Source organism: Trinickia symbiotica (assembly GCF_003028655.1).
Classification (GTDB): Bacteria; Pseudomonadota; Gammaproteobacteria; order Burkholderiales; family Burkholderiaceae; genus Trinickia; species Trinickia symbiotica_A.
This window is the reverse complement of the sequence record NZ_PYUC01000005.1, coordinates 168,078-224,075: the sequence shown is the minus strand read 5'-3', so window position 1 is coordinate 224,075 and position 55,998 is coordinate 168,078. Positions and strand designations below refer to the sequence as shown.

The window sequence follows — 55,998 nt, the reverse complement described above, 5'->3', positions numbered from 1 at the left end:
GTGCGTGCATGGGCTGTCTCCCGGCGTACAGGCAAATCACCTCGAGCAAATCACTTGCCTATGCGGATTGGGTTAAGCGTCATGGCGAGAGGCGGCACGGAACTCGAATCGCTGCCAATCGGAGCTTATGTCGCATCTGTTGGGAAAAGCATTGCCAAATCAGGTTTTCCCGCCGTAAGGTCCGATCTCTCAACCGAGTACGCCAGGCCCCGGCCAAGGCCGATTTAACAACCAAAAACCCAACGTTTGAGAAATCGACTTATTGATCTCGACGATTCGGGCGATTAAGTGCGGATTTCTCATATATGGGGATGGTGGGGTGATATAAAAATTTGAAAATAATCTAATTACCTTGTATCTTCGATCTGCCAAACGATAAAAAGAACCGTCTGCCTCGCGGCTCGGAGGCAAGGTGGCAATTTGATAACTACTCTGGGGGGCAGCATGCTTCGTGAGTTTATCGATTCCTCACTACAGAACGCGGTGAATATTGACGTCTGGTTCAATGCGCTCGTTGAGGTGGGGCGGCGCCACCAACTCGAGTACACGACCTTCGCGCTACTGCCAAGAGATAGCCTGCCCTATAGTGAGGTGTTTTATAAGAGCAATTACTCCGCCGTGTGGCAGAAAATCTACGAGCAAAAGCGATATGCGGAGATCGACCCGATCGTTCGGCATTGCAGGTCAAAGATGACTCCCCTTGTTTGGGGAAGCGAAACCTTCATTGGCGCGCAGGAAGAGGCGCTCTATGAGCAGGCATGCGCATTCGGGTCGAGATGGGGCGTGGCGCTACCGATTCACGGCCCAAAGCACGAGGTCGGCATGCTGTGTTTCGCAAGCAGCGTCCGATCGGATGAAGCAAAGCGTGATGCCGTCTCGAGCCTGCCCGAATTAGGTCTTGTGCGCGACTTCGCATCTCCGGCAGGTCTCTCACTCGCAAGGCAGAAAACGAGCGCCGTCGCACCCAAGCTCACGCCGCGAGAGATGGAATGCCTGAAGTGGATGTCGTTGGGAAAGGGGACTTGGGAGATTTCGCAGATTCTCCGTTGCTCGCAGTCGACGATCAACTATCACATCACCAATATCCGCATCAAAATGGGGGTTCATTCGAGAAGCGCCGCGATGATCAAGGCCGTCGGGATGGGACTGATCGAATTGTGACGCGGGACCTGGGGCGGGGGTGGCGGAGGGCGTGGGATTCGAACCCACGAAGGCCGTGAAGCCTTGCCGGTTTTCAAGACCGGTGCATTCAACCGCTCTGCCAGCCCTCCGAGGACGGCGATTGTAACTCGAAACGGCCGCGCCGACGCTGCCAGCGTCAGCGAACCGGCTCGCTCTCGGCGCCGCCTTCGTGACGATCGCGTAGAAAAAGCGCCTGCAAATCGTTGAGAAACCGCGACCCGAGCGGCGTTGGCGCGATGTGCTCGTAGTCGCGCACGATCAGCCCGCGGCGTTCCGCTTCTTGCAGCGCCGGTTCGATCGAAGTCATCGTGAGCCCCGTCCTTTCGAGGAACCGATGGACGGGGAATCCTTCTTTCAGCCGCAGCGCGTTTAGCATGAACTCGAAAGGCAGATCGTGCGTATCGACCTCGTGCTCCTCCTGTACCGGCGTTCCCGCGCGCGCCTGCTCGATGAATGTGGCGGGGTGTTTATAGCGCGCTTGCCGGACGATTCGGTGTGCGAACGACAATTTCGAGTGCGCGCCGGCACCGATTCCTAGATAGTCGCCGAAGCGCCAATAGTTGAGGTTGTGCTTGCACTGCCGATTCGGCTTTGCGTAAGCCGATACTTCATAGTGCTCGTAACCGGCCTGGGCCACGCGTTCATGAATCCAATCCTGCATGTCGGCCGAAGCGTCGTCGTCGGGCAACGCCGGCGGGTATTTCGCAAAGAGCGTATTCGGCTCGAGCGTCAAGTGATAGAGCGAGAGATGCGGGGGCGCATAGGAGAGCGCGGTCTCGACATCGGCCCGGCAAGCGTCGAGCGTCTGCCGCGGCAGCGCATACATCAGATCGAGATTGAAGTTGTCGAAATGGCGAGCCGCGATTTCCACCGCGCGATGGGCCTCGGCACTGCCGTGGATGCGTCCCAGCGCTTTCAGATGGGCGTCGTCGAAACTCTGAATGCCGACCGACAGCCGGTTGATGCCGCTCGCATGGAACTGAGCGAACTTGTCGGCTTCGAACGTGCCCGGATTCGCTTCGAGGGTGATTTCGGCATCGGCGTCGATCGGCAGCAAGGCACGCGCATCCGAAAGTAACCGATCGAGCCCGCGCGCCGAAAGCAGACTCGGCGTGCCTCCGCCGATGAAAATGGTATGGATGCGACGCCCCCAGACGAGCGGCAACGCCTGCTCGAGATCGGCGCGCAATGCGTCGAGGTAATCGTCCTCCGGGAAGCGCTCGCCTTTCCATTCATGCGAGTTGAAATCGCAGTAAGGACACTTGCGCACGCACCACGGGAAATGCACGTACAGCGCGAGCGGCGGGAGCGAGCTCAAGCTGATCTTTCCCGGAGCGAGAAAGGCCGTCACGACGCCGTCTCGGGTGGGGCCGTCCATCATGCCTCCATGAGTCGCGCGAGCATTGCGCGCAGCGCCAGCGCGCGATGACTATGGGTGTTTTTTACAGCGGGCTCGAGTTCGGCGGCGCTCGCGCCGAGCGCCGGCACGAAGAAATGCGGATCGTAGCCGAAGCCGTTCGCGCCGCGCGGCGCATCGAGAATCTCACCGTGCCAGCGGCCTTCGGCGACTAGCGGCTCCGGATCGTCGGCGTGACGCATCAGTACGAGCACGCAGTAGTAGTAAGCATGCCGATCGGCCACGCCGCGCAGCTCGGCCACCAGGCGTGCATTGTTGGCCGCATCGCTTTTCTCGCCGCCCGGCGCTTGGGCGAATCGCGCCGAGTACACGCCCGGCGCGCCGCCGAGTGCGCGCACGCACAAGCCGGAGTCGTCAGCGAGCGAAGGAAGCCCGGTCGACTGTGCCGCATGCCGCGCCTTGGCAAGCGCGTTCTCGATGAACGTCGCGTGCGGCTCTTCGGCCTCGGTGACCCCAAGCTGGCCCTGAGCGATGAGCTCGATTCCAGCCGCGCCGAGCAACGCTTCGAACTCGCGCAGCTTGCCCGCGTTATTCGAGGCGAGCACGACGCGACCGAACCTGCCGGGCACCGGCTGCGGCGCCGCGCAGGTGTTCCCTCCGATCTGTATGCTCCGTTCAGTCACGCCCCGTCTCCAACGCGGCCTTCTGACGCTCGATCAATTGCCCGATGCCTTCCTCCGCCAGATCGAGCAACGCGTTCATCTCCGCCCGCGAAAACGGAGAGCCTTCCGCCGTACCTTGCACTTCCACCAACCCGCCGCTGCCCGTCATGACGACATTCATGTCGGTATCGCAGCGCGAATCTTCGTCATAGTCGAGGTCGAGCACGGGCGTTCCGTCATAAATGCCGACCGAGATCGCCGCCACGTAATCGGTAATCGGCGAGCTCTCGATGCGGCCTGCCGCGATGAGCTTCGTCACCGCATCGTGCGCCGCAACGAACGCGCCCGTGATGCTCGCCGTGCGCGTGCCGCCGTCCGCCTGGATCACGTCGCAATCGATATGCAACGTGCGCGGGCCGAGCTGCTCGAGGTCGAATACCGCGCGCAGCGCCCGCCCGATGAGGCGTTGAATCTCCTGTGTGCGTCCGGTCTGCTTGCCGCGCGCCGCCTCGCGATCGCTGCGCGTGTGCGTCGCGCGCGGCAGCATGCCGTATTCGGCCGTGAGCCAGCCCTGACCTCGATCGCGCAGGAATTCCGGGACGCGCTCGAGCACGCTCGCCGTGCAGATCACTTTGGTCTCGCCGAACTCGACGAGCACCGAGCCTTCCGCATGTTTCGTGTAGTGGCGCGTGATGCGCACGTCGCGCAGCTCATCGGGGCGGCGTCCGCTCGGACGTTGGGCGGTATCGGTCATAGTGGGGATGAGAGCAAGGAAGGAAACCCCGATTTTACCGCCGCCGGCCCGAGCAAGCCCGCCGCCGCCCGTTGTCGCGCGCCGCCTGCGCCAGGAGACGGTTGCAAAAATGGGATAATGCACGCTCAACTCCCAATCGCGAGACGGACGATGATTTACAGCATGACAGGCTACGCGAGCGCCACGCGCGAGATCGCGGTTGCCGGGGCGACTGGAAGCATGAGCGTATCGGTCGAACTGCGCACCGTGAACTCTCGTTTTCTGGATCTGAATTTCCGCATGCCTGAAGAGGCGCGCGTCTGCGAGCCGACGCTGCGCGAAATGCTGATGACGAAGCTCTCGCGCGGCAAGGTCGACATCCGCATCAACGTGCAGCGCAGCGAGCAGGCGCCGAGCGCGGGCGCGCTCAACCACGAGGTCCTCGCACAGCTTGCTCAACTCGAACAGGCGGTGCTGAAGGCGTTTCCGGGCGCGGAACGCATGCGTAGCGGCGAGGTGCTGCGCTGGCCCGGCGTGCTGGCGGAAAGCGAGGCCTCGGCGGAGGCGCTGCGCGACGCGGTGCTCGCGTGCGGCAAGCAGGCGTTGACGGAGCTGATCGAAGTGAGGGCGCGTGAAGGCGCGCAGCTTGCGACGATGCTGCTCAACAACGTGACCGAGATGGAAGCGATCCTGCAGCGCATCGCGCCGCTCGTGCCGGAGCTCATCGCCAAGCATCAGCAGAAGATCGTGGAACGCCTGCAGGAAGCGCTCGGCATCGCCGCCCCCGACACGGCCGCGACGATTGTCTCACGCGAGGAGATCGCCGAGCGTATCCGTCAGGAAGTGACGATGTACGGCATCCGCATCGACATCGCCGAGGAGCTCTCGCGGCTCGCCGCGCACCTCGCGGAGACGCGGCACGTGATCGAGAAAGGCGGCAAGGTCGGCAAGCGGCTCGACTTCATGATGCAGGAGCTCAACCGCGAGGCGAACACGCTTGGCTCGAAGGCGGCGGCGAAGGAGCTGGCCGATGCCTCGATGACGCTGAAGCTGCTGATCGAGCAGATGCGCGAACAAGTGCAGAACCTGGAGTAAGCGAGTACACCGATGACCCACGCTACGCCCGAAGGCGGTGCCCAGCGCGATGCGGGCGCCGCGCCCCGCAACCCGTACGCCGGCGCTTATCCCGGCAATCTCTTCATGGTCGTCGCGCCGTCCGGCGCCGGCAAATCGACGCTCGTGAACGCATTGCTCGCGAAGGATCCGGCGATCCGCCTGTCGATCTCCTATACGACGCGCAAGCCGCGCCCGGGAGAGCAGGACGGGCAGCATTACCACTTCACCACAGTCGACGATTTCCTCGAGCGGCATGCGAGCGGCGAGTTCCTCGAGAGCGCCGAGGTGCACGGCAACTACTACGCGACGTCGCGCCTCTGGATCGAAGAGCAGATGAAAAGCGGCCACGACGTGCTGCTCGAAATCGACTGGCAGGGCGCGCAGCAGGTGAAGAAGCGGTTCCGCAACGCTGTCGAGATTTTCATCCTGCCGCCGTCGCTCGACGCGCTCGAGATCCGGCTCAAGAAGCGCGGGCAAGACGAGCCGAACGTCATCACGCGGCGGCTTCTCGCGGCCGGCAGCGAGATGGCGCATGCGTCCGAGGCCGAGTACGTGATCATCAACGAGCACTTCGAGCGCGCGCTTTCGGATCTGCAGTGCGTCGTCGACGCGACGCGTCTGCGTTTCGGTTCGCAATACGCGCGCCACAGCGAGCTTTTCGTCGAGCTCGGCATTCATCTGCCCCATGTCGAATGAGGGCGGGCCGTTGTGCACTTACGGTAGAATAAGCAACATATTGAGAAGGAATTCCCGAACATGGCTCGCATTACAGTCGAAGATTGCCTGAAGCAGATCCCGAATCGTTTCGAGCTGGCGCTCGCGGCGACGTACCGTGCCCGGCAACTGGCACAGGGTCACACGCCGAAGATCGAGAGCCGCGACAAGCCGACAGTCGTCGCGCTGCGCGAAATCGCGGCCGGGCAGGTCGGTATCGAGATGCTGAAGAAGGTACCCGTCTGAAGCACCGGGCGCGGAAGACCTGAGGGCGCCCGATGAGGGCGGTGTCGGGTCTTCCGCGATCGTGCGAAACGTGTACTCTGTCCTGCAACCCTGAACGGAGGCGAATATGAGCAATACCCCATCGTCTGCCTCCGCTGCCGCTGACGCCGAAGCACTCCACCTCGAACAAGAACACGAACACGAGGCGCCGGGCGCTGCCCGCAAGTACATCGACGCGGTTCTCGAACAGTCGTTCCGCCACCTGTTCGGGCCGACGGCCACCCCTGAGCAACCTCGCAAGCATGACGTCGTCTCGATCGCGAAGCTGACGTCGATGCTCGGCGGCTACATGAGCCCCGAGGAGATCAAGGAGGTCAAGGCCGCCTTCCATTTCAGCGACGAAGCCCATTTGGGCCAGTATCGTCAGAGCGGCGAACCCTATATCACGCATCCCGTCGCTGTCGCGGAGACGTGCGCGGGCTGGAAGCTCGACGCGCAGTCGATCATGGCCGCGCTGCTGCACGACGTGATGGAAGACCAGGGGGTGACGAAGGCCGAACTGGCGGAGCGCTTCGGTGCGAAAGTCGCCGAACTCGTCGACGGATTATCGAAGCTCGACAAGATGGAGTTTCGCAATCGCGAGGAGGCGCAGGCGGAAAACTTCCGCAAGATGCTGCTCGCGATGGCGCGCGATGTGCGCGTGATCCTGGTGAAGCTGGCGGACCGGCTGCACAACATGCGAACGCTCGGCGCGGTGCCGCCGGAAAAGCGGCGTCGCGTGGCGCGCGAAACACTCGATATCTACGCCCCCATCGCGCACCGGCTGGGCCTCAACAACACCTATCGCGAGCTCCAGGATCTCAGCTTCGCGAACTTCAACCCGAACCGCTATGCGACGCTCGAAAAGGCGGTGAAGGCCGCGCGCGGGAATCGGCGCGAGGTGGTCGGCAAGATCCTCGAGTCGGTGCAGCGCGCGATCGCCGATGCTCATATCGACGCCGAGGTAACGGGCCGCGAAAAGACGATTTTCAGCATCTACAAGAAGATGCGGGACAAGCAGCTTTCGTTCTCGCAGGTCCTCGATGTCTACGGTTTCCGTGTCGTGGTCGGCTCGCCGCTCGAGTGCTACACCTGCATCGGCGCGCTGCACGCGCTCTACAAGCCGGTCCCGGGCAAGTTCAAGGACTACATCGCGATTCCGAAGGTCAACGGCTATCAGTCGCTCCATACGACGCTCGTCGGTCCGTTCGGCGCTCCGATCGAGTTCCAGGTGCGTACGCGCAAGATGCACGAGATCGCGGAAGCGGGCGTGGCCGCGCATTGGCTCTACAAGAGCGGCGCCGCCGACCTCAACGACGTGCAAAAGCGTGCGCACCAGTGGCTGAAATCGCTGCTCGATATCCAAAGCGAAGCAGGCGATTCGAGCGAGTTCCTCGAGCACGTCAAGATCGACCTGTTTCCGGATGCGGTCTACGTCTTCACGCCGAAGTCGAAGATCATCGCATTGCCACGCGGCTCCACGGCGCTCGACTTCGCGTACTCGATCCATAGCGACCTCGGCAACCAATGCGTCGCCGTCAAGATCAACAACGAGCTGCTGCCGCTTCGCACCGAGCTGAAGAGCGGCGACATCGTCGAAGTGATCACGGCGCCGTATTCGAAGCCGAACCCTGCCTGGCTCGGCTTCGTACGCACGGGCAAGGCGCGCTCGGCGATCCGGCACTACCTGAAGACGATGCGTCTGAACGAATCGGTGCAGTTGGGCGAGCGCCTCGTCGACCAAGGTCTCAAGGGGTACGGTCTTTCGCTCGCGGACGTCGAGCCGGAGATCTGGGACAAGCTCGTGCAATGGACGGGCAACAAGAACCGTCAGGAGATCTTTGCAGATATCGGCCTCGGGCGGCGTGTCGCCGCGGTGATGGCCAAGCGCATCGAAGTACTCATCAGCGGGCGCGAAGCGGACGAAGACCATCCGCGCGGAGACCACGCCAACGCGCCGCATGCGCCCCCCGTCGTGATCACGGGGACCGAAGGCATGTCCGTGCAGTTATCGGCTTGCTGCCGGCCGATCCCGGGTGACGACATCATGGGCTACATCGGCATCGGGCTCGGCATGGCGATCCACACCACCGATTGCCGGGTTGCCCAGCGCATTCACCGGCGCGATCCGGGGCGCTGGATCGACGTGGCATGGGCGCCGCAGCCCGGACGGCTCTTCGACGTCGCGATCAAGGTGCTCGTCAAGAATACGAAGGGCGTCTTTGCACGCGTGGCGGCCGATATTACGTCGGCGGACGCGAATATCGTCCACATTGCGATGGACGAGGATTTGTCGCACGAGTCCACGTGCTTGCGTTTCGTGATCCAGGTCAGCGATCGCGTGCATCTCGCCAATGTGATGCGCCGGGTGCGGACGAATCCCGACGTCATTCGTATCGCGCGAGAGCGGCCCAGCGAAGAGGGGCACCATCGGCACGACGGTGGCATGCGCGTCGAGCGCGAGCGGGCCGATTATTGAGATGCACGTGTCCTAGAGCGGCGCGTGTCCTGGATCACCGCCGAAAAGGCGAAGGGCCTTCCGTTCGGAAGGCCCTTCGAAGATGGCGCGGCTGGCAGGATTCGAACCCACGACCCCTTGGTTCGTAGCCAAGTACTCTATCCAACTGAGCTACAGCCGCACGTCAGACGGTGCATTCACCGCTCGTCGCGGTGAAAGAAAAGAGCCTTCCGCAAAGAAGGCTCTCAAAAAGGTGGCGCGGCTGGCAGGATTCGAACCCACGACCCCTTGGTTCGTAGCCAAGTACTCTATCCAACTGAGCTACAGCCGCACGCAGAAGCGAAATTATAGCAAACTCCAGAAAAAAGGGAAGTGCTCGCCGCGCCCTCGTGTTAGCCCAACGTGAGAATGTCCGGTGCGTGCAAAGTAAGAATGTCCGCTCGATCGTGATCGAGCGAGGCGCGGATGGGAACAACAATGAGCGAGCGCGAAGTGGGACGGCTACGCGTGCTGGAGCAGGTACGCGCTGGGCGATTAAGTCAGATGGAGGCGGCGGCGATTTTGGAGCTCAGCACGCGGCAGGTGCGCCGGCTCGAGCGGCGCTACGCCGGCGCAGGCGCAGCGGGGCTGGTGCATGCGCTGCGCGGGCGTAGCTCCAACCGGGCCCTGCCGGCCGCGCAAGCGCAGGCCATCCAGGCGCTGTGGCACGTCATTACGCCGATTTTGGACCCACCTTGGCCTGCGAGAAGCTCGCCGAGCGGCATGGCGTGATGGTTTCGGTGGAGACGGTACGGCGCTTGATGAGCGAGGCCGGACTGTGGCATCCGAAGCGGGCGCGGCGCAAGCCGGTGCACGCGTTGCGCGAGCGGCGGGCCCGGCGCGGCGAACTGATTCAGATTGATGGCTCGCCGCATCAGTGGTTCGAACAGCGCGCCCCCGGCTGCACCTTGCTGGTATTCATCGACGATGCCACCGGTGAGTTGATGGCGCTGCGTTTCGTGCCGGCTGAGAGCACGCTGGCGTACATGGATTTGCTGCGCGAGTACATTCTCGCGCATGGCTTGCCGGTGGCGCTCTATAGCGATCGGCACAGCGTCTTTCGGGTCAACAACGGCAGCGGCGAGCCCGGCCCGACCCAATTCTCGCGAGCGCTGGCCGAGTTGGGCATCGAAGGCATTCACGCGAGTACGCCGCAAGCCAAAGGGCGCGTGGAACGCGCCAATCAGACCTTGCAGGACCGGTTGGTCAAGGAGTTGCGCCTGGCCGGCATCTCGGATATGAACCAGGCCAACGCTTGGTTGCCGACCTTCCTGCAGGCCTACAACCGACGCTTCGCGGTCGAGCCGCGCGTGGCGCTCGACGCTCATGTGCGGTATTGCGGCAAGCGAGCTGCGTTGGCCCATATTCTTGCGGTGCACGAGACACGCCGACTGTCAGCCAGCCTCAGTTGCCAGTTCTACCACCACATTCTGCAGGTCCGCGCGCCGGGCGGCGAGCGGCGCCTGAGCGGCGCGCAGGTGACACTGGTGACTTACCCCAATGGCCGCCTCGAGATGTACTGTGGCCCTCAGTCATTGAGCTTCGAGATGCGGGCGCGCAAGTCCGGCCAAGCGCCTTGCGCCGACAGCAAAACGGTGGATGCGCGTGTCCAGCAGGCGCTCACGCGCCGCTCCACGGCCCCTGCGCCCGCCCCCAATCACCCTTGGCGGCGATGGGTCAGTGCAGCCCCCAATCCGCGCGAGCTGCGCGCTCGATGAGCGTTCCGGTGCGGGCAGCGGCGCCGGTCTACGCCCGACGCCGCTGCCCGACACCGGACATTTCTAGTTTGCGCGCCACCGGACAATTCTATTTTGGGTTGACAGTGCTCGCCGCGCCCTCGTAAGCGTCTTCGGCCGCGAACCGCAGCAGCCGCCATTGCCGGGGCCGGTTCAGGCCGGTCTTATGTCGACTGCAACGATCGTGTACGCTAGAAGTTCGATTGAAGGAACCCTCGTAGTTTGGTTGAGCATCATGAACAAAGCTTTCGTGAAAGAGTCGGGCGACGACGACGCAGACGACGATCTGGAGATCACGCAGCCGGAGGTGCCGGCGGGCACAAGGAACTACATCACGCCCGCGGGCCACAAGCGCCTGCGGGACGAACTGCTGCACCTGATCGACGAGGAGCGGCCTGAGGTCGTGAAACTGGTTTCTTGGGCGGCCTCGAACGGGGACCGCTCCGAGAACGGCGATTACATTTACGGCAAACGGCGGCTGCGCGAGATCGATCGGCGCATTCGCTTTCTGACGAAACGGCTCGATTTGGCCGAAGTGGTGGACAGCAGCAAGCAGGAAAACGTCGATCAGGCGTTCTTCGGGGCGACGGTCGACTACGCCACTTCCGATGGCGAAACGCATACGGTCACGATCGTCGGCGTCGACGAAGTGGACCTCGAGCACGGTCACGTGAGCTGGATTTCGCCGATTGCGCGCGCGTTGCTGAAGGCGCGGATCGGGGACGTGGTTACGCTGCATACGCCCGCCGGAGCCGAGCAGATCGACGTGCTCGACGTACGGTATCCGTCAGCGGGTGAGTAAGCAGAAAGAAAAAAGGCGCCGCAAGCGGCGCCTTCGAGGGTGCAGCGGTTTCTTCGAAGCTTATTAGAACCGGTGACGGATACCGGCCGTGACAGCGACCTGGTTCGAAGTCGACGACGCCTTGAACGTGTTGAGGTCGGCAGTGAACGTACCGGCGCTGTTCATCACGTGCTGATATTCGCCTTGCAGGTACACGTCGGTACGCTTCGAGAGGTAGTAGTCGGCGAGCAGGCCGAGCGTTCCCCACTTCGGGCTGAGGCCGTTCAACTCGCCGTCCGTGTACGTGTATTCGGCGGCCAGATTGAGAGCCGGCGTCAGCGCGTAGCGGGCATTCACTTCGTAGTTGTTGAAGCGCATCGAGCCGGGCACGCCAAGGGCAGGCTGCAGGGAGATTGCCGTGCCGTTGCCGATGGTGCCGGTGCTGCTGATGCTCGTCGCACCGGTGAGGCGCGTCTGCGTGAACACGAAGCCGGCCGTTGCGGGGCCGAACGTGTAGTTCAGGCCGGCACCCCAGGTGCGTTGACGCTGAGCGAGGAACGGCGAGTCGGTCACGGCGCCGCCCGAGTTGAGCGGGCTCGCCGCCGACATCGAGCTCACTCCGCTATTCAACTGCATGTAAGCCGCGGCGAAGTTGAAGCCGGCAAAGCTATACGACGCGCCGACGCTGTACTCGCGGTTGTTCGAGAAACCGGTCGAGTTCGAGAACCCGTACATCGCGCCGAGCTTGAAGCCGGCGTAGTTCGCGCTTTGATAGTGAACCGAGTTGTTGACGCGGAACGTATTGTCGAGGTTGTCGTTATCGAACGGGTGGGCGAAGAACGTGCCGCCGTATTGCGTGCCGGTCAGCGAGAGCGGCCCGAGGTACTGGACGACGTCGTCATACTGACGACCGAGGGTCACGGCACCGAACTGGTCGCTCGACAGACCGACGAAAGCTTGACGGCCGAACTCACGGCCTTGCTGACCCAGCGTGCCGTTGGCGATGCTGAAGCCGTTTTCCAACGTGAAGATCGCCTTCAGGCCGCCGCCGAGGTCTTCAGCGCCGCGCAAGCCCCAACGGCTCGAGTTGATTGCGCCGTTCGATTCTTGCCAGAGGCTGTGGCCTCCGGAGTTGTTCGCGTAGGTGATACCGGCATCGATCAGGCCGTACAGCGTAACGCTGCTCTGTGCATGCGCCATCGTTGCGAATGCGCCGGCGAGAGCGCCGACCAGAAGCGTCTTTTTCATCTTTCTTACTCCATTTAACAGGAAGTTTATTTACGGCTTCGGGAAGCGATCATGCCCTAATAATGCGAGAGGCGAATCGAGCATGAAGACCGGCGCACAGCGAAAGAACCCCGGCTCTTCCCAACTCGGCCGAGTGTAAATATCTCTTCGCTCATATCGCCATTGCGATTCGCGCAATAAAGTATTCGTGTTCCCGCAACGGCGCGAGAAGTGCTCGGAAGCCTTGCCGGGCAAGGGGTTTGGCGGAAGTTCCCGCTTTTTTTCCTTGCATTCCGGATAATTGGATGTTGCGTTTTCGTCACAGGCGGACACCATGCGCGTCCCGCGGCTCGTGACAATTCGGTGACGATTATTGAGGGGTGGGAAATACAGGATTGCGGCGCGCGAGGATGATCGCCAGGCCGATCCTGATTAAACTAGGTTCTCTGCTCTAGCGAGCGGACTTTTTCGCGAACCGAAAAAGAGGTCTCCAAACCTTTGTCTGCGCGGCTCTCGGGCCGCGCTTTTTTTGGGGGCGTCGGCTGTCATTCCATCAGCCGACGGGGGGCGTTGCCATTCAACCCGCGCGGCGCCCGCGGCGGCGATCCTTCGGCGCTGCGTCGTAATGGGAATCGCGCTCTTCCGACGACGGCACGGCCCAGTCTTCCATGACGTAGTGCCGGGCATCCATTGGCGAAGCCAGAAGGTTTTGCCAGTGATCTCCGTGCCAGAACGGATCGAAGTCGAGCGGCGCCGCCCCACCCGCGATGCCAACGGGCCCCGTGGCGCGCGGAATCCGCAGCAGCCCGGAGAAAAAGTGCTTCACATCTGCGATACGCATGACGATCTCCACAGCGCGATCTATCTTCTGATTCAATGATCCAGTTCGGTGCGAGCCGGGGCAACCCGGAAAAATACTTACACTCGAAAAGATTTGTTGCAAACTCGGTAGGTTTTTCCATCTATCGGTGCCGGATCGTTGGCCGCAGGTAATATTGACGGCGGTTTCCCAATCGGTTTGCAGCCTATGCGCAATGGATCGGACGTTTCCCAATTAATGAAAAATTCCTTGACGAGCCGTCGCCGTTCCCTTTATAACAACATCGCCGGATTGACCCGGTGTGGCGCGGCTGGCGGAGAGGCGGTCGTGTCATGCCCGAGGCATGGGTTTCGGTGGAGGGCGCTGCCCGTCTATTAAAATCTCGAGGGAATTAGTACTATGGAAACTGGTATCGTCAAATGGTTCAACGATGCTAAAGGGTTTGGATTCATCACGGCGGACAAAGGCGGTGAAGATTTGTTTGCGCATTTCTCCGAAATCCGGGCGGATGGCTTCAAGTCCCTGAAGGAAAATCAGCGGGTCGAGTTCGATGTGAAAACCGGCCCCAAGGGCAAGCAGGCGGCCAATATTCGTCCGCTTTAAGCTGACAAGTTCGTCAGGACGGCGCGCGCCGTTGCGCAAAGGCGCGAGTCGGCCGGCTAGGCGCTCGGTCGTGCGCCGATGATTGAGGCATACTTCGGTCATCGACGCACCGAGCGCTTTTTCATGTCCGAATTCCCTCTGCCGAATGCGGCAGTCGATACGTCCGTCGTTTTCGTCGATCTCGAAACCACGGGCGGTTCTCTTTCCGACCATCGGATCACCGAAATCGGCGTTGTCGAGGCCGGGCCGCACGGCGTTTCGCGCTGGAGTACGCTCGTCAACCCTCGGCAACCGATCCCTCCATTCATTCAGCAACTCACGGGCATTACCGACGAGATGGTGCGCGATGCGCCCACGTTCGAGGCGATCGCGGCCGAATTGTTCGAGCGTCTCGACGGGAGGCTCTTCGCGGCACACAACGCCGGCTTCGATCGCGGCTTTCTGCGTAGCGAATTCAAGCGCGCCGGCTTTGCTTTCAATCCCGATGTTCTCTGTACGGTGCGCCTCTCCCGCGCGCTTTTCCCCGATGAGAAGCGGCACGGACTCGATGCGCTCATCGAGCGCCATGAGCTCGTGCCGCTTGCGCGCCACCGGGCACTCGCGGACGCCGATCTGCTTTGGCAGTTCTGGCGCACGCTGCATGGCCGCTGGCCGATCGACGTCCTTCGCGAGCAGATCGAGCGAACCGTGCGCTACTACCGCATCGCCGGGGAAATCACGGAGGATCTGCTCGACAGCGCCCCGGCCGGCTGCGGCGTGTATGCCTTTTACGACGAAGCAGGCGCGGCGCTTTATGTCGGACGCAGCGTGCGGCTGCGCCAGCGTGTGCGCGCCCACCTCGTGGGCGAGCGTCGCTCGGCGCGCGAGCTGCGCATTGCCGAACAGGTTCGGCGTGTGCAATGGTGCGAGACGGGTGGCGAGATCGGCGCTCTCTTGACCGAGGCGCAGTGGATCGCCGATTTGAAGCCGAGATTCAACCGCATACCGAGGGCAGGGCGCAACGATCCGTGCGATGCTCCCTGGCCTTACGACGGCGCGATTGCGTTCGAGGAGTGCGGTCCCGGTGACGACGCGGTTCCGACGTTTCATGTCGTCGATCTTTGGCGTTACCTCGGCGCCGCGCCTTCGCTGCAGCAGGCCGCCGAGCTCGCAGCCGGGCGCCGAGCCGCGCCGGCGTTCGAGCTATCGACCTATCGGATCCTGGAATCGCGTCTCGCGCGCGGTCTGCAAGTGCTCAATCTGCCATCTCAACCGACGCCGCCCATTCCGCCGGTCGAACAGACGTGCGCGAGTGCGGTCGAGAGCGGCGCGGCTTCGCTCGCGTCGTAGCGCGTCATCGATTTCCAGTTCCGGACGCTGCGCGCAAGCCGCGTCGGGCAATCGGGCGCGTCGCGCAACGGCTGCACGCGTGCGAGCGCCGCGATCATCGCTCGGGTCAGCCGGTCCAGCTGCGGCCGCGTCGATGCGGCCAGGTCGGGCGCCGGGCCCTCCGGAGGCCTCGAAGTCCGCCACTTCTCGAACAGCGCGGTTTGCGCCTCTTTGCTTGCCTGGATCTGATCCTGGAAGAACGCGTGTGCGAAGGCCGGATCCACGCCGCCGGCGCGCGCCCGCTGCTCGACGTCGGCGAGCAGGGCCGTTTCGCGCGGCGCGTCGGTAATCGGTCGATGGTTGGCCCATTTCCACTGGGCGACGGGCACGGCAAGCGCCAGACGTTGCGAGGCCAATGCAACCAGGTTCACGAGCGGTGTGTCGTCACCATCGGCAACCGCGTTGCAGGGAGCCGCCAGCATGGCGGCGCTGAGGACGGTCAGGCAGGCGATAGAGGCGCGGAGAGAACGTTTCATCGGCGTTGGGATCGGAGCGGAATCAGCAAGCCTCGGCAAGCCATCCGCCGTGTAACGACGCGGCGCATGGAGCGTGGTGCTTGCGGGGCTGAGTGGATGAGCGGAACGAACGGGCAGACGGAACGGGCTCGGCGTGCGGCCGACCCGGCGGATCGACATCAATAGATTTGTACGTGCGCGCGCCGCGCGACTCGCGTTTGCCGCGAGCGCGCATGACCAGCCGCGTCGTGCGGCCTGTCACCGGCATGACGCACGGTCATTTCGAATCGCACGATTTGCGTTGCTCGTCAAAAAACGCACGAACGTGTTCGGGCAGCGCAGCGCCCAGAAATTCAACGCCTACCGGCTCGGGATCGGGGCTCGCGACCTTCTCAGGGGGCGGAATGTAGGCGGGTTTTGCTTCCATGATGTCTCTCCTCGCGTAAGGCGATTATCCGACGCGCTCACGGGTCCATGCCAGCAGCGAAGCGACTTTTTACGCTTTGTTGCCGCTTTGTTGCATTAACGGCACACATACCCGTTTTGTGAAGCGCGCGCCGTCAGGAGTTTCCCGAGAGCAAGTCGACGGCGTCCAACGGCGCCGCGCGACTATCACGCAACATGGAGACGATCTGTCCGCAAACGAACCTTGCCGATCCGGTCAGGCTTGGCCGGCGCGCTCACGCGCTCGATTCATCTTCGTCACGGAAAATGCGCTCGGCGAGGTGGAAGGCTGAGTTCGCTGCCGGCACGCCGCAGTAGATCGCGGTTTGCAGCAGGACTTCCTTGATCTCTTCGCGCGTGACGCCATTGTTTTTTGCGGCGCGCAGATGCAGCGCGAGTTCCTCGCCGCGATTGAGCGCCACCATCATCGCTATCGTGAGCAGGCTGCGTGTGTGGCGGGGCAGGCCGGGGCGCGTCCAGATTTCCCCCCAGGCGTAGCGCGTGATCAAGTTCTGAAAATCGGCGGTGAGCTCGGTTCGGTTCGCGATCGATCGATCGACATGCGCATCGCCCAGCACGGCCCGACGCACGGTCATACCGGCGTCATAACGGTCTTCGTCGTTCATGGTTGGTCAAGGTTTCAGGTGGGTTTGCGAGTGCGGAACGCGTCGAGCACCGCATCGACGAAGGCCTCGGCGCGTCCGCTGTAGTTGGCGGGATCGAAGAGCGCGTCGAGTCGCTCCGTCGATAGCCGCTTCGTCACCTCCACGTTCGCCATCAGCACTTCACGCAAACTTCGTCCGCTCGCCACTGCCTCTTTCGAGGCGTGTTCGACGAGATGGTGAGCTTCGAGGCGGCCCATCGTTTCCCCGAGCGCAAGCATGATCGCTTCGGCCAGGATGAGGCCGCGAGTCGCGTCGAGGTTGGTGGCGAGGCGCGCGGTATCAACTTCTAGACCGTCGACGATCTCGGTCGCTTGCGCTACGGCGCCGGCGCAGAGTCGGACGATATCGGGCAGCGTCTCCCATTCGGCCTGCCAGCCGCCGAGCGCGCGCTCGTGCTCCTGGACCATGCCCGCCAGCATCGTGGCGACGAGGCCAGGGGTGCGCGCCGCCGCGCTCAACACGGCAGCGCAACCGACCGGGTTGCGCTTGTGCGGCATCGTCGACGAGCCGCCCTTGCCGGCCCCGGGCGGCTCGGCGACTTCGCCGATTTCCGTTTGCATCTGCAGCGAAACATCGCGCGCGATCTTGCCGAGCGTGCCGGTGACGAGCCCGAGCACGGTCGCGATTTCGGCGATGCGATCGCGATGCGTGTGCCAGGGGATGGCGGGCAACGGCAATTGAAGCTCACGCGCGAGAGCCTGCGCGACGGCGTCGGCACGCTCGCCAAGGCTTGCAAGCGTGCCGGCTGCGCCGCCGAACTGCACGGCCACCGCCCGCGCGCGCAGTTGCGCGAGCCGCGTGCGGTGGCGCTCGACCGCGTCGAGCGATTGGGCGAATTTCAAGCCGAGCGTGATCGGCAATGCCTGCTGCAACCAGGTTCGTCCGACCATCGGCGTCGAACGATGGCGCTCGGCCTGCCGCGCGAGCGCGGCCGAGAGCAGACCGAGCTGGGCCTCGATGGCCGCAAGCGCGTCTCGCAGCTGCAGGATCATCCCCGTATCGATGATGTCCTGGCTCGTTGCGCCCCAGTGGACATACTTCGCGGCTTCCGGCGAGCTCGATGCGACGAGCGCCGTCAGCTGCTTGACGAGCGGAATCGCCAGGTTGCCGGCTCGGGCGGCGGCCTCGGTCAGCGCGTCCGAGTCAATCCGATCCGCGTGACAAGCCGCCTCGATCGAGCCGACAGCGGTGGCCGGGATGACGCCGCACGCAGCCAGGGCACGCGCGAGCGCGGCTTCGACGTCGAGCATGCGCTGCACCGTCGCACTTGGCGAGAAAACGGCGATCATCGCTTCGGTGGAGGTCAGCCGATCGGTGAGTCGTCCTTCGAAGTGAACCATAGCGGGCGGTGGTCCTTGATGACTTGCGTGATGCGATATAGAGTGTTCGTTCGGTGATCGAACACTGCGCCGTACAACGAACAAATACGGCCGATGGTATGTCCGGCTTCCCTCCCTGGTCAAGAAGCGCGGGTTGCTCGTTTGCGGCCGGACTGACGTTCGGGCCGCGCATCGCGCGCGCAGTCTCTCAGCAGATCGAGCAGCAGTTGCGCCAGTTCGCTCGGGGCGCCCGCGCTGCGGCGCAGGATCCCGACGGGTTCCTCCGCGCTGGCCGTAGGCAGGTCGAGACGGGCGAGCAGGCCGTCGTCGAAATCGTCGCGCGCGGCTCCTTGCGGCGTGATCCAGACCGCATCGGAACGCCGCACGAAGAGTCGGGCCACGGAAACCGATAGCGTCTCGATCGAGCTCGCCGGCACGCGCAGCGCATGCGCATCGAACCACGCGTCGGTATGCAGCCGCGGAACGGTGCCGGCCGGAGCGACGACGAGCGGATAGGCGAGCACGGCCGCCAGGGAAATGCCGGCTTTGCCGAGCAGAGGATGGCCAGGCCGAACGGCCATGATGAGCCGCTCGCCATACAGTAGTTCGAACGAAAGACCTTGCATGGCGGAAGGCTCGGCCATACGGCCGACGACGAAATCAAGTTCGCCCGCTTTGAGCGCCGCGAGCAGGACCGCATTCGTCGCCGTGCGCAGGCGTATCCCGGCATGCGGGCGCAATGTGCGCAAGCGCGTCAAGGCATCGGGCAGCAAACCGCTTGCGACGGTCGGCAATGCACCGATGTCGAGGATGGCGGCCGATGGCTCGACCGCGCCGGCGAGCGCCGCGCCGGCCGAATCGAGCGCGCGCCCGACATCCGCCGCATAGCGGAGGAAATGCTCGCCTGCCTGCGTGAGACGAGCGCCGTGGCGGCCGCGCTCGACCAACTGCGCGCCCGCCAGCGCTTCGAGCTCGGAAAGCGTTTTGGAGACTGCCGGCTGGCTGAGGTGAAGCCGCTCGGCTGCGCGGCCGAGGCTGTGTTCCTGCGCGATGGCGAGAAAGCAACTGATATGGCGAAAGCGGATCCGGTTTTCCATCACCTCAGGTTATGGAAACTGGCAGAACATGTCAATTTACCTAAAGCTTTATTCACCTTACATTGAGGGCTCGCCGTGGCGCCGTTTGGCCGCGGCCATCCGTTTAGAGGAGACGAACGATGCATATCTCGGCAGCCGGGGAGGGCGCGGCGTACGGCGAATTCGCGCAGCGGGAGACGACGCTTCACCCGCCCGCGTACACGGCCGGCTACAAGACGAGCGTACTGCGCTCGCCGCGTAATGCGCTGATTTCGACGCTGGCCACATTGTCAGAAACGACAGCGCCTGTTTTTTCGCCGGACGAATTGGGCCCGCTCGACAACGACCTCATCATGAATTTCGCGAAGGACGGACTGCCGATCGGCGAGCGCATCGTCGTGCACGGCTATGTTCGCGACGAGTTCGGACGTCCCGTGCGCAACGCGCTCGTCGAGGTATGGCAGGCCAACGCGGGCGGCCGATACCGTCACAAGAACGACAAATACATCGCGCCGATCGATCCGAACTTCGGCGGATGCGGGCGTATGCTGACCGACGAAAACGGCTACTACTTCTATCGGACGATCAAGCCCGGCCCCTACCCGTGGCGCAACCGTATCAACGATTGGCGGCCGTCGCATATCCATTACTCGCTGAGCGGCGACGGCTGGGCGCAACGGCTCATCACGCAGATGTACTTCGAGGGAGATCCCCTCATCGCTCAGTGCCCGATCTTGAAGACGGTGCCGAGCGAAGAGCAGATTCGCGGGCTCGTCGCGTTGCTCGATACGGCCAATCACATTCCGCTCGACAGCCGCTGTTATCGCTTCGACATCACGCTGCGCGGGCGGCGTGCCACGCATTTCGAGCAGGCGATTCAGATTCAGGGAGCCAAGTGATGTCCTCCAAACCGTTCTTCTTTTCGCCGCATCCGTCGCCTGCGTCGTCGGGCCTCGTCCATTTCGACGAGACGGCATCGCAAACGGGAGGCCCTTATGTCCATATCGGCCTGGCGCCGAAGCAGGCGGGCTTCGATATCTTCGAGAACAATTTCGGGAATGTGCTCGTCGCGGACGAGACGCGCGGCGAGCGCATCGACATCCAAGGGCGCGTCTATGACGGTTCGGGCTCGCTCGTGCGCGATGTGCTCATTGAAATTTGGCAAGCCAATGCCGACGGCAAATACGCGCACCCGGCGGACCGGCAGGCGAAACAGCTCGATCCGTCGTTTCGCGGATGGGGGCGCACCGGTGCGGATTTCGAAACGGGCCTCTATCGGTTCGAGACGATCAAGCCGGGGCAGGTGGCCGGTCGCAATGGCATGACGCAGGCGCCGCACGTTTGCATGGTGCTGTTCGCGCGCGGGATCAACATCGGATTGCACACGCGTCTTTACTTCAGCGACGAAGCCGAGGCCAATCAGCGCGACCCGGTACTGACCGGCATCGAATGGGAAGTTCGGCGCAAAACGTTGATCGCCGAGCGTAGCGAGCGCGACGGAAGGACGGTCTATACGTTCGATATCCGGCTGCAAGACACGCCCGACGGCGGACGGGAGACTGTGTTCTTCGATATTTGAAACACGTCGGTCGACAAGTGACAGCGGCCGCATAGGGATATGCGGCCGTTTTCATTTCATTGGTTCATTCGCCCACCGCTGCGGCAGGGGAGCAGCGTCGATCGCCGCTAAAGACAAAGGCCCAGTCACGAGGACTGGGCCTTTTGCATGATTCTGTTGGTGCCGGAAAGAGGAATCGAACCCCCGACCTTCGCATTACGAATGCGCTGCTCTACCGTCTGAGCTATTCCGGCAACCGGAGAAACGAGATTATAGAGACAGGTCTGCGTTCGTTGCAAGCCCCTGCGTCAATTTTTTATGCGCTTCGTCCGGCGGCCGCCGTTTCTTCCTCGTGATACCGGGTCACGCGTTCCACTTCGTTCTTCGAGCCAAGGAAGACCGCCACACGCTCGTGGAGGCTCTTCGGCTCGATCTCGAGAATCCGTTGCCTGCCGTTCGTTGCCGCGCCGCCTGCCTGCTCGACGATGAACGACATCGGGTTCGCTTCGTACATCAGCCGCAGTTTGCCCGGTTTGTCGGGCGTGCGCCGATCCGCCGGATACATGAAGATGCCGCCGCGGCTCAGGATACGATGAACGTCCGCCACCATCGACGCGACCCAACGCATGTTGAAGTCCGCTTGCCGCGGCCCCGTCTTGCCGGCCATGAGTTCGTTCACGTATTGCTGCACGGGCGGATACCAGTGCCTGGCGTTAGATGCGTTGATCGCATACTCGCGCGTGTCTTCAGGGATGCGCATATTGGGATGCGTCAGCACCCATGAGCCGAGTTCGCGATCGAGCGTGAAGCCGTTCACGCCATTGCCCGTGGTCAGCACGAGAACGGTTTGCGGCCCGTAGACGGCGTAGCCGGCCGCCACCTGACGCGTGCCGGGCTGCAAGAACGAATCCTCCGTTGCTTCGGAGCCGTTCGGACAACGCAACACCGAGAAGATCGTGCCGATCGAGACGTTGACATCGATGTTCGACGAGCCGTCAAGCGGGTCGAAGACCAGCAGGTATTCACCGCGCGGATATTTGGAGGGAATCGGAAAAAGTGTTTCCATTTCCTCCGAGGCCATCGCGGCGAGGTTGCCGCCCCATTCGTTGGCATCGAGCAGGATCTCGTTCGAGAGGACATCGAGCTTTTTCTGCACTTCGCCTTGGACGTTCTCCGTGCCCGCGGTGCCGAGCGCTTCGCCCAGCGCGCCTTTGCTGACGTGGTAGCTGATCAGCTTGCACGCGCGCGCGACAACTTCGATCAAAAGGCGCAGATCCGCGGGCAGATTGTTGTTCTCGCGTTGCTGCTCGATCAGATACTTCGTGAGGGTGGTGCGTCGTTGCAAGGACATTGCGGACTCCGGAAAGCCAAGTGAGATGCCGGAATTTTACTCGCCGGGACGGACGTGGCCGCGGGTTTTTGCGCGGTCGCCCACGCTCGAGGGCGTGGGCGGCGCTAGCGGCCTTTACGTCGTCTGGGCAAGTTGCATTACGCCAGTGCCTTTTCGACGATTTCGCGCACATCACGCGAAGACGCTTGCGCCGCTACGCGCTCGAGCGCTGCGCGCATGCGCTCGCGCAACGCCGGCGTATAGCGCCGCCAGAGCTCGAGCGCTCGCGCGAGGCGCGCGGCCACTTGCGGGTTCAATGCGTCGAGCGCGATCACCTGCTCGGCCCAGAACGCGTAGCCGGAGCCGTCCGCGGCATGGAACTGCGCGGGGTTGCCCGAGCAGAAGCTGAATATCAGCGAGCGCGCGCGGTTCGGATTGCGCAACGTAAAGGCGGGATGTGTCATCAACCTGCGCACCGTATCAATGATCGGCCGTTCCTGGCTGCCGCGCTGCGTGGCTTGCATCGCGAACCACTTGTCGATGACCAGCGGTTCGCGCTCGAAGCGCCGGTAGAAGTCGTCGAGCGCTCGATCCGCCTGCGCTGCCGAACGCATCGCGGACGCCGCGAGCAGCGCCGAAAGCGCCGCGGCACGATCGGTCATATTGTTGGCGGAATCGTATTGCGCGACGGCCAGGCGGATCGCATCGGAAGGATCGTCGAGCTCGGCGAGGTAGGCGAGTGCGAGGTTCTTCAACCCCCGGTGTCCAGCCGCTTGCGGCGTCGGCTCGAAGGGACCCGGTGTCTCGTGGCGCGCATAAACCGCCAGCCATTCGTCGCGCAGTGCGGTGGCAAGCCGCTTGCGAACGAACTGTCTCGCGGTGTGCACGGCCGCCGGATCCGCTTCGGCCATCTGTTCGGCCAGATAGGGTTCGGAGGGCAGCACGAGCGCGAGCTCGCGGAATGCCGGAGAAAGCGATTCGTCCGTCAGCACGCGGGCGAACGCGGCGACGACCGAATCGTCGAGCGACAGCGGCTCATTGGCGGCGGCTCGCGCGGCGAGCGCCAGCAGTTCGCGCGTCGCGAGGCGCTGGCCGGCTTCCCAACGGTTGAACGGATCGCTATCGTGCGCGAGCAGGAAGGCGAGCTCGTCGTTGGTGTAGTCGTATTCGACGATGACGGGCGCCGAGAAGTTGCGCAGCAGCGAGGGCAGCGGAGGTTGCTCGACGTCGACGAACGTAAAGGTCTGCTCGGCCTCGGTCAGCTCGAGGACGCGCGTCGTGCCGCCGGCCGCCGGCTCGCCTTCGAGGCGCAGCGGCAGATCGGCACCATCGCGGCCGATCAGGCCGATCGCGAACGGAATAAGAAGCGGGCCTTTCTGCGTTTCCCGCGCGGCTGGTACGGCGTCGCCGTAGCGTTGCGAGAGCGTGACGGCATAGCGGCGCGCGGCCGAGTCATAGGCGGTGCGCACGGCAATGCGCGGCGTGCCCGCCTGGCTGTACCAACGCTCGAACTGCGCGAGGTCGCGGCCGTTCGCATCGGCCAGCGCGTGGCGGAAATCGTCACAGGTGACCGCTTGCCCGTCGTGGCGCTTGAAGTAGAGGTCCATGCCGCGCCGAAAACCCTCGCGGCCGAACAGCGTCTGATACATCCGTACGACTTCCGCGCCTTTTTCGTAGACGGTCATCGTGTAGAAGTTGTTGATTTCGACGTAGCTTTCCGGCCGCACCGGATGCGCCATCGGGCCCGCATCCTCGGCAAATTGCATCTGCCGCAGCACGCGCACGTCCTCGATGCGCTTCACCGCTCGCGCGGCGCCATCCGTCGCGCCGCCTTGCATGTCGGCTGAGAACTCCTGATCGCGGAACACCGTCAGGCCTTCCTTCAGGCTCAACTGAAACCAGTCTCGGCAAGTGACGCGGTTGCCCGTCCAGTTGTGGAAGTACTCGTGGCCGACCACGGCCTCGATGTTGGCGAAATCGGTATCGGTCGCGGTCTCCGGATTGGCCAGCACATACTTCGTGTTGAAGATGTTGAGGCCCTTGTTTTCCATCGCGCCCATGTTGAAATCGCTGACCGCGACGATCATGAAACGGTCGAGGTCGAGCTCGAGGCCGAAGCGCTCCTCGTCCCAGTGGATGGCGTGAATCAGCGAATCCATGGCGTGTCGCGTCTTGTCGAGATCGTGCGGCTCGACCCAGACCTGCAGCAGCTTTTCCTTGCCCGAGCTCGTGCGGATGCGTTCCTCGAGTGCGACGAGCTTGCCGGCGACGAGCGCGAAAAGATAGCTCGGCTTCTTGAACGGATCCTCCCATTTCGCGACATGCCGGCCATCGGGGAGATCGCTCGCCTCGACGAGATTGCCGTTCGACAGCAGCACGGGGTAAGCCGCCTTGTCGGCCCTGATCGTCACCGTATAGGTCGACATGACGTCGGGGCGATCGAGGAAGTAGGTAATGCGCCTGAAACCTTCCGCCTCGCATTGCGTAAAGAAGTTGCCGCTCGATACGTAAAGGCCCGAGAGCGTCGTATTCTCGGCCGGCTTGCAGACACTTTCGATCCTGAGCTCGAAGGCGTCGGGAACATCGTCCACGGTGAGTCCATGCTCGTGCGCGCGGTGGGCCGCGTGCGGGGCCCCGTCGATCGCAACCGAGACCAGCTCGAGCGCTTCGCCCATCAGCTCGAGTCGCGCAGCAGGCGCTGCGTCGGGGTTGCGGCGCACGCGCATCGTGCTCTTGACGAACGTCCGCTCGGGCACGAGGTCGAACTCGAGTGCGACCGAGTCGATCAGGAAGGCGGGCGGCGTGTAGTCGGCCCGGCGAATCACAGTGGAAGTGGCGGTGTCGGACATGGCGGATCGATACTGGGATGAAGGGATCCCAGCCATTGTACAAAGGCGCGGGCGCGTTCGCCGCGTTGGCGTATCATCGCACCGGCCTCTCGGGGGAGGTCGGCGAGCATTTGACGATAAGCGAGGAAGAAGATGATGGCGAAGTGGGAGCAATGGCGGCGCGCGGTCGTGCCAGTGCTTGCGATAGGCGCAATGTGGCTCTCGGGCTGCACGTCGTACGTGACGACACAGGTGACGGCGTTTTCCGAGTGGAGCGGCAGCGATGCGACGCGGACTTACGCGTTCAGCCGCACGCCGCAACAGCAGAACAGCATCGAGCAGGCGACGTACGAGCAACAGGTGGCCAACGCACTCGCGACTGACTCGTTCAAGCAGGTGCCGAGTGCGCAGGCGCGTTACCTCGTCGCCCTTGAGTACTCGAGTCACGGCGATACGGTGACGGTTTCGCAGCCCGTCTACTATGCGAACCCCTGGCCGGGGCCGTTCTGGCGGCCGATCGACCCATGGGGGCCGTTCGGCCCGTTCCCGGCGGGCTATGTCAGCCAGTCGTACCCCGTCTATACGCATACGCTAGGCATACGGATCACGGAGCGCGCATCGGGCAAGGAGGTCTACAACGTGACGGCGCGCAATACGGACGAGGAATCCTCGCTGGTTCGCGCGATGCCCTATCTCGTGCGCAGCGCGCTCGCCGATTTCCCACTCGGCAACAGTGTAGTGCGCACGATCCGTATTCCGGTCGACAAGCACGGCGCCGCATCGAACGAGATTGCCGTCGCGCCGCCTTCGGCGTCCTCGCCGGGCAACGCCCCGCCGCAATAAGGGGCGCGGATTCTAGCACAGTCCGGTCTTTTCGCAACGGGCGAATTGGCTCAAAAATGCGGGCGTGTCCGGAATCCTGAATCGACTATCAGGAAATTCTTCATTTCCGCTCGGAATTCGTCGCCCGTTTTTTCGAGTGACGCGTAGCGCGAATGATACGAACGCAGACAGCGCTGTTTTTAAGACGGTTTTTTCAGTATTATCTCCCCCGCGGATTCCGGGGCGTTCGGGCTTGAATACAGCCGCGCCATAGCCGTCGTCATTCGATCTGGCGCGCTCCCCCGGCGTTCGGGCAAAGGACAAACAAGAACATTGGCCAACTCGGGGGTATGGTGGGCGCGAGTGCAGCGGGACTGTCGTCGTCCGCGTCTTTGCGCCGGGTAACCGGCCATTGAACAAGCTGCGGACGCTTCGATATGCTCGACATGTACTGGACCATTCCGGTCGCCCGCTGGTCGTATTGGTCGCCAGGCGCCGGTACGCCCACGCTGCCATTCATCGAGCCGATGGTCCGTCGTCGCTTGAGCGTTCTATCGAAAATGGCGCTTCACGTCGCTCACGAATGCGCGGCGGGGTTGAGCGCACTCCGTGTCGTCTTTGCCTCGCGGCATGGCGAGCTGCGCCGGACCACCGATATCCTCGATAGCATCGCTTCCAATCAGCCCGTTTCTCCGACGGCATTCAGTTTGTCCGTATTGAACGCGATGACGGGTGTTTTCGGTATTGCGCGCCGGGACGGCTCGGCTGCCACGGCGATGTCCGCGGGCGCGGAGACGCTCGGCTACGCTTTGCTCGAAGCGCATGCCCAATGGAGCGCCGATTCGTCGTCGCCGGTGTTGCTCGTCTACGCCGATGAGCCGGCCGATGCGCGTTTCGGCGCGGTCGACGATGAGGTCAGGGCGGGCGCCCTGGCCATTCTTCTCGATACATCGGCCACGGCACGGCTTCGCTGCCGCGTCGCCACATCGACGCCCGACGGGACGGCGCATGCGCTCGAGCAAGTCGAGGGGACCCGTTTCGCAGTGCAAAGCGATGCGGTCGTGCATGGGCTCAAAGCGTCAGGCCCGGCCGCGTGGGAGGGCTCGGGGCGCCGCTGGCAATGGGACGGGGAAGGCGCACGATGAAGCGTATTCGCCTGCAAATCGGCCAGGCATTGCGCCGATCTCCCGATTGGGCCGACACCGTCGAGGACACAACGGTCCCCGGCGAGACACCGGATGCGACAAGCGTCGAACGCAGTCTTGTCGACCGTTTCGGCTGGGGCTGGCGGCTCGTCGCGACGGCCGCCGCGTTCGTCGTATTCGGCATCTGCGGCGGATTGTTCTCGATCGTCTTGTTTCCCGCAGCCTGTCTATGGCCGCGTCGCGCTTCGAGGCAGCGCCTGGTCGCTACCACTATTCACTGGTTCTTTCGTGCGCTCGTTCGGGTACTGCGCGTGATCGGCGTCATGAAGCTCGACGTCACGGGGGCCGCGTTGCTGCGTGAGAAACAGCCGTTCATCGTCGTTGCCAATCACCCCACCTATCTCGACGTCGTCATGCTGTTGGCATTGACGCCGCGCGCCTGCTGCGTGGTGAAGCGCGCGCACTGGGGCAACCCCTGCCTCTGGGGGATCGTCCGGGCGGCCGAATACGTCAGCAATGCCGATCCGGCCGAGCTCGTCGAGGCCGGTTCGCGTCAGCTCGCGGCGGGCTACTCGATGATCGTCTTTCCCGAAGGCACGCGCAGCCCCGCGCGCGATCGACTGCATCCGTTTTCGCGCGGGTTCGCGCACATGGCGACGAAGAGCGGCACACCGATTCTTCCGGTTCTGATCGACTGCAACCCGCCCGCATTCGCGAAAGGCATGCGCTGGTACGACGTGCCGGCGCGCCCGTTCCACATGCGCATCGCGGTGCTCGAGCCGCTCGCGCCCGAACGACTGACGGAAGCCGCTACGCCGCCCTCGCTGGCCGCGCGCACGCTCACGCATTCGGTCGAGGCTGTCATTACCCAGCATCTTTTTACGTATGGATTCGTTAAAACTTGAAATCAAGCAGTTGTTGATCGACGCGCTCGACTTGACCGATATGAGCCCCGACGATATCGACGACGATGCGCCGCTCTTCGATACGAACGGAGTCGGTCTCGATTCGATCGACGCACTCGAGATCGGCATCGTGCTGCGCAAGCAGTATCGACTGACGATCGCGGCGAACGACGAGCGCACGCGCGAGTATTTCCGCACGATCAATACGCTTGCCGCGCTCGTCGAGAGCCAGCGCGCGCACGCGCAAACCAATAACGACACGGCAACCCAGGGGGACCCATCGTGACCGACGCAGAGATCCTCGAGCGCATTCGCGCCATCTTTCACGAGAACTTCGCGATCGAGCCCGAGCGAGTGATGCCTGAAACTCATCTGTTCGAAGAGCTCGATCTCGACAGCATCGACGCCGTCGATCTTGCGATCAAGCTGCAGGAAATGACGGGCCGGCGCATCAAGCCCGAAGAGTTCAAGGCGGTGCGAACAGTCGGCGACGTCATCGGCGCCGTCAAAACGCTCGTGGCTTCGGCCGATGCGTGAATTGCCGTCCGGCGCTCCGTCCGGCGCGAGCTGCACGAGCGGCGCGCTCGGTCAGTGTGCCCGTGCCGCGCTCGGCGTGGCGCTCAAGCTTGCCTATCCGATCGTGCTGCTCGCCGCCTGGCGCACGGGATCGGCCCGCTGGGCGGGGCTCGCCCTCTTCGCGCTGCTCTGGGTGCAGCGCTGGTTGGGGGCGGGCAGCCTCGCCCGTTTGCTCGCGCGGCTCAGCGCGCTCGAGTGGATCGTCGCGGGGGCGCTCAGTTGCGCGTCCGCCGCGATCGCGCTGACCGGCAGCGAACCGCTGCTGCGCTTTTATCCGGTTCTCGTCAATGCCGGCATGCTCGCGGTTTTCGGCGCGACCCTGGCCGGCGGCGGCCCATCGATGATCGAGAAGTTCGCGCGCATGCGCAAACCCGATCTCGGCGCGCGCGCCGTGCGCTATACGCGCGGCGTTACGCAGGTCTGGTGCGGTTTTTTCGCCGCCAATGGCGCGACGGCCGCCGCGCTCGCGTGGTATGGCTCCCGCGCTCAGTGGGCGCTCTATAACGGTGTCATCGCTTATGCGCTCATCGGCTTGCTGATCGTCGGCGAGATCGCGTGGCGGCGGATGTTCGTGCCGCATGACGATGGAAGGGAGATGGCATGATCGCCCTTCACGAGCTCCTGCTCGATCGTTGGGACGGCTCCGCACCGGTTTGTGCCGACGGCGCGGCGACGATCGACAGGTTCGCCTTCAAACGGCGCGTGCACGCGTATGCGCAGCGGTTCGGCTCGATGGCCGGCAATCGATACGCGCTATGCCTCGATGACCCCTTCGAATTCGCTTGCGCGCTCTTCGCCATCCTGGCGATGGGCAAGGAAGCAGTGATTCCGGCCAATGCGGCACCCGGCTATCTCGAGGCGCTGGGAAAAAACGCCTATGACGCGATACTGACCGACGCTGACGCCAGCGCCGTGAAACACGTGTGCGGGCCGATGGGCGTGCATGACGATTTTCCCGCGAGCGATCTCCGGATCGATCCTTTCGCGCCGTTGACGCTCTACACATCGGGCAGCAGCGGGGCGCCGAAGCCGGTCAGCAAGACGCTCGCGCAGTTCGACGCCGAGGTGCGCACGCTGGAAGCTCAATGGGGCCGGACAGTCGGCCAGGCGACGATGCTCGCCAGCGTGCCGCATCGGCACATTTACGGGCTGCTCTTTCGTTTGTTCTGGCCGCTTGCTTCGGGGCGGCCATTCGATCGCGCGACGTGCGCCGAGCCGCTCGAGTTGGCCAGGCGTCTCGCGCATTGCGGCGCAGGCGCCGTCGTTTCGAGCCCTGCGCAACTCGCGCGCTGGCCGGCGCTCCCGGGCTTCGGCGAGTTGATCCCCGCGCCGTGCTTATTCTTTTCTTCGGGCGCGCCGTTGGACGAAAAGACGGCACTCGCGTTCGCCCGGCGCTTCGGCATTGCTCCCGCGGAGATTTACGGCAGTACGGAGACCGGTGGAATCGCATGGCGTCAGCAGCATGTCTCATCGGCCTGGCAGCCGTTGCCGGGCGTGGAGGCCGCGTGCGACGACACCGATACAGCGCTCGTCGTGCGCTCGCCGCATCTCAGCCATGACGGCTGGCACCGTACCGACGATGCGGCGACCTTCGACGAAGACGGCCGTTTTCGCTTGCGCGGGCGGCTCGACCGGATCGTCAAACTCGACGGCAAACGCGTCGCGCTGCCCGAGATCGAAACGGCACTCGCCGCGCATTCCTATGTCGCCCAAGCCGCCGCCGTCGTCGTCTCGGGCGCGTCGCGCGAGCGGCTCGGCGTCCTCGTCTCGTTGACGGAAAAGGGTGCGGCCGCATTGCGAGACGGTGGGCGCGTCGATCTCATTCGCGCGCTGCGGACTCATCTGGCCCAGTACGTCGATGTCGTCGTGCTGCCACGCCGGTGGCGTTTTTGCACGTCGCTGCCGACCGACGCGCGCGGCAAGCTGCCCGCCGCGGCCGTCGCCGCGGCGTTCAGACCCAGGCCGACCGGCGTCGACGTGCTTGCGCAGCTCGGTGACGCCGGCGCTTGGCATTACGAGTTGCGCGTGCCGTCCACGCTCGTTCATTTCAGCGGCCACTTCCCCGGGCTGCCGATCTTGCCGGGCGTCGTCATGGTCGACTGGGCGATCGATCTGGCTTCCGATCATCTGGAAGGCGTGCGCGAAATCAAGTCCATTCATCGATTGAAATTCATGGCGCCGGTACCGCCGAACGCAACGCTGCGCCTGACCCTCGGGCATGACGCGGCGCGCGGGAGTGTCCGCTTTTCGTATCGGCTCGGCGAGCGCGAATGCGCATCGGGCGTCATCGATTACGGGGGGCGCCCATGAGCCTCCGCGTCTGCGCCGTCATCCCGATCTACAACCACAAGGAAGAAATCGGTGCGACCGTCGCACGGCTCGTGCCGCACGGCCTGCCGCTCATGATCGTCGACGACGGCAGCGATGCCGCGACGCAAGCCGTTCTTGCCGATCTCGAACGCTTCCATGCGCCGCTCGTCACCGTGCTGCGTCTGCCGCGGAACGGAGGGAAGGGCGCCGCGGTGATGGCCGGAGTCAAAGCGGCGCACGCCGCCGGCTTCACGCACGCATTGCAGATCGACAGCGATGGCCAGCACGACGCGGCCGACGTGCCAAAGTTCCTGCTGGCCGCGCGCGAGGCACCCGACGCCGTCGTGCTTGGCCGCCCCGTCTACGACGCAACCGTGCCGAAATCGCGTCTCTACGGGCGCTATTTGACGCATGTCTGGGTCTGGATCGAGACGTTGTCGTTCGAAATCCGCGATTCGATGTGCGGCTTCCGGCTCTATCCGCTGCAGGTGTTTTGCCGGCTGATCGACGAGGTCGCGTTGCCGACGCGCATGGACTTCGACATCGAGGTTCTGGTGCGGCTGTCGTGGCGAGGGGTGCGCTTTCGTTCGATCGCGACGCGTGTGACTTACGCGCAAGGCGGGCTCTCGCATTTCGACGTCGTTCGCGACAACATCCGCATCACGAAGAGCCATACGCGTCTCGTCGCCGGCATGCTGCTGCGCTTGCCGCTGCTCGTCGCGCGAAAGGTGTCGCGCCGCGCCGACACGCCGAACGCCGGCGGGCCGGCACGCTGGTGGCGGATTGCCGAGCGCGGCAGCCTCGTCGGCATGAAACTGCTCGCGTTGAGCTGCCGGCTGTTCGGCACGCGCGCGACGGGACTATGGCTGCATCCGATCGTCGCGTACTTCCTGCTGACCGGCCGTGCCGCGCGCGCCGAATCGCGGCGCTACTTCGCGCGGCTGCGGGAGGCTTCGCCTGACGCCAGTACGCCCCATCCCGGTTGGCTATCAGCCTATCGCCAGATGCTCGCATTCGCGCAAGCGGGGCTCGACAAGCTCGCCGCCTGGTCAGGCCGTATCGGTTCCGGCGCAGTGGCGTTCGACGACTCCGCGCCATTCGAGGCGCTCGTGGCGAGTGGGCGCGGCGCGCTCGTTATCGGCGCCCACCTCGGCAATCTCGAGATAACGCGAGCGCTTGCCGTGCGCGGCGCTCATGCGAAAGTGACGGCGGTCGTCTACACGGAGCATGCGCGGCGCTTCACGAGCGTGCTCGCGGGCGCGCACCGCGATTTCTCGCTGCGGCTCCTCGAGGTAGACGACTTCGGCCCCGCAACGGCCATGCTGATGCAGGCGCGCATCGACGCCGGCGAACTTCTCGTCATCGTCGGCGATCGGGTTCCCGCTCACGAGGCGGGACGCACCGTCGACGCACCGTTTCTCGGCGCCATCGCGCCGTTCGCGCAAGGGCCCTACGTGCTCGCGCATGCGCTCGGGTGTCCCGTCTATCTCTTCTTTTGCCTCAAGGAAGGCCGGCGCCACAGGCTCTACTTCGAGCCATTCGCCGAGCGGATCCAGTTGCCGCGTCGCGACAGGGCCGAGCATCTGGCGGCCTACGCACGACGCTATGCGGAGCGGCTCGAGCACTACTGCCGCAAGGCGCCGTTTCAATGGTTCAACTTTTTCGATTTCTGGGCGCGGCCCAACGGAGCACCGAATGGCCGAGCGTGATTTGGCTCAGGAAATACATCGCGACCGGACGGCGAGCGTCGTCGTCGGTGGTCGGCGCTTGACGATCGAGGAGGTCGACGCGGTCGCGAAGGGGCGCCGCGGTGTCGTCCTGAGCGACGATCCGCGCTGGCGCGAGCATATCGAGCGCGGCGCTGAATTTCTGCGGGCGCGGCTCGCGGCGGGGGCGACGGTCTATGGCGTCAACACCGGGTATGGCGACGCATGCGTCGTCGATGTGCCGCCCGAGCTGGTCGAGGCGTTGCCGCTGCAACTGACGCGCTATCACGGATGCGGGATGGGCCGGCATCTCGATGAGGGGGAGACGCTCGCGGTCGTCGTCGCGCGATTGAACTCGCTCGCATACGGGTACTCGGGGGTGCGCGGTGTCCTGCTCGAGCGGCTCGCCGATCTCGTCAATCTGCGCGTGCTGCCGCGGATTCCCGCAGAGGGATCGGTGGGCGCGAGCGGCGACTTGACGCCGCTCTCATACGTGGCCGCTGCGCTCGTCGGAGAGCGAGAGGTGACGTTCGAAGGGGCCGTTCATTCGGCGGCGGCCGTTTGGGCGCGGCTCGGCCGCGCGCCGCTCGTTCTTGCGCCGAAAGAAGGGCTCGCGTTGATGAATGGGACGGCCGTCATGACGGGACTCGCTTGCCTCGCGTTCGTGCGCGCCGCGCACCTTGCGCGCGTGGCGGCGCGCCTCACGGCGCTTGCGACCGTCGCGCTCGACGGACGGGCCGCGCATTTCGATCGGCTCATATTCGACGCTAAGCCGCACGCGGGTCAGGCGCTGGCCGCCGAGTGGATCCGGGACGATCTCGCGGGCCGCGACGATGCGCCGGGTCAGCGTCTTCAGGATCGTTATTCGATCCGTTGCGCGCCGCACGTGATCGGCGTCGCCTGCGATGCGCTCACCTGGATGCGCCGCGACATCGAGAACGAGCTCAACAGTGCCAACGACAATCCGCTGGTTGACCCTGAGCGCGAACGCGTGCTGCACGGCGGGAATTTCTATGGAGGCCATATCGCGTTCGCGATGGATGCGATGAAAACGGCTGTCGCGAACCTCGCCGATCTGATGGATCGGCAGCTTGCGCTGCTCGTCGACGAGAAGTTCAACAACGGCTTGCCGCGCAATCTCTCGGGGGCGTCGCCGGCGCGCCTGGCCATCAGCCACGGGTTCAAGGCCGTGCAGATCTCGTCTTCGGCATGGACGGCCGAAGCGCTGAAGCTGACGATGCCGGCCAGCGTTTTTTCGCGTTCGACGGAGTCGCACAACCAAGACAAAGTCAGCATGGGGACGATTGCCGCACGCGACTGCCTGCGCGTCATCGAGTTGACCGAGCAAGTCGCGGCGGCCCATGTGCTCGCCACGGTTCAGGCGGCGCGCCTGCGCATCGCCATGGAAGCCCGCGAGGACGTGTTGACCGCACCGTTGGCGGCGTTCGTCGAGGAGGTGGCGGCGGTTTCGCCGTTCGTCGATGAAGATCGTCCGCTCGAGCCCGACCTGCGCCGCTTGACCGCGAAGATGGCGGACGCGGCGCTCGTCGTTTGCACGAACGATTCGACGCACGGAGCGCGCTAGACGATGGAACGCAGCGATCGCATGATTACCGCCAGCGCGCGTGTCGAGGTGCCTTTTCATGACGTCGATGCCATGAACGTCTGCTGGCACGGCCATTATCTGAAGTACTTCGAGGTGGGGCGCGCCGCGCTTTTGCGCGCCTTCGACTACGACTATCCCGAGATGCAAGCGTCGGGTTTTCTCTGGCCGATCGTCGAGGCTCATCTGAAGTATGTGCGGCCCGCGACATACGGGCAGGTGTTGCAAGTCCGAACCGAGCTGCTCGAATACACGAACCGCTTGAAGATCGGCTACAGCATTGTCGATGAAGCTTCGGGGGAGCGGCTCACAAAAGGCTACACGGTTCAAGTCGCGATCTGCGCGGCGACGCGTGAATTGCAGTTCGAATCGCCGCCCGTCGTGTTCGAGAAGGTGGAGCGTCTATGGTCGCGCTGAAAGCGCTGCGAACGCTTCGGCGATGCTGGCCGAATTCGCGCTCGATGACGCTGAGCGCGGCATGCTTTTTCGCCCTCACGCATGCCTCCATCGCGGCGGCCGCATCGGCTTCGACGCCCGCTGGGGCGCAGGCCCCGGCGAGCCTTGCAGCTTCTCAAACGGGTGCCCGCGAGGCCGGTCTCGTGGCCGCCGTTGGCGCTCGTCTCGCGGAAAAGCCGGCCGTCCGGGCCCGCTTTCGTGAAACACAGACGCTCGCCGCGTTGAAGAGTCCGCTCGTCAGCACCGGCACGCTGCTCTTTGTGCGCGAGCGCGGCGTCATCTGGCGCATCGATACGCCCTATGCCGCGGCCTACGTCATCGGCGACGCGGGCGTGGCGAGGATCGGAGCCAACGGAGAACGGGCCGCGCAAGCTGGCCGCCCGCCCGCCGGCGTCGCGCAAGTGTCGCGGATGATGCGGGCCATGCTCGGCGGGGACTTGTCCGCGCTGTATGCTCAGTTCGATGTGAGAGCAGCGGGCACACCGGCGCAGTGGCGCATCGAGCTGACGCCGAACCAGCCGCAACTCGTTCAGGCCATCGACAGCCTGCAAATGGAGGGCGGCGAGTTCTTGCGCTCGCTCGTGATCCGATCGGCGAGCGGCGATATCACCCGCATCGATTTTGTCGACAGTGCCGTCGTCAGCGCCCCAGCGGCAGCTGACCTCGCGCTGTTTGGAGCACGCTGATGGATGGCGCGCGCCCGGCTAGGATCAGAGGCTTTGGCGGCGTCCGCATCGCCTGGCTCGCACTCGCCCTCGCAGCCGTCTTGTACTGCGAATGGCGGTTCGCCGGTCCGTCGCCGTTGCAAACCAACCTGCTCGCGCTCGTGCCTCGGACGGAGGCCGACCCGATCGCCGAACGGGCAGTCGACACGCTGGCATCGGCGATGGGCGACCGCACTGTATTCCTCGTGAGCAGCGGCGACGCGGACCGGGCGAAGACAGCGGCCAGGCAATTTTCCGCGACGCTTGCCGGAACGGGCGCGTTTCGCGGCATCGTGGCCGAATTGCCCCCGTTCGATGCAACGCAGGTTGCCCGCTTTTATTCGGCCTATCGATTCCGCCTGCTGACCGACGCGGATCGTCTCGCGCTCGCCGGCGACAATCCCGCTTTATCCTCGATGCTGGCCGCGCATCTCTACGATCCGCTGCGAGCGGGGTTCGCCACGCCGCTTGCCGTCGATCCGTTCGGCTGGCTCGGCCGATGGATCGCATCGCTGCCGCTTTCCGCCTCGAATCTCGTGCTGGAAGACGGCATGCTCGTTGCCCACCGCGCGGATGTGACGAGCGTGCTCGTCATGGCCGACCTGCCGGGGTCCGCTTATGAGCCTTCGGTGCAAGCTGCCGTGCGCGCTGCCGTCGCCGAAGGTGAAGCGAAGCTTCGCGCGTCCTATCCGGACGTGCGCATTCTGCGCGCCGGCGCGGTCTTCTATGCGGACGCGGGACGCCGAGCGTCCGAGCGGGACGTTCATCGAATCGGCATCGTGTCGATCTTCGGCATCGCGCTCTTGATGCTCTGGATCTTTCGGTCTCCTAAATTGATGTTGCTCGGGTTCGCGTCGACCGCACTGGGGATCGTCTGCGCGCTCGCCGCCACGATGCTTGTCTTCGGCGAAATCCACCTGCTGACGCTCGTTTTCGGTACGAGCCTCATCGGCGAGGCAGTGGACTACTCGATTCAGTACTTCGTGCTCTATCTGGGCGCCGGTAGCCAGTGGGATGCGCGGCAAGGTGCGCGCGCCGTGCGGCCGGCGCTCGCCATCGCGCTGGCAACAAGCTTGCTCGGCTACGCCGTGCTTGCGTGGATGCCGTTTCCCGCCTTGAAACAGATCGCATGCTTTGCGATGACGGGGATTGCGGTGGCATTCGGATCGGTACTCTCGTTGTTGCCGTCGTTTCTGCGGCAACCGCCGCGCCGTGTGCCGCGCCACCTCTTCGCAGGTGCGGCGCGGCTCGCGTCGGGCTGGCACGCCGCCATCGGCGGCTGGCGCGCGGGATTGCTCGCCGTCGTCGTCATGGCGGCCGCCGCACCCGGCTGGCTGCTCCTGACGGCGAACGACGACATTCACTTGCTCGTTCAGCGCGATCCGTTGCTCGTCAGCGAGGAGCAGCAAGTACGAGATGCAATCGGCATCGAGGACACGAGCCGCTTTTTCCTCGTCAAAGGCGTGACGCCCGAGCAGGTGCTCGAGCGCTGCGAGACGCTTTCCGCCGCGCTCGATGCACCGGTCGGCGAGAAACGGCTTGCGGGATGGCAGTCGGTCTCGCGGTTCGTACCGTCAGTGCGTCGGCAGGACGCCGACCGCGCGCTGCTGGCGAAGGCCGTCTTCGGCGAGCCGTCCGCGCTGCGTGCGACGCTCGTTCAGGCAGGCTTTCGCGAGGACATCGCCGAGCAATATAGCGACGCATTCGCGAAGAACGATGCACCGCTCAAGGTAGACCGTTGGCTCGCGCAGCCGTGGTCGCAACCGTATCGACATCTGTGGCTCGGCTCGACGGCCGGCGCCGGCCAGCCGGGCTACGCGGCCCTCGTGATGCCACTGGGCGCGGCACCGGACCAGCTGCCCGCGCTGGCCGAGCTGGCCAAGGGCCAGCCGGGCGTCGTCTTCGTCGACAAGGCGGCGAGCGTCTCGCGACTCTTTGGCGCCTATCGCGACGACTGCGGCATCTGGCTCGCGATTGCGCTCGCGTTCGTGTCGGTGCTGCTTGCCCTCAGGTACGGTCTCATCGGCGGACTTTCGGTGATGCTTCCGGTCGCGCTCGCCATCGGCGTAGCGCTTGCCGCGTTCGGCTATGCGCGCGTCCCGCTCACGCTTTTCAATTGGCTCGCGCTGATGCTCGTCCTCGGCGTCGGCCTCAACTACGCGGTCTTTCTGCGCGAGGGCTGCCTGCGCGAGCGCGCGGATCTGGGTGCGGTGTGGACCGGCGTTGCACTATCCGCCGCAACGACGTTGCTCTCGTTCGGCCTGCTCGCGGCGAGCTCGATGTCGGTCCTCAAGAGTTTCGGGGCGACCCTCGCGCTCGGCATCAGCGTGTCCGTGCTGCTCGCGCCGATCGGCATGCCGCCGATTCAGTTCGGAGCCCGTCGATGAAATCGCCTCTCGTCTACTTGCATGCCCTCGGCATGATCAACGCGCTCGGCGGCGATACGGACGCGATCGCTCGGGGCCTGGTTGCCGCTTGCGCGCCGGGCATGGGGGTCGCGGCATTCGGCGAGACGGGCGCGGCGTTCGTCGGACGCGTGACGGCGCCGCTCGATGTCGCTCCACCGCCGCACCTGCGACGCTACGACTGCCGCAACAACCGTCTGCTGCTTGCCGCGCTGGCCCAGATCGAGCCGGCGGTGGCGGCCGCATGCGAGCGCTACGGCGCTGGGCGCATCGGCGTCGTTCTGGGCACGAGCACATCAGGCATCGCCGCGGCCGAGGCGGCGCTTGCGGCAAACGCGCGCGACGACCGATGCGCGGCGGCTTTCGATTACGTTCAGCTCGAGATCGGCACCGCGGCGCCGTTCGCAGCGGCCGCGCTCGGCTTGCAAGGGCCGGCTTTCACGATCTCGACGGCGTGTACATCGAGCGCGAAAGCCATCGTCGCCGCGCGGCGATTGCTGCAACTGAACCTATGCGATGCGGTCGTGGCCGGCGGCGTCGATTCGCTGTGCGAGACGACGGTGCGCGGCTTTTCGGCGCTCGAATCGACGAGCTCATCCCGAATGAATCCGATGAGCGCCAATCGCTCAGGCATCAACGTGGGGGAGGCAGCCGCCGTGTTCCTCATGAGTCGGGAAGAAGGCCCCGCCGTGCTTGCCGGTGCGGGCGAATCGAGCGATGCCCATCATATTTCGGCCCCCGATCCGAGCGGAGCCGGGGGTGAGCGCGCGCTGCGCGCCGCGCTGGATGACGCGGGTGCGGTGCCCGAAGCGATCGGCTACGTGAATCTACACGCGACGGCGACACGCAAGAACGATGAAATGGAAGCACGGCTCATGGCGCGTGTGTTTCCAAACGGTGTTCCCGTGAGTGGGACGAAGCCGCTCACGGGCCACACACTCGGCGCGGCAGGGGCGACCGAGCTTGGCTTCGGCTGGCTCGTGCTCACGAACGAGGGGACTGTATTGCCGCGCCACCTCTGGGATGGCGTGCCCGACCCATCGCTGCCGGCGCTCGATCTCGTCGAAGATGCGCGGCGGCTCCAGCCGGGCCGCCTCGTGATGAGCAATTCTTTTGCATTCGGAGGCAGCAACGTGAGCCTCGTGCTTGGGCAGTCATAGATGAACGATGGTAATCAACCTTGCATGACGGAAGAAGCGCGTCATTTCGGAGTCACGGCGGCCTATCCGCCGATCGAGGAAATCCTTCCCCATCGCGGCACGATGCTGCTGCTCGAACGCGTTGTGGCTTTCGACGACACGGCACTCGTTGCGCAGGCGTGCGTCGACCGGACGGCCTGGTACGCCGATGCGGCGGGTGCCATGCCCGCGTGGATCGGCATCGAGTTGATGGCGCAGGCGATCGCGGCGCACGTCGGCATGGCCGCGCTGCGAGCCGGCGGTCGTGCAAGGCCCGGCGTTCTGCTCGGATCGAGCCGTTACGAGGCGCATCGGAGCGCCTTTGCGGCCGGCTCTCGATTGCGCGTCGAGGCGAAGGAGCTGTTGCGCAGCGAGCAAGGGCACGGGGCTTACGAATGCGCGATCGACGCCGAAGGAGAGCGCGTGGCGCAAGCGGTCATCAAGGTGTTCCAGCCGAGCGATTTTCAGTCATTCATCGAAGGGAGCTTTGCCTCATGAGCAACCGGCGTGTACTCGTCACCGGTGCAAGTCGCGGTATCGGCCGCGCGATTGCGAATCGATTGGCGGCGGACGGTTTTGCCGTCGGCGTTCACTGCAAAAGCGCCAGAGCCGAGGCGCAAGCGGTCGTCGACGCCATTGCCGGCAATGGGGGCCGTGCGCATCTGCTGCAGTTCGACGTGCGCGATCGCGAGGCCTGCCGGGCCGAGCTCGAAGCGGACGTCGCGCGCGAGGGCGCTTACTACGGCATCGTGCTTTGCGCGGGACTGACGCGCGACGCCGCGTTTCCGGCGCTGACCGGCGACGATTGGGATGCGGTCGTCGATACGGGTCTCGATGGGTTCTTCAACGTCGTGCATCCGCTGACGATGCCGATGGTGCGGGCGAAGGCGGGCGGACGGATCGTGACGATCGCATCGGTCTCGGGCGTGATGGGCAATCGCGGCCAAGTGAACTACAGCGCGGCCAAGGCCGGGCTCATCGGCGCGACGAAGGCGCTCGCGGTCGAGCTGGCATCGCGCCGCATCACTGTCAACTGCGTCGCCCCGGGTTTGATCGACACCGAGATGCTTGCCGATGTCGAGCATCTCGACGAAGCGCTGCGTATGGTCCCGATGGGGCGCGTCGGCAAGCCGGAGGAAGTGGCGGCCGTGGCGAGCTTTCTGATGTCCGATGCGGCGTCGTATGTGACGCGTCAGGTCATCGGCGTAAATGGCGGGATCATCTGATGAAGCGCGTCGTGGTGACTGGAATGGGCGGCGTGACCGCGTTCGGCTCGCGCTGGGACGAGATCGAAGCCGCATTGCGCGGCGGGCGCAACGCCGTTCGTCGCATGCCCGAATGGGACTATTTCTCCGCGCTGCATTCGCGGCTTGCGTGCCCGCTGCCTCCATTCGAGCTGCCTGCGCACTATCCACGCAAGAAGACGCGCTCGATGGGGCTGGTCTCGATGTATGCCGTTCGCGCGAGCGAGTTCGCGCTCGCCGATGCGGGCCTGGCCGGTGACGCGTCGATTGCCGACGGGCGCATGGGCGTCGCATACGGTTCTTCGTCGGGCTCGGTACAGCCGATTCGCGCGTTCGGCGCGATGCTCGAGACCGGCTCGATGACGGACGTGACATCGAATAGCTACGTGCAGATGATGCCGCATACGACCGCCGTCAACGTCGGCCTGTTCTGGGACCTCAAGGGAAGGGTCATACCGACGTCCTCGGCCTGCGCGTCGGGAAGCCAGGCGATCGGCTACGCCTATGAGGCCATCGCGACGGGCAAGCAAGCGTTGATGCTCGCGGGCGGTGCGGAAGAGCTCTCAGGGCCGGCCGTCGCGGTGTTCGATACGCTCTACGCGACGAGCACGCGCAACGATGAGCCTCATTTGACGCCGCGGCCGTTCGACGTTGCGCGCGACGGGCTCGTCGTCGGCGAAGGGGCGGCGACGCTCGTGCTCGAAGAACTCGAGCATGCACGCGCGCGTGGCGCGCGCATCCATGCCGAGGTCGTCGGCTTCGGCTGCAATTCCGATGGGGCGCACATGACCCAGCCGACCGCCGCCACGATGGCGCACGCGATGCGGCTCGCCCTTGCCGACGCGACGCTGCCCGCCACGGCGATCGGCTACGTGAACGCGCACGGCACGTCCACCGATCGCGGCGACGTGGCCGAAAGTGCGGCGACGGCCGAAATCTTTGGCGACGGCATGCCGATCAGCTCGCTCAAGAGCTATGTCGGTCATACGCTCGGTGCATGCGGCGCGCTCGAGGCGTGGTGGACGATCGAGATGATGAAGCGCAATTGGTACGCACCGACGCTGAATCTCGACGAGGTCGATCCGGCTTGTGCGCCGCTCGACTACATCCGGGGCGCCGGACGCGAGATCGATGCCGAATATGTCATGAGCAACAACTTCGCGTTCGGCGGCATCAACACGTCGCTCGTTTTTCGGCGGGTCCAATGAGCGGTATGGGCGAGCGGGTGGTCGTGACGGGCATGGGGATCGTCTCGTGCCTGGGCAATACCCTCGACGATGTGGCTCACGCGCTGCACGCCGGCCGTTCCGGGATCGTCGCCATCGACGCATGGCGAGAACGCGGCTTTGGCAGCCAGGTGGCCGGCCGGGCCACCGTGGCGGGGGAACCCGCGTTCACGCGCAAGCTCGAGCGTTTCATGGGCGACACCGCGCGCTTTGCCTGTCACGCGGCACGCAAGGCAATCGAAGATGCTGAGCTGCCCGCCGCGTCGCTTCGCTCGCCGCATGCAGGCGCCGTGATCGGTTCGGGCAGCGGCGCGCTCTCCTCGTACGACGCCGCGCTCGCGATCGTCGCCGCGCGCGGGATCGAAAAGGCCCCACCGTTCACGGTGCCGCAGGCGATGAGCAGCACCGTGTCGGCGAACGTCGCTCACGCATTCGGGCTCGAGGGCATCGTCTATTCGCCGTCCTCGGCTTGTACGACATCGGCGCTCGCGATCGGCCAGGCGATGCAGCTGATTCAGACGGGCCGACAGCAAATCGTGCTCGCGGGAGGCAGCGAAGAGCTGCATGACAACTACACGCTGATGTTCGACGCGATGGGCGCGCTTTCGCGCCGCTTCAACGACGATCCGCGGCGCGCGTCCCGGCCCTACGATGCCGAGCGCGACGGCTTCGTGATTGCGTCCGGCGCCGGCGTACTCGTACTCGAATCACTGACGCACGCGCGGGCGCGTCGGGCGCGCATCTATGCCGAGCTGACCGGTTTTGGCCAATCGACGGAAGCGATCACGATGGTTGCACCCGGCCCGGCCGGCATTGCGCGGGCCGTGCGGCAGGCACTCGCCGAAGCGGGCGGCGCGCCTGACTATGTGAACACGCACGCGCCGTCGACCCCGCTGGGCGACGCCGAAGAGCTGGGCGCATTGACCGCCGTATTCGGTGAAGCGCTGCCACCGTTCTCGTCGACGAAAGCCTTGAGCGGTCATCCGCTCGCCGCGGCGGGCGTGCACGAGGCGATTTACACGCTGTTGATGATGCGCGACGGTTTCATTGCCGGCAGTCCGGGCATCGAAAACCTCGATGCGTGCGCGGCCGGGAAGCCGCTCGTGCGCGAATCGCGGGCCGCGCGGATCCGCACGGCGATGTCGATTTCATTCGGGTTCGGCGGCAGTTGCGCGAGCCTCATTTTCGGCGCTTGTGGGTAGGCGCGCGCACGGTGCGGCGCGCGTCGGGGCACGGACGGTTCGACCGCGGCTCAGCCGATCTTGCGGGCCGCCACGTTCACGAGCGTTTCGCGGCGCTTGCCGGGCTGGGGCCGGTGCAGCCCGAGCCGCTCCAGGAGGCCGAAGTCCGTTGCCCGGCTCCACCAGAGATAGGGCAGCGAAACGTTGTTCGGTCCGAAGGCGAAGCCTCCGTCGCGCAGCAGCCCGAGGTAACCGTCGGCGCTCTTTTGCACATGCATCGGATGGCGAAAGAGCAGCCGAATCACCCACGACTTGATGTAGACCTCGGTCGATTCGGCGAAGAGCAACAGCCCGCCGTTCTTGAGCACGCGATGGAACTCCGCGAGCGCGCGCTCCTGTTCGACGAGATGATGAAACGTTTGATGGCAGAAAACGATGTCCGCACTGGCGTCCGCAAGCGGCAACGCGGCGCAGTCGCCGTGCTGCAACTCGACGCTGGTCGTGAGTTCGCTTGCTGCTCGGGCGGCGAGCTCGAGCGAAGGCTGGTGGAAATCGACGCCGACGATGCGGCTTGGCGCGAAGGCATGTTCGAGCAGCTTGAACGACAGACCTTGGCCGCAGCCGACGTCGACGATCATAGGTGCTTGGGGTAGCGGCCCGTCGATGAGGTGCGTCAGATCGTCGATGGCAACGCGGAGCACGTGATGCTGCCACGTGTGCGTGCGGAGGAACCATGTGCCGAACGCTGTTTCCGGCACGAACGCGACGGCCCGGCGCGGCGTGTGGATGGAAGAGGATGACACGTTCGTTTTTCCCCTTAGGCGATTTGTCGTTGTTGATGCGGCAATTGTAATGGCAATGAAGCCGCGTAACGCGGCATGTCGGGTGGCTTTATCGAAGACGGCATGGATTTACAACAAAATTGACCAATGAAGAGAACGAGATGACTAGAGTTTCGCTGAATGATGTCGAAGTAGACGTGGCCGTGATCGGGGCGGGCCCCGCCGGTGCGGTTGCCGCTGCCCTGGTCGCGCGAGCGGGCCGCTCGGTGCGGGTGCTCGAGCGCGAACAGTTCCCTCGCTTTTCGATCGGCGAAAGCCTGCTGCCGCAAAGCATGGCTTATCTGGAAGAGGCGGGCATGCTGCAGTCCGTCGTGCAGGCCGGGTTTCAGTACAAGAACGGCGCGTACTTCGTCTGCGGCGACAAGTCGTCGGCGTACGATTTCCGCGACAAGCACACGCATGGATGGGGCACGACCTATCAGGTCGAGCGCGCGGCTTTCGACGACCTGCTGATTCGTCGCGCGGCCGAGCAAGGGGCCGATGTGCGCTTCCGTCACGTCGTCCGATCGATGCGCACGGGCGCCGAACCCGAGCTCGACGTCGCCGACGAAACGGGCGAGCACTATGTGGTCCGAGCGCGCTACGTGCTCGATGCGAGCGGATTCGGCCGCGTCCTGCCGCGCCTGCTCGGGCTCGAAAGGCCCACGCGCATGCCGGCGCGCGCGGCGCTCTTTTCGCACGTGCACGATGCGCTGCCGGCGGGGAGTACCGATCGCGACAAGATCTGCGTGGCGGTCCATCCTCGGCATCGCGACGTCTGGTATTGGATGATTCCGCTCGCCCAGGGCCGCACGTCGGTTGGCTGTGTCGCCGAAGCGGCGTTCCTCGACGTGCCCGAGGCGGCCCGCGAAGCGAAGCTGCGCGAACTGATGCGCGAAGAGCCAACGATCGCCGCGTTGATCGGCGACGCGCCTTTCCTGATGCCGGTACGGCAGATTGCCGGCTATGCCGCGAACGTCGATCGGCTGCATGGCCCGGGCTATGCGTTGCTCGGCAACGCAGGCGAGTTTCTCGACCCGGTGTTTTCGTCGGGCGTGACGATCGCGCTGCGATCCGCCCATTTGGCGGTGCAGGTGCTGCTGCGTCAATTGGGCGGCGAGAGCGTCGACTGGATGACCGAGTATGACGTGCCGCTGCGCAAGGGCATCGACACGTTCCGTGCATTCGTCGAGCGCTGGTACACGGGCGAACTGCAGGACATCATCTTCGCGCCGAATCAGGCGCCCGAGATTCGTCGCATGATCAGCGCGGTGCTCGCGGGGTATGCGTGGGATGAGACGAACCCGTATGTTGCCGATCCGGCACGGCGGCTGAACACCCTGCACGAGATTTGCACGGCGACTTGAAGCTTGGGGCCGAGCGCGAGCCGGGCACGCGGGCGGGGCGCGTGCCGTGAAATCCGGCGCTAGCCGCGACTCGGTGCGGTGACAGTGCCAAGCGGCCGCTCTTCGTCGCGCCGATGAACGCACGATCCGGCGGCGTAGGTCTCGTAGACCGCCCGATCGTCGCCCAGTAGCGCGAATGCGAAAAGCCATTCCTCGAGCGATTCCGCGCGCGCCGTGCGGCGCGCGATCAGCGGCGTCGCCTCGGGGTCGAGCACGACGAAGTCGGCTTCCGCTCGCGGTGCGAGCGTGCCGATCGTAGCCCCCAGATCGAGGGCTTGCGCGGCACCCGCCGTCGCGAGCCAGAACATGCGCGTAGCCGTCAGATGATGGCCCGTCATGCGGGCGACCTTGTGCGCTTCGTTCATCGTTTGCAGCATCGAAAACGAGGTGCCGCCGCCGACGTCGGTGCCGAGCGCGACCGGCATCCTGCTCGCGTCGGCCTTCGCCATATCGAAGAGTCCGCTGCCAAGAAAGAGGTTCGACGTAGGGCAGTGCGAGGCGACGGCGCCCGCTTCGGCCATTCGTAGGCGATCGTTCTCGTCGAAGTGAATGCAGTGCCCGTAAATGGCACGGCGGCGCAGCAATCCGCGGCGATCGTAGACGTCGAGATAGCTGCGGTGCCCGGGGAAGAGCTCGGCGACCCACTTCACTTCGTCGACGTTTTCCGCGACATGCGTCTGGATGAACACGTCGGCGTGCTCACGCGCGAGCGCGCCGCACGCTTCGAGCTGCTCCAGCGTCGAAGTCGGCGCGAAGCGCGGCGTGAGCGCGTACAGTTGCCGTCCGCGGCCATGCCAGCGCGCGATGAGTTCAGCGCTATCGTCGTAGCCCGATTGCGCCGTATCGCGGAGGAAGTCGGGACAGTTGCGGTCCATCAGCACCTTCCCCGCGATCATGCGCAGATTTCGTGCTTCGCTTGCCGCAAAAAGCGCGTCGGCCGATTGCTTGTGTACCGTGCAGTAGACGAGCGCCGTCGTCGTCCCGCATGCAAGCAGCTGATCGAGAAAGAAGTTCGCCGTCTCTTCGGCATGGGCGAGCTCGGCAAAGCGGCGCTCGGTCGGGAACGTGTAGCTTTCGAGCCATGGCAAGAGCCCCGGCGCCGGCGAGGCGATCATGTCCGTCTGCGGGTAATGCAGATGCGTATCGATGAAGCCCGGCACGATCATCTTGCCGCGCAAGTCGCGAACTTCCGTTGCCGGCGTCAATTGCGCCGCAAGCGAGCCATATGCACCGCGCGCCACCACGTGTCCATCCTCGACGATGAGCAGACCATCGTCCTCGAAATCGACTGCGTCGTCCGCGTGCGCGGGATCGCCCCTGAACGAAAGCAGCTTCGCCCGATAGGCGATGCGTTGCGTGATGCGGTTGCCTTTGTCACTCATGATTTCGAATCTCTTCTCATAACGCGATGCCGCTGCTCGGCTGTCCGATGGCATGCTTGCGGGGCGCGCTGCGCAGCCGCAGGCAGCGCGTCGACATGCACTGGAGTGCGGCGGCTTGCCTTATCGTCGCCAGTAGTCGTCGAGCGTCGCGACCAATGCGGCGCGCTCGTCGGCGGCGACAAACGATGCCTCGAAGCCATTGCGCAAAATCGTATGGACTTCGGCGTCCGTCAGATCGAGCGCTTCGGCAGCGCTCAGATAGTTCGCGTTGACGTAACCGCCGAAGTAAGCCGGATCGTCCGAATTGATCGTCACGGCCACGCCGTGCGAGAGCAATGTCTTCAAGGTGTGCTGCTGCATGTCGTCGAAGACGCGCAGCTTCAGGTTCGACAATGGGCAGACGGTCAACGGAACGCGTGTCTCGGCAAGCCGTGCGACGAGCGCCGGGTCCTCGATGCTGCGCACGCCGTGATCGATGCGATCGACCTTGAGCAAATCGAGTGCCTCGTAGACATAGGACGGCGGACCTTCCTCGCCTGCATGGGCGACAGTCTTCAGTCCCCGTGCGCGGGCCTTCTCGAACACACGCTCGAACTTGGAGGGCGGATGGCCGCGCTCCGACGAATCGAGGCCGACGCCGACGAGCCGGTGCGCGTACTGGTCGAAGACGGGCAGCGCGGCTTCGAACGTAGTCAGTGCATCCTCTTCCGAGAGATGCCGCAGAAAGCAAAGAATGAGGCGGCTCGTCAGTCCGCGCCGCTCCGCTTCGGCCAGCGCGCGTTCGATGCCGGCCACGACGGTGGCGATCGAGACGCCGCGCTCGGTATGGGTTTGAGGATCGAAGAAGATCTCGGCGTGCACGACGTGATCGGCCAGCGCGCGCTCGACATAGGCCGCCGTCATCTCGTAGAAGTCCTCTTCGGTCAGCAAGACGCTCGCACCGGCGTAGTAGATGTCGAGGAACGATTGCAGATCGGTGAAGGCATAGGCGGCGCGAAGCGCTTCGATCGAGTCATAGGCGAGCTTTACGCCATTGCGTTTCGCGAGCTTGAAAATGAGCTCGGGCTCGAGCGAGCCCTCGATATGAATGTGCAGTTCGGCCTTCGGCGCGCCGGCGATTTTTTTAGCGAATGTCGGTGTCATGGTCGATCGTGGGTCGATGAATGGCGTGCGATGCGGACGATGTCTCGGCGCCGCCGCGTTTCGCGCGTACCGCCTCGACCGCTTGCAGCAATTGCGCGGCCACGGCGATCGCGATGATTTCGGGCGATTTGTCGACGATGCCTTCGATACCGATCGGGCAGTGCATTCTAGCGACGATCGCAGGATCGATGCCGACGGCCGCGAGCCGGTGCTCGAATTTGCGGCGCTTCGTGCGCGACCCGATCATGCCGAAGAACGCGAAGTCGCCGCGCCGCAGGATGCGTTCCGCGAGCGCAAGGTCGCGCGCGTGGTTATGCGTCATGACGATGAAGTAGGTGCCGGGTTCGGCGTCGTCGACGGCTTCGTCGGGCGCATCGTTCGCGTCGATCGTCACATTGGCAAACTCGTTCGGCCGCACATGCTGCCCGAACTGCGCATCGCGCTCGTCGACCCAGCGCACGCGGCAGGGCAACGTCGTGAGCACGCGCACGAGCGCCGCGCCGACGTGCCCGGCCCCGAAGACGACGACGGGAAATTCGCGCGGCACGATCGTCTCGGTCAGCAGCGCGTTGCCTTCGTCGAAACCGGCGCCGTCCCAGAGCAGGCAGTCGGGCGTCACCGTGCCCGGCTCGGGGTCCGAAAGCTGCACGCCGTCGAGCGCGGGGCCGAACGACACGGTGCGCACGCAGCTTGCGCCCGCTTGCAGCCGTTTCGCCAATGTCGCCACCCATCCGAGATCGCCGACATCGAGGCGCTCGAACGCGAGCACGACGGCACCCCCGCAGCACTGCCCGAGACTCGGCCCCAGCGCGAATCGCTCCAGCCGGCGCAGATGCGGGACGCGCATGCCGTCGCGCAGCACCTCGCGCGCGATCTCGATGGCACGCCATTCGAGATGTCCGCCGCCGATCGTGTGCCGTGCGGCGTCGCGCGTGACGATCATCTTTGCGCCGGCTTCGCGGGGCGCCGAGCCTTCGATGCGCGCCACGGTCACGAGCACGGCGGCGTCGCCGTGCGCAAGCAGGTGCTGCAAATCGGTGAGCCACGTATGCATCTGAATCCCGATCTCTCGTCAGTCGGCGCCGAGCACATCGCCCGGCACGGCTTCGCTCGCATCGTTGGACGAATCGGCCGTGACCGTGGTTGCTGCGCCGTTTGCCGTCACCGCGTCACCGGCCCGCGATGCTTCCAGGGCAGCGATGGCATCGAGAATCGCTTCGGGCGTCGCGGGCGCCCGGAGCGGCGGCGCGGCCTGAGCATCCGGCACGGCGGCGGACACGGCATCGCGGAGCGCGAGGAAGACCGAGAATGCGAGCAACAGCGGCGGCTCGCCGACAGCCTTCGAGCGGAACACGGTCGGCTCGGCGTTTTCGTTGCGATAGAGCGCCGTATGAAAATCGGCGGGCACGTCGCTTACGGCGGGAATCTTGTAGGTCGACGGCGCATGCGTCATGAGGCGACCCTCATGATTCCACCAGAGCTCTTCGGTCGTGAGCCATCCCATGCCTTGAATGAAACCGCCTTCGATCTGGCCGATATCGATGGCCGGATTGATCGAGCGGCCGACGTCGTGCAGCAAGTCGGCGCGCAAGAGCTTCCATTCGCCCGTCAGCGTATCGACGACGACCTCGGAGACGGCGGCGCCGTAGGCAAAATAGTAAAACGGGTGACCCGTCAGCGTCTTCGAATCCCAATGCACTTTCGGCGTCGCGTAGAAGCCGTCGGACCAGAGCTGCACGCGAGAGAGATAGGCTTCGTTGACGAGTTGAGCGAAAGGCATCGACGCGCCGCCTGCCTCGACCGTGGCGTTTTCGAAGCGCACTTCGGCGGGCTCACCGCCGAGGATTTTCGCGGCCACCTCGGCGAGCCGCTCGCGTATCGTGCGAGCGGCGGCCTCGGCCGCCTTGCCGTTCAGGTCACTGCCGGTCGAGGCGGCCGTCGCGGAGGTATTGGCAACCTTCGATGTGTCGGTCGCGCTCACGCGCACCTGAGTCAGCGGCAGCCCGAGTTCGCCGGCGACGACCTGCGCGACTTTCGTATTGACGCCCTGACCCATCTCCGTTCCGCCGTGATTGACCAGCACGGAGCCGTCGCGATAAACGTGCACCAGCGCCCCGGCCTGATTGAGGAACGGCACGTTGAACGAAATACCGAACTTGACCGGCGTCATCGCGATTCCGCGCTTGAGCACGGGGCTTCGCCGATTGAACTCGCCAAGCGCGGCGCGTCGTTGGCGATAGTCGCTCGACTCGACTACCTGAGCGGTGAGCGGGGCGAGCACGTTGTCCTCCACGCGCTGACCATACGGCGTCAGGTCGCGCTCGCCGATACCATAGTAGTTCGCCATTCTCACGTCGAGCGGATCGCGGCCGAGCTCGCGCGCGACGGCATCGAGCATGACTTCCATGACGAGCGCGCCCTGCGGTCCGCCGAAGCCGCGAAACGCCGTATTCGACTGCGTGTTCGTCTTGCAGCAAAGCGCGACGATGTCGACGTCGGAGAGGTAGTAGGCGTTATCGAAATGACAGACCGCGCGCGTGGCGACGGCGCCCGACAAGTCGGCCGAGTAACCCGCGCGCAAGGCGATTTCGACTCGCGCACCGAGAATGCGTCCGTTATCGTCGAAGCCGACTTCATAACGGTAGACCGCGTCATGGCGCTTGCCGGTGATCATGAAATCGTCGTCTCGATCGGGGCGCAGCTTGACCGGGCGCCTGAGCCGATCGGCGGCGAGCGCCGCGATGCAGGCGAATACCGCCGATTGCGATTCCTTGCCGCCGAAGCCGCCGCCCATGCGCCGGCATTCGCAAACGACGTTATGCGCGGGCCGGCCCAGCATATGCGCGACGACCTGCTGCATCTCGCTCGGGTGCTGAGTCGAGCTGTAGACGAGCATGCCGGCGTTTTCCTTCGGGATCGCATAGGCGATCTGCCCTTCGAGATAGAACTGCTCTTGTCCGCCCACCTCGAACTCGCCTTGCAGGCGATGGGCCGCGGCTGCGATCTTCGCGGCCGGCTCGCCGCGCGTCAGATGAAGCGGCGGCAGCACGTAGTCCTTGCGCTCGCGCGCGGCGGCGACCGTCAGCACCGCTTCGAGCGGCTCGTAGCGCACGACGTCGTCGCTTTTCGCGAGCGCAGCCGCGCGGCGAGCGAGCTCGCGGCTCGTCGCGACCACCGCGAAGACGGGCTGGCCGAGGTAGAAGACCGTGTCTTCGGCGAGGATCGGATCGTCGTGCAAGACCGGGCCGCAGTTGTTCTCGCCGGGTATGTCGGCCGCCGTCAATACCTCGACCACACCGGGCGCGGCTCGGACAGCCGAAAGATCGAGCGATGCGATGCGCGCGTGCGCATACCGCGAGAGGCCGAGCGCGACATGAAGCGTGCCGGCGAGTTCGGGCAGATCGTCGGTATAGGCGGCCTCGCCGCTCACGTGCAGCTCGGCCGATTCGTGCGGCAGCGGCACGCCGATCGCGACGTCCGCTTGCATTGCCGTGCCGGCGCTCGCGCCCGCGCTGCTTGTCGATGCATGGATTCGCGCAGTCATTGCAAGTCCCTCCCGGCAGCCTGCTCCGCAAGATCGGCCCCGTCGCCGCCGAAGGCGAATACGTCGACTTGCGCGAGCGCGAGCGGCGATGCTTCGCGCGTTTCGAGGTAAAAGCGCCACAGCAGATTGCGCGCGACCTTCATCCGATAACCGCTCGACGCACGCATGTCGGTGAGCGGCACGTAATCGCTGGCGAGCGCCTCGATTGCGCGATGGGCGCATTCAGCGTCCCACTGAGCGCCCGCGAGCGCGGCCTCGGCGCGGTTCGCGCGTTGGGGCGTCGCCGCCATGCCGCCGAAGGCGACGCGCGCCGAGATGATGGAGCCGTCTTCGATCTCGAGCGCGAACGCGCCGCAAACGGCCGAGATGTCCTGATCGTAGCGCTTGGAGACTTTATAGGTGCGAAAGCGCAAGCGGGGTCCCGGGCGCGGCACGCGCAGCGCCGCGACGAATTCGCCCGGCTCCAGGGCCGTTTTCTGATAGCCCAGATAGAACGCTTCGAGCGGCAGCGTGCGGGTTGCGTCGCCGCGGCGCAAGACCACCTCGGCGCCGAGCGCGATCAATGCCGGCATCGAATCACCGATCGGCGAGCCGTTCGCGATGTTGCCGCCGAGCGTGCCCGCATTTCGGATCGGCAGCGACGCGAAGCGCTTCGCGAGCTCGGCAAGCTCCGGATAATCGCCAACGAGTTCGGCGTAGGCGTCTTCGAGCGTCGCGGCGGCGCCGATGGTGAGCGTCGTGGCGTCGCGCTCGATGGTTTTCAGTTCGGCCACATTGCCGATGTAAAGCAGCTCGTCCAGCTCGCGCATCTGCTTCGTCACCCATAGGCCGACGTCCGTGCTGCCCGCGAGCACGCGTGCGTGCGGGTGCTCGACGCGCAACCGGGCGAAGCCCTCGAGCGACACCGGTGCCCGAAACACCGGGTTGCCGAACTCAGCGCCGCGCACGTCGGGGCCCGCGTACTCGAACGTATCGGCGCGGCGAATCTTGCGCAACGCGCCGATGACCGCATGACGATCGAACGCCGGGCGAGGGTAGCGCTCTTCGTCGAACATCGCTTGCGCGGCATCGACGATCGGCCGGTAGCCCGTGCAGCGGCAGAGATTGCCCGATAGCGCCGTCGCGATTTCTTCGCGCGTCGGCAATCCGGCCGCGCGCGGATGATTTTCGTAGAGCGCCCACATCGACATCGTGAATCCCGGCGTGCAAAAGCCGCATTGCGACCCATGACAATCGACGAGCGCGCGTTGCACGGGGTGCAGCGAACCGTCGGAGCCGCGCAAATCCTCGACGGTGAAGAGCGCGCGGCCATCGAGCGTCGGCAGGAATTGAATGCATGCGTTGACGGCTTTCAACACGAGCTCGCCATGCGAGTCGAGCTCTCCGGTTACGACCGTGCAGGCACCGCAATCGCCCTCGGCACAGCCTTCTTTCGTGCCTGTGCAGCGCACGTTTTCACGCAGGTGTTGAAGCACGGTCTGGGTGGGCGGCACGCCGTGCACTTCGCGGATCGCTCCGCGGTAATAAAAACGGATGGGATGCGTCGTCATGGCCGAATCCTTGGTGATATGGATCAGGCGCGCGTTACGCTTCGCGCCGGCCGAGGACCGGTTTCGCGCACGTGGATCGCCATCCGTGAAAAAGATAGCACTGCAAATTGCCGAGCGGATCGCCCGGCGCTGATGCGGGCTATCAGCTCACCGATAAGTACGACGCCCCGCGCGCGAGGAAGTTGCGAGCAGCCGCATCGGCCTAACCCCAGCAACAGGCCGTGCCACGAAGGGCCGCGCTCGAAGCGCAGAGGTGATATCCCGCGAAATTTCAGCGAAATCAGGTCAGATCGCTTTCAACCGTCGACGACGCGCGCGCCGGCCCCAGAGGCTTGCGATGACGGGCAGGAACGTCAGGCCGAACGCAATGAGCGCCCAGCCGGGCAGCAGGATCCCGAAAATCGGCGGGTAGACGGTTTCGCAAAGGCCGGCGACCTTGAAGACGCTCGGGAGCCAATGCGCGGGCGGCAGGCTGTCGACGACGGGCTGGAGCGCATCGAATCCGCAGCTGAAGCCGGGATGAAGCTGGATGTAGAGATGGCGGGCGGCCGTACCGATGCCGGCCGCGGCGATGATGGCGATCAGGGTCTCGAAGAAGGCGATGCCGCGCCAGCCGCCAAGCGCGGCGCCCGCGAACGCAAAGATGGCGACGAGAATGAAGAAATAGCGCTGGATGATGCAAAGCGGGCAAGGGTCCTCACCTTTTGCGTACTGCAGGTACAGCGCGCCGCCGACAAGGCCGAGGCAGACGATGCCCAGCAGGACGAGCAGGCGGCGCTCGCGGCGTTGCGAAAGCAAATCGTTCATGAACCGAAAGCTCCTTTTTCGACGATGCGTAGACGGACGAGGCCGCTTCCGTTTCGTCAGGTCATTGGCAAAAAACCTGCAGCCTACCGCGTCCGTGCCGAGTTCGCTCGAGCGTTCGACATTGATTCGAAGCGGCAGGGCTACGGAACTATCGGATCGACGCCAAGACGCGTTCGACGGCGAGGGCAACGCCGAACAGTGCATCGTCGCCGTGCGGCGCGCCGGCCAGCATCAGCCCGACGGGGGCGTCACCGCGCGGATGGCAGGGCAGCGAGATCGCGCAGGCGTCGAGCATGTTGAACACGCTCGGATTGCGCAGCACGAGCGCGTTGATGCGGGCGTACTCACTGTCGTTGCGATCGCAATCGGCAAGGCGCGGGGGCACGATTGGTACCGTCGGGGCTACGATCGCATCAAAATGTTGCCACAGCGTTTCATGCGCTGCCTCGATGAGCTCCTCTCGTTCCGCGAGCAGGTCGATATAGTCGCTCGCGCTCGCCGTCTCGGCTTTGAGGATTCGCGACAGCACGCGGGGATCGTATTCATCGCGGTGAGCGGCAATGAGCGGACGATGCCAGGCGCAGGCCTCGATCGCGGAGAGGGCATAGCGCCCGGCGCCGGGTAGCCGCTCGAGCGGGGCGAAGCGCACGTCGGACAGGATCGCGCCGGCTGCTTCAAGATGCTTGAGCGCCGCTTCGAGCGCGGAGGCGACGGGCGCCTCGACGTCGTCCGTCACATAATGCGTCAGCACGCCGAGGCGCAAACCTTCGATCGGGCGCGCGGCCGGTACGCGCGGCTCGAGGCCTGCGAGGATCCTGTCGACGAGCGCGCAACAGGCGGCCGAAACGCCGATCGGTCCGAACGAATCGAGCGTCTTCGAGAGCGGCACAGCGCCTTGTCGAGGAATGCGGCTCGCGGTCGGCTTGAAGCCTGTCAGGCCCGTGAACGCCGCGGGAATCCGGATCGAGCCACCCGTATCCGTCGCGAGCGCCACGGCGGCCATGCCGTCGGCAACCGAGGCCGCGGCGCCGGACGAGGATCCGCCCGCGATCCGCTCGTCCCCCGAGGGCACTTCCTCAGGGAGCCCCCGACCGGGTGCTTCTTTCGCGGCATTGCCGGCGGTGCCGCGACCGTAGGGCGAAAGGGGGGTGCCGTAATGCGGGTTGAGCCCGAGCCCGGAGAAAGCGAACTCCGTCATGTTGGTTCTTCCGACGATGACGGCGCCCGCGCGCCGCAACCGCGCCACGGCGGGCGCATCGGCGCTGGCCGGCGGCGCGCCGGCCAGCGCGCGCGAGCCGGCGCGCGTCACTTGACCGGCTATATCGAAGAGGTCCTTGACCGACACGGGAATGCCGGCGAGCGGGGACAGCACGGTGCCCGCCGCGCGCAGCCGATCATGCGCATCGGCCGCGGCGCGGGCGGCGGCATCGACTTCGAGAAACACGGTCGAGCCTTGGCCCGCCGGATCGGCGATACGTTCGAGCGCGGCTTCGACGAGGGCGCGGCTCGTCGTCGCACCCGAGGCCAGATCGGCCGCGAGGCGAGCGAGCGGCGGAAAGGGGGCGAAATCGGTGGGCATGGGTATCGTCGTTCGTTCAATATTTGGCCGAAGAATGCGCATCGGCGCGCTTTTTACTGCGGTGGCCGGCCTGCGGTCGTTCGTCTTTCGCGGGTCCGATCGGCACCATTTTGGCCAGCCAGGCTGCCCGCATTGTAGCTGCCGGCAGTCGAGCGCGTATGTGGCCGATCGTGGCGAAGGGCGGGGCGCGATACACGCCTCGAAATCCGGTCAGCCTGTCCGCTCCGCTCGGCATTGCGGGGGCTTTGTGCGGTGGCGGATAATAGGGGTTCTGAGATCGCCAATTGCGTGCGACGCGCGCCTGCCCATCGTCATGAGCGAAAACACGCCACCGAACGTCCCACGTCCCAGCCCGGACACTTCCTCTTCTTCCAGCCGTTCCCCCGACACTTCGCAGTCTTCCGCGCGTCCTGGCCCGGCCTTGCCGCCTGCCGGTGCTGACGCCGGTGCCGCGGCTCCGGCTTCGACAGCGTCACCGTCTTCGCCGCCTTCGGGACCTCCATCGAAGGACACCGTCCGTGCATCGACCGATACGGTCGCGAGCGACCCGCCCGTCGGCGCGGGCGCGGATTCCGTCGCGGCGGGGGCGACGCGCGGGTCTTCGGCGGCGGATTCGGCGACCGCCGAAGCGGCCGAGCGTGCGTCGAGCGATACGCTCGAGAGCGCATCGGCGGTGGAGCCCGCATCGAGCCCGCCATCGCACGCTGCCGAAGCGGCGGAGGCACGCGTGACGGCGGCGCGCGAGACGGCAGAACAAGAAGCGGCTGCGGAGCAGAGCGCCGAACTGCAACTGCAGCAGGAACGGGAGGCCGCCGCCGCGCGCGGCGCACCGCCTCCTGGCTTCGGCTCGCAACCCGATTTCGACACACCGCGCCCGCCGCCGCCGGGCGCGGTTCCCCCGCCCGAGAAGCCCGCCTATTTGAAGCAAAGCGATTCGCCGTGGAGCGTGTTCGGCCGCACGATGGTGGCGCGGGCGCGGCGCCTGTTCGATCGTGCGGGACAGCGAATCACGCAGCGCACGCTGCGCATCGGCGTTTCCGCGCGGATCTTTCACCCCGAGCCAGGGGCTGTGGGGCTGCGCGGCAAAACGCTGCAGTATCTCGAGGAATCGGTTGCGCACTGGGTGATGTCGCGCGACGTGATGGTGTTCATGATTCCGACGGTCGGCCATCAGGGGATGCTCCATCCGAGCAATATCCGCTTGCGCGATTATGCGAAGCATCTCGACGGCTTGCTGCTGCAAGGCGGCGCCGACGTTTCGCCGCAAACGTACGCTGGAACGGAGGCTAGCGCCGAGTGGCCCGGCGATCGTGTGCGCGACATGTACGAGCTCGAGCTGCTCTATGAGTTCATCGAATCGGGCAAGCCGGTGCTCGGGATCTGCCGCGGGTGCCAATTGATCAACGTCGCGTTCGGCGGCACGCTCTATCAGGACATTGCGACCGAAGTGCCGACGGCCGGCGTTCATGTCAACGAGCGCTACGACCAACACCGGCATGCCGTGCGCTTTCCGCAGGGCTCGACGCTGGTGAACATGTTTCCGGGGCGTCACGAGGCGCTCGTGAACTCG

At 64.9% G+C, this 55,998-nt stretch carries 50 protein-coding genes, 4 tRNA genes and 1 pseudogene (2 of these 55 running past the window's edge); 30 read left to right on the top strand and 25 right to left on the bottom strand.

From position 1 onward, the window contains the following. Window positions 1–10: the start of a hypothetical protein gene (locus C9I57_RS32420; RefSeq protein ID WP_146166202.1), read on the bottom strand. It extends 746 nt beyond the left edge of the window; the window shows 10 of its 756 coding nt (coding positions 1–10); its start codon is at window positions 8–10; its stop codon lies beyond the left edge, outside the window. Between the two features lie 434 nt (window positions 11–444). On the opposite strand from C9I57_RS32420, the gene C9I57_RS11880 reads away from it, so the two are divergent. Then, window positions 445–1,161, top strand: a complete 717-nt coding sequence (locus C9I57_RS11880; RefSeq protein ID WP_107150856.1) for a helix-turn-helix transcriptional regulator — start codon at window positions 445–447, stop codon at window positions 1,159–1,161. Window positions 1,162–1,181: 20 nt separating this feature from the next. Here the strand turns inward: C9I57_RS11880 and C9I57_RS11875 are convergent. The 4 genes from C9I57_RS11875 to rph form a co-directional block, all read right to left on the bottom strand. Then, a tRNA-Ser gene (locus tag C9I57_RS11875) sits at window positions 1,182–1,271 on the bottom strand. 47 nt (window positions 1,272–1,318) lie between these two features. Continuing rightward, window positions 1,319–2,560, bottom strand: coding sequence for a radical SAM family heme chaperone HemW (gene hemW, locus C9I57_RS11870; RefSeq protein ID WP_181321816.1), 1,242 nt, complete (start codon window positions 2,558–2,560; stop codon window positions 1,319–1,321). Beyond that, window positions 2,560–3,201, bottom strand: a complete 642-nt coding sequence (gene rdgB / locus C9I57_RS11865; RefSeq protein WP_107151068.1) for an RdgB/HAM1 family non-canonical purine NTP pyrophosphatase — start codon at window positions 3,199–3,201, stop codon at window positions 2,560–2,562. Before rdgB ends, hemW begins: the two co-directional genes overlap by 1 nt. A 13-nt stretch (window positions 3,202–3,214) precedes the next feature. Beyond that, window positions 3,215–3,955 carry a ribonuclease PH gene (rph, locus tag C9I57_RS11860; RefSeq protein WP_107150854.1) on the bottom strand — a complete coding sequence of 247 codons (741 nt, stop codon included), beginning with the start codon at window positions 3,953–3,955 and terminating at the stop codon, window positions 3,215–3,217. A gap of 150 nt (window positions 3,956–4,105) precedes the next feature. Between rph and C9I57_RS11855 the strand changes: the two genes are divergently transcribed. From C9I57_RS11855 to C9I57_RS11840, 4 genes are all read left to right on the top strand, one after another. Beyond that, window positions 4,106–5,029 (top strand): YicC/YloC family endoribonuclease, encoded by a 924-nt coding sequence (locus C9I57_RS11855; RefSeq protein ID WP_107150853.1) that lies wholly within the window; start codon window positions 4,106–4,108, stop codon window positions 5,027–5,029. Between the two features lie 12 nt (window positions 5,030–5,041). Further along, window positions 5,042–5,746 carry a guanylate kinase gene (gmk, locus tag C9I57_RS11850; RefSeq protein WP_107150852.1) on the top strand — a complete coding sequence of 235 codons (705 nt, stop codon included), beginning with the start codon at window positions 5,042–5,044 and terminating at the stop codon, window positions 5,744–5,746. Between the two features lie 60 nt (window positions 5,747–5,806). Beyond that, window positions 5,807–6,010 (top strand): DNA-directed RNA polymerase subunit omega, encoded by a 204-nt coding sequence (gene rpoZ / locus C9I57_RS11845; protein WP_006999799.1) that lies wholly within the window; start codon window positions 5,807–5,809, stop codon window positions 6,008–6,010. A gap of 106 nt (window positions 6,011–6,116) precedes the next feature. Continuing rightward, entirely contained in the window at window positions 6,117–8,507 is a 2,391-nt protein-coding gene (locus C9I57_RS11840) for a RelA/SpoT family protein (protein ID WP_107150851.1), read from the top strand. Between the two features lie 83 nt (window positions 8,508–8,590). Here the strand turns inward: C9I57_RS11840 and C9I57_RS11835 are convergent. Then, window positions 8,591–8,667 (bottom strand) — tRNA-Arg (locus tag C9I57_RS11835). A gap of 73 nt (window positions 8,668–8,740) precedes the next feature. Further along, window positions 8,741–8,817: transfer RNA gene (locus tag C9I57_RS11830), tRNA-Arg, on the bottom strand. Between the two features lie 146 nt (window positions 8,818–8,963). On the opposite strand from C9I57_RS11830, the pseudogene C9I57_RS11825 reads away from it, so the two are divergent. Then, window positions 8,964–10,243 (top strand): annotated as a pseudogene (locus C9I57_RS11825) (ISNCY family transposase). Window positions 10,244–10,496: 253 nt separating this feature from the next. Beyond that, a complete protein-coding gene (gene greB, locus C9I57_RS11820) occupies window positions 10,497–11,063 on the top strand; it encodes a transcription elongation factor GreB (protein ID WP_107150850.1) in 567 nt (188 codons plus the stop codon). Window positions 11,064–11,126: 63 nt separating this feature from the next. Here the strand turns inward: greB and C9I57_RS11815 are convergent, their stop codons facing one another. Then, window positions 11,127–12,290 (bottom strand): porin, encoded by a 1,164-nt coding sequence (locus C9I57_RS11815; RefSeq protein WP_107150849.1) that lies wholly within the window; start codon window positions 12,288–12,290, stop codon window positions 11,127–11,129. 556 nt (window positions 12,291–12,846) lie between these two features. Next, on the bottom strand, window positions 12,847–13,110 hold the full coding sequence (locus tag C9I57_RS11810; protein ID WP_107151067.1) for a hypothetical protein: 264 nt from the start codon (window positions 13,108–13,110) through the stop codon (window positions 12,847–12,849). Window positions 13,111–13,488: 378 nt separating this feature from the next. On the opposite strand from C9I57_RS11810, the gene C9I57_RS11805 reads away from it, so the two are divergent. Then, entirely contained in the window at window positions 13,489–13,692 is a 204-nt protein-coding gene (locus C9I57_RS11805) for a cold-shock protein (RefSeq protein ID WP_107150848.1), read from the top strand. Window positions 13,693–13,815: 123 nt separating this feature from the next. Next, the gene (locus C9I57_RS11800; protein ID WP_107151066.1) at window positions 13,816–15,021 is read left to right on the top strand and encodes an exonuclease domain-containing protein; all 1,206 of its coding nucleotides are present in this window, start codon (window positions 13,816–13,818) and stop codon (window positions 15,019–15,021) included. Here the strand turns inward: C9I57_RS11800 and C9I57_RS11795 are convergent. The 5 genes from C9I57_RS11795 to pcaQ form a co-directional block, all read right to left on the bottom strand. After that, on the bottom strand, window positions 14,940–15,536 hold the full coding sequence (locus C9I57_RS11795; RefSeq protein WP_107151065.1) for a chorismate mutase: 597 nt from the start codon (window positions 15,534–15,536) through the stop codon (window positions 14,940–14,942). The genes C9I57_RS11800 and C9I57_RS11795 overlap by 82 nt on opposite strands. 256 nt (window positions 15,537–15,792) lie before the next feature. Next, window positions 15,793–15,942 carry a hypothetical protein gene (locus C9I57_RS32720; protein ID WP_181321803.1) on the bottom strand — a complete coding sequence of 50 codons (150 nt, stop codon included), beginning with the start codon at window positions 15,940–15,942 and terminating at the stop codon, window positions 15,793–15,795. A 253-nt stretch (window positions 15,943–16,195) separates the two neighbouring features. Next, window positions 16,196–16,585 carry a 4-carboxymuconolactone decarboxylase gene (gene pcaC, locus C9I57_RS11790; RefSeq protein WP_107150847.1) on the bottom strand — a complete coding sequence of 130 codons (390 nt, stop codon included), beginning with the start codon at window positions 16,583–16,585 and terminating at the stop codon, window positions 16,196–16,198. A 14-nt stretch (window positions 16,586–16,599) separates the two neighbouring features. Beyond that, window positions 16,600–17,964 carry a 3-carboxy-cis,cis-muconate cycloisomerase gene (locus C9I57_RS11785; protein ID WP_107150846.1) on the bottom strand — a complete coding sequence of 455 codons (1,365 nt, stop codon included), beginning with the start codon at window positions 17,962–17,964 and terminating at the stop codon, window positions 16,600–16,602. 119 nt (window positions 17,965–18,083) lie between these two features. Continuing rightward, entirely contained in the window at window positions 18,084–19,040 is a 957-nt protein-coding gene (gene pcaQ / locus C9I57_RS11780) for a pca operon transcription factor PcaQ (protein ID WP_107150845.1), read from the bottom strand. Window positions 19,041–19,159: 119 nt separating this feature from the next. On the opposite strand from pcaQ, the gene pcaH reads away from it, so the two are divergent. Both pcaH and pcaG read left to right on the top strand, forming a co-directional pair. Continuing rightward, on the top strand, window positions 19,160–19,918 hold the full coding sequence (gene pcaH, locus C9I57_RS11775; RefSeq protein WP_107150844.1) for a protocatechuate 3,4-dioxygenase subunit beta: 759 nt from the start codon (window positions 19,160–19,162) through the stop codon (window positions 19,916–19,918). Then, entirely contained in the window at window positions 19,918–20,598 is a 681-nt protein-coding gene (gene pcaG, locus C9I57_RS11770) for a protocatechuate 3,4-dioxygenase subunit alpha (RefSeq protein ID WP_107150843.1), read from the top strand. Before pcaH ends, pcaG begins: the two co-directional genes overlap by 1 nt. A gap of 157 nt (window positions 20,599–20,755) precedes the next feature. Here pcaG and C9I57_RS11765 read toward each other — a convergent pair. The 3 genes from C9I57_RS11765 to pepN form a co-directional block, all read right to left on the bottom strand. Further along, window positions 20,756–20,831, bottom strand: a tRNA-Thr gene (locus tag C9I57_RS11765). Window positions 20,832–20,893: 62 nt separating this feature from the next. Further along, window positions 20,894–21,928: a class 1 fructose-bisphosphatase gene (locus C9I57_RS11760; RefSeq protein WP_107150842.1), complete on the bottom strand. Its 1,035-nt coding sequence runs from the start codon at window positions 21,926–21,928 to the stop codon at window positions 20,894–20,896. A gap of 137 nt (window positions 21,929–22,065) precedes the next feature. After that, window positions 22,066–24,756, bottom strand: a complete 2,691-nt coding sequence (gene pepN, locus C9I57_RS11755; RefSeq protein WP_107150841.1) for an aminopeptidase N — start codon at window positions 24,754–24,756, stop codon at window positions 22,066–22,068. Between the two features lie 132 nt (window positions 24,757–24,888). Here pepN and C9I57_RS11750 point away from each other — a divergent pair, with 132 nt between their 5' ends. The 17 genes from C9I57_RS11750 to C9I57_RS11670 all read left to right on the top strand — a co-directional run bounded on the left by C9I57_RS11750 (window position 24,889) and on the right by C9I57_RS11670 (window position 42,217). Further along, the gene (locus C9I57_RS11750) at window positions 24,889–25,578 is read left to right on the top strand and encodes a DUF4136 domain-containing protein (RefSeq protein ID WP_258187602.1); all 690 of its coding nucleotides are present in this window, start codon (window positions 24,889–24,891) and stop codon (window positions 25,576–25,578) included. Between the two features lie 416 nt (window positions 25,579–25,994). Then, window positions 25,995–26,702: a beta-ketoacyl synthase chain length factor gene (locus C9I57_RS11745; protein WP_107150840.1), complete on the top strand. Its 708-nt coding sequence runs from the start codon at window positions 25,995–25,997 to the stop codon at window positions 26,700–26,702. After that, window positions 26,699–27,607 carry a lysophospholipid acyltransferase family protein gene (locus tag C9I57_RS11740; protein WP_107150839.1) on the top strand — a complete coding sequence of 303 codons (909 nt, stop codon included), beginning with the start codon at window positions 26,699–26,701 and terminating at the stop codon, window positions 27,605–27,607. Before C9I57_RS11745 ends, C9I57_RS11740 begins: the two co-directional genes overlap by 4 nt. After that, entirely contained in the window at window positions 27,588–27,893 is a 306-nt protein-coding gene (locus C9I57_RS11735) for a phosphopantetheine-binding protein (RefSeq protein ID WP_107150838.1), read from the top strand. Before C9I57_RS11740 ends, C9I57_RS11735 begins: the two co-directional genes overlap by 20 nt. Then, window positions 27,890–28,144, top strand: coding sequence for an acyl carrier protein (locus tag C9I57_RS11730; protein WP_107150837.1), 255 nt, complete (start codon window positions 27,890–27,892; stop codon window positions 28,142–28,144). Before C9I57_RS11735 ends, C9I57_RS11730 begins: the two co-directional genes overlap by 4 nt. After that, on the top strand, window positions 28,137–28,787 hold the full coding sequence (locus tag C9I57_RS11725; protein ID WP_107150836.1) for a hypothetical protein: 651 nt from the start codon (window positions 28,137–28,139) through the stop codon (window positions 28,785–28,787). Before C9I57_RS11730 ends, C9I57_RS11725 begins: the two co-directional genes overlap by 8 nt. Beyond that, window positions 28,784–30,493 carry an AMP-binding protein gene (locus tag C9I57_RS11720; RefSeq protein ID WP_107150835.1) on the top strand — a complete coding sequence of 570 codons (1,710 nt, stop codon included), beginning with the start codon at window positions 28,784–28,786 and terminating at the stop codon, window positions 30,491–30,493. The genes C9I57_RS11725 and C9I57_RS11720 overlap by 4 nt, the downstream gene beginning before the upstream one ends. Next, complete coding sequence (locus C9I57_RS11715) at window positions 30,490–32,202, top strand: glycosyltransferase family 2 protein (protein WP_107150834.1); 1,713 nt, start codon at window positions 30,490–30,492, stop codon at window positions 32,200–32,202. Before C9I57_RS11720 ends, C9I57_RS11715 begins: the two co-directional genes overlap by 4 nt. Next, entirely contained in the window at window positions 32,189–33,784 is a 1,596-nt protein-coding gene (locus C9I57_RS11710; RefSeq protein ID WP_107150833.1) for an HAL/PAL/TAL family ammonia-lyase, read from the top strand. Before C9I57_RS11715 ends, C9I57_RS11710 begins: the two co-directional genes overlap by 14 nt. 3 nt (window positions 33,785–33,787) lie before the next feature. Next, window positions 33,788–34,219 (top strand): acyl-CoA thioesterase, encoded by a 432-nt coding sequence (locus C9I57_RS11705; RefSeq protein WP_107150832.1) that lies wholly within the window; start codon window positions 33,788–33,790, stop codon window positions 34,217–34,219. Further along, the gene (locus C9I57_RS11700) at window positions 34,207–34,944 is read left to right on the top strand and encodes a LolA family protein (protein ID WP_258187601.1); all 738 of its coding nucleotides are present in this window, start codon (window positions 34,207–34,209) and stop codon (window positions 34,942–34,944) included. The genes C9I57_RS11705 and C9I57_RS11700 overlap by 13 nt, the downstream gene beginning before the upstream one ends. Beyond that, window positions 34,944–37,349 carry an MMPL family transporter gene (locus C9I57_RS11695; protein WP_107150831.1) on the top strand — a complete coding sequence of 802 codons (2,406 nt, stop codon included), beginning with the start codon at window positions 34,944–34,946 and terminating at the stop codon, window positions 37,347–37,349. The genes C9I57_RS11700 and C9I57_RS11695 overlap by 1 nt, the downstream gene beginning before the upstream one ends. Further along, entirely contained in the window at window positions 37,346–38,527 is a 1,182-nt protein-coding gene (locus C9I57_RS11690) for a beta-ketoacyl-[acyl-carrier-protein] synthase family protein (RefSeq protein WP_107150830.1), read from the top strand. The genes C9I57_RS11695 and C9I57_RS11690 overlap by 4 nt, the downstream gene beginning before the upstream one ends. 24 nt (window positions 38,528–38,551) lie before the next feature. Then, entirely contained in the window at window positions 38,552–39,043 is a 492-nt protein-coding gene (locus C9I57_RS11685; protein ID WP_107150829.1) for a hotdog family protein, read from the top strand. Next, window positions 39,040–39,771 carry a 3-ketoacyl-ACP reductase FabG2 gene (locus C9I57_RS11680; protein WP_107150828.1) on the top strand — a complete coding sequence of 244 codons (732 nt, stop codon included), beginning with the start codon at window positions 39,040–39,042 and terminating at the stop codon, window positions 39,769–39,771. Before C9I57_RS11685 ends, C9I57_RS11680 begins: the two co-directional genes overlap by 4 nt. Continuing rightward, window positions 39,771–40,997 (top strand): beta-ketoacyl-ACP synthase, encoded by a 1,227-nt coding sequence (locus tag C9I57_RS11675; RefSeq protein WP_107150827.1) that lies wholly within the window; start codon window positions 39,771–39,773, stop codon window positions 40,995–40,997. The genes C9I57_RS11680 and C9I57_RS11675 overlap by 1 nt, the downstream gene beginning before the upstream one ends. Next, window positions 40,994–42,217, top strand: a complete 1,224-nt coding sequence (locus C9I57_RS11670; protein ID WP_107150826.1) for a beta-ketoacyl-[acyl-carrier-protein] synthase family protein — start codon at window positions 40,994–40,996, stop codon at window positions 42,215–42,217. Before C9I57_RS11675 ends, C9I57_RS11670 begins: the two co-directional genes overlap by 4 nt. 50 nt (window positions 42,218–42,267) lie before the next feature. Here the strand turns inward: C9I57_RS11670 and C9I57_RS11665 are convergent, their stop codons facing one another. Beyond that, a complete protein-coding gene (locus tag C9I57_RS11665) occupies window positions 42,268–42,999 on the bottom strand; it encodes a class I SAM-dependent methyltransferase (RefSeq protein WP_258187600.1) in 732 nt (243 codons plus the stop codon). Window positions 43,000–43,139: 140 nt separating this feature from the next. Between C9I57_RS11665 and C9I57_RS11660 the strand changes: the two genes are divergently transcribed. Next, entirely contained in the window at window positions 43,140–44,384 is a 1,245-nt protein-coding gene (locus tag C9I57_RS11660) for an NAD(P)/FAD-dependent oxidoreductase (RefSeq protein ID WP_107151061.1), read from the top strand. Between the two features lie 59 nt (window positions 44,385–44,443). Here the strand turns inward: C9I57_RS11660 and guaD are convergent, their stop codons facing one another. From guaD to C9I57_RS11625, 7 genes are all read right to left on the bottom strand, one after another. Beyond that, complete coding sequence (guaD, locus tag C9I57_RS11655; RefSeq protein WP_107150825.1) at window positions 44,444–45,805, bottom strand: guanine deaminase; 1,362 nt, start codon at window positions 45,803–45,805, stop codon at window positions 44,444–44,446. A gap of 120 nt (window positions 45,806–45,925) precedes the next feature. Beyond that, window positions 45,926–46,948 (bottom strand): adenosine deaminase, encoded by a 1,023-nt coding sequence (locus C9I57_RS11650; protein WP_107150824.1) that lies wholly within the window; start codon window positions 46,946–46,948, stop codon window positions 45,926–45,928. Next, window positions 46,929–48,002, bottom strand: coding sequence for a xanthine dehydrogenase accessory protein XdhC (gene xdhC / locus C9I57_RS11645; protein WP_107150823.1), 1,074 nt, complete (start codon window positions 48,000–48,002; stop codon window positions 46,929–46,931). Before xdhC ends, C9I57_RS11650 begins: the two co-directional genes overlap by 20 nt. Window positions 48,003–48,020: 18 nt before the next feature. After that, window positions 48,021–50,435 carry a xanthine dehydrogenase molybdopterin binding subunit gene (xdhB, locus tag C9I57_RS11640; protein WP_440130200.1) on the bottom strand — a complete coding sequence of 805 codons (2,415 nt, stop codon included), beginning with the start codon at window positions 50,433–50,435 and terminating at the stop codon, window positions 48,021–48,023. Window positions 50,436–50,488: 53 nt separating this feature from the next. After that, window positions 50,489–52,042 (bottom strand): xanthine dehydrogenase small subunit, encoded by a 1,554-nt coding sequence (gene xdhA / locus C9I57_RS11635; protein WP_107150821.1) that lies wholly within the window; start codon window positions 52,040–52,042, stop codon window positions 50,489–50,491. A 285-nt stretch (window positions 52,043–52,327) separates the two neighbouring features. Beyond that, entirely contained in the window at window positions 52,328–52,849 is a 522-nt protein-coding gene (locus tag C9I57_RS11630) for a disulfide bond formation protein B (protein ID WP_107150820.1), read from the bottom strand. A gap of 148 nt (window positions 52,850–52,997) precedes the next feature. Continuing rightward, window positions 52,998–54,428 (bottom strand): amidase, encoded by a 1,431-nt coding sequence (locus C9I57_RS11625; RefSeq protein WP_107150819.1) that lies wholly within the window; start codon window positions 54,426–54,428, stop codon window positions 52,998–53,000. A gap of 421 nt (window positions 54,429–54,849) precedes the next feature. Between C9I57_RS11625 and C9I57_RS11620 the strand changes: the two genes are divergently transcribed. Continuing rightward, window positions 54,850–55,998, top strand: partial view of a gamma-glutamyl-gamma-aminobutyrate hydrolase family protein gene (locus C9I57_RS11620; RefSeq protein WP_107150818.1) — the 5' portion only. It continues 219 nt past the right edge of the window; 1,149 of the gene's 1,368 nt are visible here — the first part of the coding sequence; it begins with the start codon at window positions 54,850–54,852; its stop codon lies beyond the right edge, outside the window.

What these genes read in the sequence shown, in the direction of transcription:
- C9I57_RS11680 (WP_107150828.1), top strand. Translation starts at nt 39,040, where the DNA reads ATGAGCAACCGGCGTGTACTCGTCACCGGTGCAAGTCGCGGTATCGGC.
- C9I57_RS11760 (WP_107150842.1), bottom strand. Translation starts at nt 21,928, where the DNA reads ATGTCCTTGCAACGACGCACCACCCTCACGAAGTATCTGATCGAGCAG.
- C9I57_RS11725 (WP_107150836.1), top strand. Translation starts at nt 28,137, where the DNA reads ATGCGTGAATTGCCGTCCGGCGCTCCGTCCGGCGCGAGCTGCACGAGC.
- C9I57_RS11710 (WP_107150833.1), top strand. Translation starts at nt 32,189, where the DNA reads ATGGCCGAGCGTGATTTGGCTCAGGAAATACATCGCGACCGGACGGCG.
- guaD (WP_107150825.1), bottom strand. Translation starts at nt 45,805, where the DNA reads ATGAGTGACAAAGGCAACCGCATCACGCAACGCATCGCCTATCGGGCG.
- C9I57_RS11735 (WP_107150838.1), top strand. Translation starts at nt 27,588, where the DNA reads ATGGATTCGTTAAAACTTGAAATCAAGCAGTTGTTGATCGACGCGCTC.
- C9I57_RS11745 (WP_107150840.1), top strand. Translation starts at nt 25,995, where the DNA reads ATGCTCGACATGTACTGGACCATTCCGGTCGCCCGCTGGTCGTATTGG.
- pcaH (WP_107150844.1), top strand. Translation starts at nt 19,160, where the DNA reads ATGCATATCTCGGCAGCCGGGGAGGGCGCGGCGTACGGCGAATTCGCG.
- C9I57_RS11685 (WP_107150829.1), top strand. Translation starts at nt 38,552, where the DNA reads ATGACGGAAGAAGCGCGTCATTTCGGAGTCACGGCGGCCTATCCGCCG.
- xdhA (WP_107150821.1), bottom strand. Translation starts at nt 52,042, where the DNA reads ATGACGACGCATCCCATCCGTTTTTATTACCGCGGAGCGATCCGCGAA.
- xdhC (WP_107150823.1), bottom strand. Translation starts at nt 48,002, where the DNA reads ATGCATACGTGGCTCACCGATTTGCAGCACCTGCTTGCGCACGGCGAC.
- hemW (WP_181321816.1), bottom strand. Translation starts at nt 2,560, where the DNA reads ATGGACGGCCCCACCCGAGACGGCGTCGTGACGGCCTTTCTCGCTCCG.
- C9I57_RS11810 (WP_107151067.1), bottom strand. Translation starts at nt 13,110, where the DNA reads ATGCGTATCGCAGATGTGAAGCACTTTTTCTCCGGGCTGCTGCGGATT.
- C9I57_RS11715 (WP_107150834.1), top strand. Translation starts at nt 30,490, where the DNA reads ATGAGCCTCCGCGTCTGCGCCGTCATCCCGATCTACAACCACAAGGAA.
- C9I57_RS11785 (WP_107150846.1), bottom strand. Translation starts at nt 17,964, where the DNA reads ATGGTTCACTTCGAAGGACGACTCACCGATCGGCTGACCTCCACCGAA.
- C9I57_RS11690 (WP_107150830.1), top strand. Translation starts at nt 37,346, where the DNA reads ATGAAATCGCCTCTCGTCTACTTGCATGCCCTCGGCATGATCAACGCG.
- rph (WP_107150854.1), bottom strand. Translation starts at nt 3,955, where the DNA reads ATGACCGATACCGCCCAACGTCCGAGCGGACGCCGCCCCGATGAGCTG.
- gmk (WP_107150852.1), top strand. Translation starts at nt 5,042, where the DNA reads ATGACCCACGCTACGCCCGAAGGCGGTGCCCAGCGCGATGCGGGCGCC.
- C9I57_RS11805 (WP_107150848.1), top strand. Translation starts at nt 13,489, where the DNA reads ATGGAAACTGGTATCGTCAAATGGTTCAACGATGCTAAAGGGTTTGGA.
- greB (WP_107150850.1), top strand. Translation starts at nt 10,497, where the DNA reads ATGAACAAAGCTTTCGTGAAAGAGTCGGGCGACGACGACGCAGACGAC.
- C9I57_RS11880 (WP_107150856.1), top strand. Translation starts at nt 445, where the DNA reads ATGCTTCGTGAGTTTATCGATTCCTCACTACAGAACGCGGTGAATATT.
- C9I57_RS11750 (WP_258187602.1), top strand. Translation starts at nt 24,889, where the DNA reads ATGATGGCGAAGTGGGAGCAATGGCGGCGCGCGGTCGTGCCAGTGCTT.
- C9I57_RS11855 (WP_107150853.1), top strand. Translation starts at nt 4,106, where the DNA reads ATGATTTACAGCATGACAGGCTACGCGAGCGCCACGCGCGAGATCGCG.
- C9I57_RS11625 (WP_107150819.1), bottom strand. Translation starts at nt 54,428, where the DNA reads ATGCCCACCGATTTCGCCCCCTTTCCGCCGCTCGCTCGCCTCGCGGCC.
- C9I57_RS11800 (WP_107151066.1), top strand. Translation starts at nt 13,816, where the DNA reads ATGTCCGAATTCCCTCTGCCGAATGCGGCAGTCGATACGTCCGTCGTT.
- xdhB (WP_440130200.1), bottom strand. Translation starts at nt 50,435, where the DNA reads ATGCAAGCGGACGTCGCGATCGGCGTGCCGCTGCCGCACGAATCGGCC.
- C9I57_RS11705 (WP_107150832.1), top strand. Translation starts at nt 33,788, where the DNA reads ATGGAACGCAGCGATCGCATGATTACCGCCAGCGCGCGTGTCGAGGTG.
- C9I57_RS11670 (WP_107150826.1), top strand. Translation starts at nt 40,994, where the DNA reads ATGAGCGGTATGGGCGAGCGGGTGGTCGTGACGGGCATGGGGATCGTC.
- C9I57_RS11695 (WP_107150831.1), top strand. Translation starts at nt 34,944, where the DNA reads ATGGATGGCGCGCGCCCGGCTAGGATCAGAGGCTTTGGCGGCGTCCGC.
- C9I57_RS11660 (WP_107151061.1), top strand. Translation starts at nt 43,140, where the DNA reads ATGACTAGAGTTTCGCTGAATGATGTCGAAGTAGACGTGGCCGTGATC.
- C9I57_RS11700 (WP_258187601.1), top strand. Translation starts at nt 34,207, where the DNA reads ATGGTCGCGCTGAAAGCGCTGCGAACGCTTCGGCGATGCTGGCCGAAT.
- C9I57_RS11840 (WP_107150851.1), top strand. Translation starts at nt 6,117, where the DNA reads ATGAGCAATACCCCATCGTCTGCCTCCGCTGCCGCTGACGCCGAAGCA.
- C9I57_RS11815 (WP_107150849.1), bottom strand. Translation starts at nt 12,290, where the DNA reads ATGAAAAAGACGCTTCTGGTCGGCGCTCTCGCCGGCGCATTCGCAACG.
- C9I57_RS11630 (WP_107150820.1), bottom strand. Translation starts at nt 52,849, where the DNA reads ATGAACGATTTGCTTTCGCAACGCCGCGAGCGCCGCCTGCTCGTCCTG.
- C9I57_RS32720 (WP_181321803.1), bottom strand. Translation starts at nt 15,942, where the DNA reads ATGGAAGCAAAACCCGCCTACATTCCGCCCCCTGAGAAGGTCGCGAGC.
- C9I57_RS11650 (WP_107150824.1), bottom strand. Translation starts at nt 46,948, where the DNA reads ATGACACCGACATTCGCTAAAAAAATCGCCGGCGCGCCGAAGGCCGAA.
- pcaC (WP_107150847.1), bottom strand. Translation starts at nt 16,585, where the DNA reads ATGAACGACGAAGACCGTTATGACGCCGGTATGACCGTGCGTCGGGCC.
- pcaQ (WP_107150845.1), bottom strand. Translation starts at nt 19,040, where the DNA reads ATGGAAAACCGGATCCGCTTTCGCCATATCAGTTGCTTTCTCGCCATC.
- C9I57_RS11720 (WP_107150835.1), top strand. Translation starts at nt 28,784, where the DNA reads ATGATCGCCCTTCACGAGCTCCTGCTCGATCGTTGGGACGGCTCCGCA.
- rpoZ (WP_006999799.1), top strand. Translation starts at nt 5,807, where the DNA reads ATGGCTCGCATTACAGTCGAAGATTGCCTGAAGCAGATCCCGAATCGT.
- C9I57_RS11795 (WP_107151065.1), bottom strand. Translation starts at nt 15,536, where the DNA reads ATGAAACGTTCTCTCCGCGCCTCTATCGCCTGCCTGACCGTCCTCAGC.
- pcaG (WP_107150843.1), top strand. Translation starts at nt 19,918, where the DNA reads ATGTCCTCCAAACCGTTCTTCTTTTCGCCGCATCCGTCGCCTGCGTCG.
- C9I57_RS11675 (WP_107150827.1), top strand. Translation starts at nt 39,771, where the DNA reads ATGAAGCGCGTCGTGGTGACTGGAATGGGCGGCGTGACCGCGTTCGGC.
- pepN (WP_107150841.1), bottom strand. Translation starts at nt 24,756, where the DNA reads ATGTCCGACACCGCCACTTCCACTGTGATTCGCCGGGCCGACTACACG.
- C9I57_RS11740 (WP_107150839.1), top strand. Translation starts at nt 26,699, where the DNA reads ATGAAGCGTATTCGCCTGCAAATCGGCCAGGCATTGCGCCGATCTCCC.